Origin of the sequence: Pseudomonas sp. IT-P176 (assembly GCF_949767245.1) — a bacterium.
Taxonomy (GTDB): Bacteria; Pseudomonadota; Gammaproteobacteria; order Pseudomonadales; family Pseudomonadaceae; genus Aquipseudomonas.
Map to the genome: position 1 here is coordinate 56,204 of NZ_CATKPN010000068.1, position 54,910 is coordinate 111,113.

Annotated in this window: 55 protein-coding genes (2 of these 55 cut by a window edge); 20 read left to right on the forward strand and 35 right to left on the reverse strand. The window is 61.8% G+C overall.

Annotated elements, in window-relative coordinates:
- Positions 1-39 carry the start of a trans-aconitate 2-methyltransferase gene (gene tam / locus ACM6IP_RS19415; protein ID WP_414862114.1) on the reverse strand. The gene continues 732 nt to the left of window position 1, outside the view, so only the first 39 of its 771 coding nucleotides appear in the window; its start codon is at positions 37-39; the stop codon falls past the left edge of the window.
- Positions 40-196: 157 nt separating this feature from the next.
- On the opposite strand from tam, the gene ACM6IP_RS19420 reads away from it, so the two are divergent.
- Positions 197-925: a class I SAM-dependent methyltransferase gene (locus ACM6IP_RS19420; protein WP_159994175.1), complete on the forward strand. Its 729-nt coding sequence runs from the start codon at positions 197-199 to the stop codon at positions 923-925.
- Positions 926-1,093: 168 nt separating this feature from the next.
- On the opposite strand, the gene ACM6IP_RS19425 is transcribed toward ACM6IP_RS19420, so the two are convergent.
- The gene (locus ACM6IP_RS19425; protein ID WP_414862115.1) at positions 1,094-2,179 is read right to left on the reverse strand and encodes a type I restriction endonuclease; all 1,086 of its coding nucleotides are present in this window, start codon (positions 2,177-2,179) and stop codon (positions 1,094-1,096) included.
- A 198-nt stretch (positions 2,180-2,377) separates the two neighbouring features.
- Between ACM6IP_RS19425 and ACM6IP_RS19430 the strand changes: the two genes are divergently transcribed.
- The gene (locus ACM6IP_RS19430; protein WP_320333796.1) at positions 2,378-2,788 is read left to right on the forward strand and encodes a low affinity iron permease family protein; all 411 of its coding nucleotides are present in this window, start codon (positions 2,378-2,380) and stop codon (positions 2,786-2,788) included.
- A 6-nt stretch (positions 2,789-2,794) separates the two neighbouring features.
- Here ACM6IP_RS19430 and ACM6IP_RS19435 read toward each other — a convergent pair whose 3' ends face one another.
- From ACM6IP_RS19435 to ACM6IP_RS19455, 5 genes are all read right to left on the reverse strand, one after another.
- On the reverse strand, positions 2,795-3,298 hold the full coding sequence (locus ACM6IP_RS19435) for a DUF4142 domain-containing protein (protein WP_095167096.1): 504 nt from the start codon (positions 3,296-3,298) through the stop codon (positions 2,795-2,797).
- A gap of 119 nt (positions 3,299-3,417) precedes the next feature.
- The gene (locus tag ACM6IP_RS19440; RefSeq protein WP_414862116.1) at positions 3,418-4,761 is read right to left on the reverse strand and encodes a diguanylate cyclase domain-containing protein; all 1,344 of its coding nucleotides are present in this window, start codon (positions 4,759-4,761) and stop codon (positions 3,418-3,420) included.
- A gap of 109 nt (positions 4,762-4,870) precedes the next feature.
- The gene (locus tag ACM6IP_RS19445; protein WP_095167092.1) at positions 4,871-5,509 is read right to left on the reverse strand and encodes a LysE family translocator; all 639 of its coding nucleotides are present in this window, start codon (positions 5,507-5,509) and stop codon (positions 4,871-4,873) included.
- Positions 5,510-5,647: 138 nt separating this feature from the next.
- The gene (locus tag ACM6IP_RS19450; protein ID WP_095167091.1) at positions 5,648-6,388 is read right to left on the reverse strand and encodes a hypothetical protein; all 741 of its coding nucleotides are present in this window, start codon (positions 6,386-6,388) and stop codon (positions 5,648-5,650) included.
- Positions 6,389-6,421: 33 nt separating this feature from the next.
- The gene (locus ACM6IP_RS19455) at positions 6,422-7,333 is read right to left on the reverse strand and encodes a LysR family transcriptional regulator (RefSeq protein WP_414862117.1); all 912 of its coding nucleotides are present in this window, start codon (positions 7,331-7,333) and stop codon (positions 6,422-6,424) included.
- Between the two features lie 78 nt (positions 7,334-7,411).
- Between ACM6IP_RS19455 and ACM6IP_RS19460 the strand changes: the two genes are divergently transcribed.
- Positions 7,412-7,900 (forward strand): DMT family transporter, encoded by a 489-nt coding sequence (locus ACM6IP_RS19460; protein WP_414862118.1) that lies wholly within the window; start codon positions 7,412-7,414, stop codon positions 7,898-7,900.
- 12 nt (positions 7,901-7,912) lie between these two features.
- Here the strand turns inward: ACM6IP_RS19460 and yiaY are convergent, their stop codons facing one another.
- Positions 7,913-9,061 carry an L-threonine dehydrogenase gene (gene yiaY / locus ACM6IP_RS19465; protein ID WP_159994165.1) on the reverse strand — a complete coding sequence of 383 codons (1,149 nt, stop codon included), beginning with the start codon at positions 9,059-9,061 and terminating at the stop codon, positions 7,913-7,915.
- Between the two features lie 154 nt (positions 9,062-9,215).
- On the opposite strand from yiaY, the gene ACM6IP_RS19470 reads away from it, so the two are divergent.
- Positions 9,216-10,235, forward strand: coding sequence for a DUF4917 family protein (locus ACM6IP_RS19470; RefSeq protein ID WP_414862119.1), 1,020 nt, complete (start codon positions 9,216-9,218; stop codon positions 10,233-10,235).
- A gap of 83 nt (positions 10,236-10,318) precedes the next feature.
- Here the strand turns inward: ACM6IP_RS19470 and ACM6IP_RS19475 are convergent, their stop codons facing one another.
- Positions 10,319-10,861, reverse strand: a complete 543-nt coding sequence (locus ACM6IP_RS19475; RefSeq protein ID WP_095167081.1) for a helix-turn-helix domain-containing protein — start codon at positions 10,859-10,861, stop codon at positions 10,319-10,321.
- A gap of 157 nt (positions 10,862-11,018) precedes the next feature.
- Between ACM6IP_RS19475 and ACM6IP_RS19480 the strand changes: the two genes are divergently transcribed.
- Both ACM6IP_RS19480 and ACM6IP_RS19485 read left to right on the forward strand, forming a co-directional pair.
- Positions 11,019-11,801: an aldolase gene (locus ACM6IP_RS19480; RefSeq protein WP_414862120.1), complete on the forward strand. Its 783-nt coding sequence runs from the start codon at positions 11,019-11,021 to the stop codon at positions 11,799-11,801.
- 31 nt (positions 11,802-11,832) lie between these two features.
- On the forward strand, positions 11,833-12,720 hold the full coding sequence (locus tag ACM6IP_RS19485; protein WP_095167077.1) for a dihydrodipicolinate synthase family protein: 888 nt from the start codon (positions 11,833-11,835) through the stop codon (positions 12,718-12,720).
- Between the two features lie 47 nt (positions 12,721-12,767).
- Here ACM6IP_RS19485 and ACM6IP_RS19490 read toward each other — a convergent pair whose 3' ends face one another.
- The 3 genes from ACM6IP_RS19490 to ACM6IP_RS19500 are packed head-to-tail and all read right to left on the reverse strand — an operon-like array spanning position 12,768 to position 14,071.
- Positions 12,768-13,112 (reverse strand): YegP family protein, encoded by a 345-nt coding sequence (locus ACM6IP_RS19490; RefSeq protein WP_414862121.1) that lies wholly within the window; start codon positions 13,110-13,112, stop codon positions 12,768-12,770.
- 57 nt (positions 13,113-13,169) lie between these two features.
- The gene (locus tag ACM6IP_RS19495) at positions 13,170-13,475 is read right to left on the reverse strand and encodes a ribbon-helix-helix domain-containing protein (protein ID WP_095167073.1); all 306 of its coding nucleotides are present in this window, start codon (positions 13,473-13,475) and stop codon (positions 13,170-13,172) included.
- Positions 13,476-13,489: 14 nt separating this feature from the next.
- Positions 13,490-14,071, reverse strand: coding sequence for a DJ-1/PfpI family protein (locus ACM6IP_RS19500; RefSeq protein ID WP_414862122.1), 582 nt, complete (start codon positions 14,069-14,071; stop codon positions 13,490-13,492).
- A gap of 197 nt (positions 14,072-14,268) precedes the next feature.
- Between ACM6IP_RS19500 and ACM6IP_RS19505 the strand changes: the two genes are divergently transcribed.
- On the forward strand, positions 14,269-15,180 hold the full coding sequence (locus ACM6IP_RS19505; RefSeq protein ID WP_414862123.1) for a DMT family transporter: 912 nt from the start codon (positions 14,269-14,271) through the stop codon (positions 15,178-15,180).
- On the opposite strand, the gene ACM6IP_RS19510 is transcribed toward ACM6IP_RS19505, so the two are convergent.
- The 4 genes from ACM6IP_RS19510 to ACM6IP_RS19525 form a co-directional block, all read right to left on the reverse strand.
- The gene (locus ACM6IP_RS19510) at positions 15,131-16,345 is read right to left on the reverse strand and encodes a class I SAM-dependent methyltransferase (protein WP_414862124.1); all 1,215 of its coding nucleotides are present in this window, start codon (positions 16,343-16,345) and stop codon (positions 15,131-15,133) included. The genes ACM6IP_RS19505 and ACM6IP_RS19510 overlap by 50 nt on opposite strands.
- Positions 16,346-16,470: 125 nt before the next feature.
- Positions 16,471-17,088, reverse strand: a complete 618-nt coding sequence (locus ACM6IP_RS19515) for a TPM domain-containing protein (RefSeq protein ID WP_320333790.1) — start codon at positions 17,086-17,088, stop codon at positions 16,471-16,473.
- Between the two features lie 28 nt (positions 17,089-17,116).
- Positions 17,117-17,842: a TPM domain-containing protein gene (locus ACM6IP_RS19520; RefSeq protein WP_320333789.1), complete on the reverse strand. Its 726-nt coding sequence runs from the start codon at positions 17,840-17,842 to the stop codon at positions 17,117-17,119.
- Between the two features lie 21 nt (positions 17,843-17,863).
- Positions 17,864-18,472 (reverse strand): LemA family protein, encoded by a 609-nt coding sequence (locus tag ACM6IP_RS19525; RefSeq protein WP_095167062.1) that lies wholly within the window; start codon positions 18,470-18,472, stop codon positions 17,864-17,866.
- A 230-nt stretch (positions 18,473-18,702) separates the two neighbouring features.
- Here ACM6IP_RS19525 and bglX point away from each other — a divergent pair, with 230 nt between their 5' ends.
- Positions 18,703-20,994, forward strand: coding sequence for a beta-glucosidase BglX (gene bglX, locus ACM6IP_RS19530; protein WP_095167060.1), 2,292 nt, complete (start codon positions 18,703-18,705; stop codon positions 20,992-20,994).
- A 90-nt stretch (positions 20,995-21,084) separates the two neighbouring features.
- On the opposite strand, the gene ACM6IP_RS19535 is transcribed toward bglX, so the two are convergent.
- From ACM6IP_RS19535 to ACM6IP_RS19555, 5 genes are all read right to left on the reverse strand, one after another.
- Positions 21,085-22,242 carry a phospholipase D-like domain-containing protein gene (locus tag ACM6IP_RS19535; protein ID WP_414862125.1) on the reverse strand — a complete coding sequence of 386 codons (1,158 nt, stop codon included), beginning with the start codon at positions 22,240-22,242 and terminating at the stop codon, positions 21,085-21,087.
- A 1-nt stretch (position 22,243) separates the two neighbouring features.
- Entirely contained in the window at positions 22,244-22,834 is a 591-nt protein-coding gene (locus ACM6IP_RS19540; RefSeq protein ID WP_095167057.1) for a YceI family protein, read from the reverse strand.
- A gap of 69 nt (positions 22,835-22,903) precedes the next feature.
- Positions 22,904-23,242: an amidase gene (locus ACM6IP_RS19545; protein ID WP_414862126.1), complete on the reverse strand. Its 339-nt coding sequence runs from the start codon at positions 23,240-23,242 to the stop codon at positions 22,904-22,906.
- Positions 23,239-24,333 (reverse strand): serine hydrolase domain-containing protein, encoded by a 1,095-nt coding sequence (locus ACM6IP_RS19550; RefSeq protein ID WP_414862127.1) that lies wholly within the window; start codon positions 24,331-24,333, stop codon positions 23,239-23,241. The genes ACM6IP_RS19545 and ACM6IP_RS19550 overlap by 4 nt, the downstream gene beginning before the upstream one ends.
- 55 nt (positions 24,334-24,388) lie before the next feature.
- The gene (locus ACM6IP_RS19555) at positions 24,389-25,270 is read right to left on the reverse strand and encodes an acyl-CoA dehydrogenase (RefSeq protein ID WP_414862128.1); all 882 of its coding nucleotides are present in this window, start codon (positions 25,268-25,270) and stop codon (positions 24,389-24,391) included.
- Positions 25,271-25,410: 140 nt separating this feature from the next.
- Between ACM6IP_RS19555 and olsB the strand changes: the two genes are divergently transcribed.
- A complete protein-coding gene (olsB, locus tag ACM6IP_RS19560; protein WP_095167049.1) occupies positions 25,411-26,166 on the forward strand; it encodes an L-ornithine N(alpha)-acyltransferase in 756 nt (251 codons plus the stop codon).
- Positions 26,166-26,960: a lysophospholipid acyltransferase family protein gene (locus tag ACM6IP_RS19565; RefSeq protein ID WP_095167047.1), complete on the forward strand. Its 795-nt coding sequence runs from the start codon at positions 26,166-26,168 to the stop codon at positions 26,958-26,960. The genes olsB and ACM6IP_RS19565 overlap by 1 nt, the downstream gene beginning before the upstream one ends.
- 30 nt (positions 26,961-26,990) lie before the next feature.
- Here the strand turns inward: ACM6IP_RS19565 and ACM6IP_RS19570 are convergent, their stop codons facing one another.
- A complete protein-coding gene (locus tag ACM6IP_RS19570; RefSeq protein ID WP_095167045.1) occupies positions 26,991-27,572 on the reverse strand; it encodes an ACP phosphodiesterase in 582 nt (193 codons plus the stop codon).
- Between the two features lie 154 nt (positions 27,573-27,726).
- On the opposite strand from ACM6IP_RS19570, the gene ACM6IP_RS19575 reads away from it, so the two are divergent.
- From ACM6IP_RS19575 to ACM6IP_RS19585, 3 genes are read left to right on the forward strand one after another with little or no spacing between them, the layout of a single operon-like run.
- A complete protein-coding gene (locus ACM6IP_RS19575; protein WP_095167043.1) occupies positions 27,727-28,032 on the forward strand; it encodes an ArsR/SmtB family transcription factor in 306 nt (101 codons plus the stop codon).
- 23 nt (positions 28,033-28,055) lie between these two features.
- Complete coding sequence (locus ACM6IP_RS19580) at positions 28,056-29,222, forward strand: MFS transporter (protein WP_320333783.1); 1,167 nt, start codon at positions 28,056-28,058, stop codon at positions 29,220-29,222.
- Between the two features lie 21 nt (positions 29,223-29,243).
- Positions 29,244-30,293 carry an alkene reductase gene (locus tag ACM6IP_RS19585; protein WP_095167039.1) on the forward strand — a complete coding sequence of 350 codons (1,050 nt, stop codon included), beginning with the start codon at positions 29,244-29,246 and terminating at the stop codon, positions 30,291-30,293.
- Between the two features lie 61 nt (positions 30,294-30,354).
- Here the strand turns inward: ACM6IP_RS19585 and ACM6IP_RS19590 are convergent, their stop codons facing one another.
- Both ACM6IP_RS19590 and emhR read right to left on the reverse strand, forming a co-directional pair.
- On the reverse strand, positions 30,355-31,239 hold the full coding sequence (locus ACM6IP_RS19590) for a DMT family transporter (RefSeq protein WP_159994141.1): 885 nt from the start codon (positions 31,237-31,239) through the stop codon (positions 30,355-30,357).
- 143 nt (positions 31,240-31,382) lie between these two features.
- A complete protein-coding gene (emhR, locus tag ACM6IP_RS19595) occupies positions 31,383-32,033 on the reverse strand; it encodes an efflux system transcriptional repressor EmhR (protein WP_095167034.1) in 651 nt (216 codons plus the stop codon).
- Positions 32,034-32,301: 268 nt separating this feature from the next.
- Here emhR and emhA point away from each other — a divergent pair, with 268 nt between their 5' ends.
- Genes emhA through adeC form a run of 3 tightly spaced genes read left to right on the forward strand, consistent with a single transcriptional unit; the run spans position 32,302 to position 38,084 of the window.
- On the forward strand, positions 32,302-33,459 hold the full coding sequence (gene emhA, locus ACM6IP_RS19600) for an efflux RND transporter periplasmic adaptor subunit EmhA (protein WP_095167032.1): 1,158 nt from the start codon (positions 32,302-32,304) through the stop codon (positions 33,457-33,459).
- A 3-nt stretch (positions 33,460-33,462) separates the two neighbouring features.
- Positions 33,463-36,627: an efflux RND transporter permease subunit EmhB gene (emhB, locus tag ACM6IP_RS19605; RefSeq protein WP_414862129.1), complete on the forward strand. Its 3,165-nt coding sequence runs from the start codon at positions 33,463-33,465 to the stop codon at positions 36,625-36,627.
- Positions 36,624-38,084, forward strand: coding sequence for an AdeC/AdeK/OprM family multidrug efflux complex outer membrane factor (adeC, locus tag ACM6IP_RS19610; RefSeq protein WP_095167028.1), 1,461 nt, complete (start codon positions 36,624-36,626; stop codon positions 38,082-38,084). Before emhB ends, adeC begins: the two co-directional genes overlap by 4 nt.
- A gap of 97 nt (positions 38,085-38,181) precedes the next feature.
- On the opposite strand, the gene ACM6IP_RS19615 is transcribed toward adeC, so the two are convergent.
- Together ACM6IP_RS19615 and ACM6IP_RS19620 are read right to left on the reverse strand one after the other, a co-directional pair.
- On the reverse strand, positions 38,182-39,360 hold the full coding sequence (locus ACM6IP_RS19615) for a trans-sulfuration enzyme family protein (RefSeq protein ID WP_095167026.1): 1,179 nt from the start codon (positions 39,358-39,360) through the stop codon (positions 38,182-38,184).
- Entirely contained in the window at positions 39,357-40,733 is a 1,377-nt protein-coding gene (locus ACM6IP_RS19620; RefSeq protein WP_401127944.1) for a pyridoxal-phosphate dependent enzyme, read from the reverse strand. The genes ACM6IP_RS19615 and ACM6IP_RS19620 overlap by 4 nt, the downstream gene beginning before the upstream one ends.
- A gap of 305 nt (positions 40,734-41,038) precedes the next feature.
- On the opposite strand from ACM6IP_RS19620, the gene ACM6IP_RS19625 reads away from it, so the two are divergent.
- Positions 41,039-41,938 (forward strand): polysaccharide deacetylase family protein, encoded by a 900-nt coding sequence (locus tag ACM6IP_RS19625; RefSeq protein ID WP_414862130.1) that lies wholly within the window; start codon positions 41,039-41,041, stop codon positions 41,936-41,938.
- A 22-nt stretch (positions 41,939-41,960) separates the two neighbouring features.
- Here the strand turns inward: ACM6IP_RS19625 and pcaD are convergent, their stop codons facing one another.
- The 6 genes from pcaD to pcaR all read right to left on the reverse strand — a co-directional run bounded on the left by pcaD (position 41,961) and on the right by pcaR (position 48,152).
- Positions 41,961-42,752 (reverse strand): 3-oxoadipate enol-lactonase, encoded by a 792-nt coding sequence (gene pcaD / locus ACM6IP_RS19630; RefSeq protein ID WP_414862131.1) that lies wholly within the window; start codon positions 42,750-42,752, stop codon positions 41,961-41,963.
- Positions 42,753-42,824: 72 nt separating this feature from the next.
- Positions 42,825-44,120, reverse strand: a complete 1,296-nt coding sequence (locus ACM6IP_RS19635; RefSeq protein WP_095167017.1) for an MFS family transporter — start codon at positions 44,118-44,120, stop codon at positions 42,825-42,827.
- Between the two features lie 152 nt (positions 44,121-44,272).
- A complete protein-coding gene (gene pcaF, locus ACM6IP_RS19640; protein WP_174244566.1) occupies positions 44,273-45,478 on the reverse strand; it encodes a 3-oxoadipyl-CoA thiolase in 1,206 nt (401 codons plus the stop codon).
- On the reverse strand, positions 45,475-46,257 hold the full coding sequence (locus tag ACM6IP_RS19645) for a CoA-transferase subunit beta (RefSeq protein WP_174244611.1): 783 nt from the start codon (positions 46,255-46,257) through the stop codon (positions 45,475-45,477). Before ACM6IP_RS19645 ends, pcaF begins: the two co-directional genes overlap by 4 nt.
- Positions 46,254-47,111, reverse strand: a complete 858-nt coding sequence (locus ACM6IP_RS19650; RefSeq protein WP_095167011.1) for a CoA transferase subunit A — start codon at positions 47,109-47,111, stop codon at positions 46,254-46,256. The genes ACM6IP_RS19645 and ACM6IP_RS19650 overlap by 4 nt, the downstream gene beginning before the upstream one ends.
- 198 nt (positions 47,112-47,309) lie before the next feature.
- On the reverse strand, positions 47,310-48,152 hold the full coding sequence (pcaR, locus tag ACM6IP_RS19655) for a pca regulon transcriptional regulator PcaR (protein WP_095167009.1): 843 nt from the start codon (positions 48,150-48,152) through the stop codon (positions 47,310-47,312).
- 703 nt (positions 48,153-48,855) lie between these two features.
- On the opposite strand from pcaR, the gene ACM6IP_RS19660 reads away from it, so the two are divergent.
- Together ACM6IP_RS19660 and ACM6IP_RS19665 are read left to right on the forward strand one after the other, a co-directional pair.
- Positions 48,856-49,056 (forward strand): hypothetical protein, encoded by a 201-nt coding sequence (locus ACM6IP_RS19660; RefSeq protein WP_095167007.1) that lies wholly within the window; start codon positions 48,856-48,858, stop codon positions 49,054-49,056.
- A 367-nt stretch (positions 49,057-49,423) separates the two neighbouring features.
- Complete coding sequence (locus tag ACM6IP_RS19665) at positions 49,424-50,899, forward strand: inorganic phosphate transporter (RefSeq protein ID WP_095167005.1); 1,476 nt, start codon at positions 49,424-49,426, stop codon at positions 50,897-50,899.
- Between the two features lie 179 nt (positions 50,900-51,078).
- Here the strand turns inward: ACM6IP_RS19665 and ccoM are convergent, their stop codons facing one another.
- The 3 genes from ccoM to ACM6IP_RS19680 form a co-directional block, all read right to left on the reverse strand.
- Positions 51,079-51,195, reverse strand: coding sequence for a cytochrome c oxidase subunit CcoM (ccoM, locus tag ACM6IP_RS19670; protein ID WP_305886485.1), 117 nt, complete (start codon positions 51,193-51,195; stop codon positions 51,079-51,081).
- Between the two features lie 145 nt (positions 51,196-51,340).
- Positions 51,341-51,502, reverse strand: a complete 162-nt coding sequence (locus ACM6IP_RS19675) for a hypothetical protein (RefSeq protein WP_007906621.1) — start codon at positions 51,500-51,502, stop codon at positions 51,341-51,343.
- Positions 51,503-51,641: 139 nt separating this feature from the next.
- Entirely contained in the window at positions 51,642-51,983 is a 342-nt protein-coding gene (locus ACM6IP_RS19680; RefSeq protein ID WP_095167003.1) for an aspartate-semialdehyde dehydrogenase, read from the reverse strand.
- A gap of 206 nt (positions 51,984-52,189) precedes the next feature.
- Here ACM6IP_RS19680 and rapA point away from each other — a divergent pair, with 206 nt between their 5' ends.
- Positions 52,190-54,910: the 5' portion of an RNA polymerase-associated protein RapA gene (gene rapA, locus ACM6IP_RS19685; protein ID WP_159994121.1), read on the forward strand. 126 nt of this gene lie beyond the right edge of the window; only the first 2,721 of its 2,847 coding nucleotides appear in the window; its start codon is at positions 52,190-52,192; its stop codon lies off the right edge, out of view.

The window sequence follows — 54,910 nt, forward strand, 5'->3', positions numbered from 1 at the left end:
ATCTTCGAATGCCACATACTGTTGGGCAGACCAGCTCATCGCATACTCCTATAACCAATCAGGATGGGAGCGCCACGCTAGACTGTGCGTTTCGCTCGTGGGGCGCCAGTAAGCGACGAGCCTGGGGACTGCGTCAAGACGCGGTCACGGGTTGAAACATCTACCCCCTGCCCAGGTTGATCGAGGAGAAGTGTCGATGACTCAGAACATCTACGACGACCCTGGTTTTTTCCAGGGCTACAGCCAGTTGGGGCGCTCCATCGGCGGCCTCGACGCCGCGCCGGAATGGCCCGCGCTGCAAGCCTTGCTGCCGCCCATGGCAAACTTGCAGGTGGTAGACCTCGGCTGCGGCTACGGCTGGTTTTGCCGCTGGGCCAGCGAGCAAGGTGCGCAACAAGTACTGGGACTGGATGTCTCGCATAAGATGCTCGAACGCGCCAGGACAACGACCGATGCTGGCAACATCAGCTACCGCCACGCGGACCTCGAACACCTTGATCTTCCTGCCGACAGTTTCGACCTGGCCTACAGCTCCCTGGCCCTGCACTACATCAAGGACCTGCCCGGCCTGTTCACCCAACTGCACGCCGCGTTGCGGCCCGGCGGGCGTTTGGTATTTTCCATCGAGCACCCGATCTTCATGGCCCCGCGCAACCCCGGCTGGATCATCGACGCCCAAGGCCGCAAGAGCTGGCCGCTGGACAGTTATCAGCGCGAAGGCGAACGGGTGACCCACTGGCTGGCCGACGGCGTGATCAAACAGCACCGCACGCTGGGAACCTTGTTGAACCAATTGATCGCCGCCGGCTTGCGGATCACCCATGTCAATGAATGGGGACCCACTGCGAAACAGGTGGAAGCGCAACCGGCACTCGCCGAAGAACGGGAGCGACCGATGATGTTGCTGGTGGCAGTGGAACGCTGAGGCGTGTGTTCAGGATAAATCGTCGTCCTTGGCATCGCGAAAAAGCGCAACGCCACCCGGCTCTCTTGGGTGGCAGGCATTCCCTCAATGCCTGCACTGACCAACACAGGCGCTTTTTAACTGGCAGTTGAGCCCACGGCGCTGAGGGCTCAACCGTCAGAACTAACGTTACTCGTAGTATCCAACTGTCTTTTTCAGGCGATCTGAATACTCATAGATATCATCGACCGAGTTGATCGGATGCCGCGTTTCGTTTTTCTCTTCGTCGAAGATACCGATGTACTTCTGCGAGCGGTTGAAGTGCAGGCGGCAGATTGGCTTACGGTTATTGTCGTCCAACAGGATGCCGAAGTAGCTCTGTGTATCACGTTGCACAATACGTTTGGCATCAACGACAGATCTCACCACTGCACGGACGATGTGATACCCCTCAAGCTCCTCCAGAGTGGTCAACACCTTGTCATCTGACTCATCGCGATCATCCACAACATCAGGACTTGAGCCTGCCGATGGCAGGGACAGCAGGCTGGGCTGAATAGCCCCACTCATTGCAGACTTGAGTCGATCATTGATTTGATCATTGAGAAATTGCACAACGGCCTTTCTGGTCAACTCCTGGAATTGCTCCCGGACTTTTTGCGTGATCACTCCGTCGTAGACCCGGGAGGCGAACACTTTGACGAAATCGTCGTCGGGTTTACTGACCTGCGCGGCAATGACTTTTTTGATCTGGCTGACGTATTTCAGCTCACCGGCTGCATTGATGATCGAATCTACATCGAATGCTGACTTGGTCAGCTTTGTCAGTTCCGGAACCGAATACTCGTCGATGTCGAGTAGATCGAGTTCCAGGAAGGGTTTTTCATCCATTTTGTTGGGAGCGTCCAAGTCGGTAAAAAACTTATAGACCTGGCCGTTAGTCAGAATCGAAATTCGCGCGCTCGTGACATGAAAATAGCGAAACAGTTGCGATGCATGATTGATGTGCAGAGGCTCGCCGATTCTCTTGCACTCGATGAGGATCTGGACCTCGCCGTCTTTCATGATCGCATAGTCGATTTTCTCCCCCTTCTTTGTGCCAACATCACAAACAAATTCCGGGATCACCTCGGACGGATCAAAAACGTCGTACCCCAGGACAGTGCTGATAAATGGCATGACGAAAGCATTTTTGGTGGCTTCTTCTGTCTGGATGGTGGCGCCTTGCAGCCGGACTTTGGCCGAGAGACTTGAAAGCTTTTCGATAAATTCCATGAGTGACCTCTTCCCCGTTTCAGATCCGTGTTTGTACATGCTGGCAAATTGATTGCCATTGATACTAGTCACAAACCGGCACAAAGAAAGAAGAGCCGCAGGCGATCCCGGCAGGGAATGAACCAGAGTCGGCAAAAGCAATTCCTGCGCACCGTCGCGGTCTGAACTTCAGGTCCATCCCTTAGAAGGTAAACGGCAATGAAATTCGCGAAGGTGTCACAGAAGCTGGCGTTGTGGGCCGGGAGTCCGCGGACGTTCCTGTTGGCCATTGTGCTGATTGTTGCCTGGGCGCTGACCGGGCCGCTGTTTGATTTCAACGATACCTGGCAATTGATCGTCAACACCTCGACCACCATCATCACCTTCCTGATGGTGTTCCTGATCCAGAACACGCAGAACCGGGACACCGACATCCTGCACCTGAAGATCGACGAATTGCTGCGGGTGACCAAAGATGCGCAAAACGCCATGCTTGGCCTCGAAGCACTCGATCTCAAGCAACTCGAAGCCCTGAGAAAGCAGTACCGCAGCCTGGGTGAAGGTGAGTCGATTGTGCTAGAGGGTACGCCTGCTGCCGACGGGCAGCAGCAGGACTTGAATCAATGCTGAAGCCGGTCAACGACTGGCTTGCAGGGCCCTGGCCATTTGCAGGTGTTGTTCGAGCTTGGGCAGGGTCTCTTCGGCGAATGCCTTGAGCTCGGGCACGTCGGTGGTCCGGGCCTCCTGCTGCAATTGCTCGATGGCCTGCTCGGTGGTTTTTACCTGGCTGGCGGCATAGGCCGAGTCGAAGGACTCGCCATCCGCGACGGCGGGTATCAGGGTCTTGGCCTTGTTCATCACCTCTTCCCGAGGGGCGACGGGCAGGTCGAGCTTCTTGGCGATTTTCGCCAGGTGCTGGTTGGCCGTGGTGCGGTCGTTGATCACCACGATGGTGTAGTCCTTGACCGCCTTGGACTCGGTCTTCTGGTGTGCCAGGCGGCTGGCTTCGATGTCCGCCATGCCTTTGGCCGAGGCGTCGTTGATGAAGTCGGCCGGCGACTGGGCAAAAGCGCTGCTGGCGCCAAGGCTCAGCAACACGGCAAAGCTGATGGTCGATAATCGGCTGGCCACAGGTTTCATGGTCGCGCCCTCCTTGAACAGACAAATGAATGCAACGGTACGTCCCGCCTGTCATTCGAAGGCCAAAGCGCGCAAAGGTTTAAAAAAGCTGTCCAAACATCGACGAGTGGTGCCCCGGCTCACGCCCGGTCCAGGCGTCCACTCAGGCGCTTGGCGGCATACATGGCTTCATCGGCGTGCTTGAACAGCTGCTTTTCCTCGAGGCCGTGCTCCGGGTACAAGGCCACGCCAATGCTCGGCAGAATGCTCAGGTTGTGGCTGTCCAGCCGGATGGGCTGGCCCAGCACCTGGCGGATTTTCAGTGCCACCCGCGCCGCGTCTTCTGCGGCCTGGATACTGTCGAGCAATACCACAAACTCATCGCCACCAATCCGCGCGACGGTATCGCTCTCGCGCACGCAACCTTGCAGCCGATTGGCCACGGCTTGCAGCAGCATGTCGCCGATGCCGTGGCCGTAGGTATCGTTGACCTGCTTGAAATGGTCCAGGTCCACGTACAGCAGGGCCATGCGCCCGTTGTCCCGGCGGGCCTTGAGCAAGGCTGCGCTCAGGCGCTCTCGGAGTAATTCGCGATTGGGCAGGCGAGTCAGGTAGTCATGCTGCGCCATGTACTGCAGGCGACTGTGCAATTGCCGGCGCTCGATCGCTGCCGCCACCTGGGCGCAGACGTATTGCAGCAGCTCCTTGTCGCGTTCGGTGTAGCGCTCGCCGCCAGGCATGCTCTTGACGATCAGCGCCCCGATGGTGCCCCGTTGCGAATTGAGCGGCACCCCCAGCCAGCAAGGGCAATCCTGCGCGTCGATCAGCCCGGCCAGCCCCGGCAAGGCATACGGCTGGTCGGGGGTCAGCAGCACCGGCTGCCCGCTACGGACCACTTCGGCACACAGCCGGCCAGTCACGCTGAACTCGGGATCACGCTCGTGATCGTCGACGTGGTACGGGAAGTTCAGTTGCTCGCAGTGCTCATCGTACAGCGCCACCGAGAAATTCAGCGCCGGCAGCCATTCGCCGATCAGTTGGTGAATGCGCTTGAACAAGGCCAGCAGGTCCTCGGCGGCATGGGCCGCTTCGGAAATCGCATAGAGCGCAGCCTGGCGCGATTCGGCCTGTTTACGTTCGGTGATGTCGCGGGCCACGGCGATCCGCAACTGGTCGACCTCGGACCAGCGCGCCGACCAGAGGATATGCACCACCTGGCCATCCTTGCGCAGGTAGCGATTCTCGAAGTTCGGGTTGGGTTTGCCGCGCATGATTTCCCGGGCGGCGTCCAGGGTCCGCTCGCGATCGGCCGGGTGCACCATTTCGATCATCGGCTGGCCAATCAGCTCATCCGGGGTGTAGCCGAACACTTGTTCGCAGGACGCGCTGACAAACACGAACCGTCCCTGTCCGTCGACGGCACAGACGACGTCGAGCAGCAGATCGATGTAGCTGGCCAATGGCGCGGAGTTTGCGGTGCTCATCGTGGATGGATACTGTCAAAAAATACCGCCGTGAGTAGCTATCCATGGACCTGGCCTGCGCGCTACACCGCGCTAGCCTCAAGCCGCTGCCGCAGCCCTGCAAGCAGCCTCAACTCTTGTTGGCCAGCAACCCCGGCACCGCGTGCAGCAAGGCGTTGATGGCGAAACCGATGAACATTACCCCGCAAATCCGGGTAATAGCCAGCTCATGGCGCTGATACAACGTGCGCACCCGACGAGCGCCCACAATGCCAATCAGAATAGCGTATGCCAAAACGCCACCAAGGAAGCTCAGAAAGATCAACCAGGGCAGCATCGACCACTGCAGCAACTCGGCGCGACTGGACAACAGGGCGGTAAAGGTCGCCACCGCCACCGGATAAGCCTTGGGGTTGGTCAGGCCAAACATGATCCCGTGCCAGAACGGTTGCCGCGCCGCGCCCTGAGGTGCGTCGCCGCTGCTGCGACGGCTGCGGATCGCCCGCATGCCCAGCCAGAACAGGTACAGGCCGCTGAGCACGCCGAGCACATCAAAGGCACTGCTGCCAATTTCCCGCGCGCCGACGATGGCAATCAATGCGGTGCTGCACCAGACCACATCCCCTAACAGGTGCCCACACAGAAAACCCGCCCCGGCCCGCCGCCCGCGGGCTGCGCCAATGCCAAACACCGCGAGCACGCCCGGGCCCGGGGTGATGCCGTAGATAAAACCGGAGGCAAGGACGGCCAGCAATAAAGATGAGGTCATGCGGTAAAGCTCCATGTCGGGCTGCCAGGCCCTATCGTCAGACTGCGGTGGGCTTTTGTATCACAAGGTTTTGCGATGACTGTAACCATAAATGTGCAGAGCCGCATGACTGCAGGTCATGCCTGGCGTTGGCCCGGCTTACACGCCCTGCAGCTCTTTGGGCACCACGTACTGGCGCCCGTCGTAACGCAAAGTCGTCGACACCGTATTGCCCACGACGTCCTTGGACTGGCAATCATCTTTGCCCACGCTGCTCTGCGTGTCGGTGGTCACCGATCTGACAATCAGGTCGGCGAAGCCGTGGCTGCTGGTCTTGGCCAAGTCCAGGGTACGTTTGGTGTGGCTGAATTCGCCGGTGCAGTTGGTATCCCATTCACCATTGCTGGATTCGATCACCAACTGCTCGAGCACCGGACGCAAGGTGTTGCCTTCGCGCACGTACAGCGACAGCACCGCCTGTTCGAACGGATTGGCTCGCGATGAACCGGTGAAGCCGGCACGTACGCCGAATGCGCGCAGGTCGGAGGTGAGTTTGTAGCGGGCGGTGTCGATGCTCAGGCCATCGAAGCGCACGGCGTCGGAGCTGTACACCGAGGCCTGGGCGTAACGGGCCAGGGGCTTGCCATCGATGTTGGAGACCACCGCCAGTTTCAGGTCGTACATGCCGGTGCCATCGGGGGCATCGCTCAAGGTCGGGTCCGGCTCGATCTGCGACAGCGCGGTAATGGTCTGGCCATCGTAGGCCGGCCAGTCCTTGCACACCGAGTACCCCGGCACGCCCTCGGGCAGCGGCGGCTGTGCGCACGCGCCATAGGCCTGGGTCGCGCCCAGCGCGCCACTCATTGCCACACATCCCAGCCAGCGGTATTTCAAGGTCATTCCGTGTTCCTTGTGTCCATCGAAGTGAAAAACTCAGCCGTGCACTATCGCCTGAGCGATCTGCCGATTCAACCAGTTCAACGCCTGGTCACCGCCCCGACGCACATGCCAGGCCAGGACGAAGTTGAACGAGGGGATAGGAAATGGCGGTGGCACAACGCTTAACTGCGGTTGATCGACACCCTGCAAGCCGCGGGCCGCCACGGTGAGAATCAGGTCGGTACCGGCGATCAACTGCGGGGCCACGCTCCAGTGCGGCAGGCTGACTGCCACGTGGCGACGCTGGCCAATGGCGGTCAGCGCCCGCTCGATCTCCGGGGTGCCGCTGCCGCGCATCTCCAGCAATACGTGGGGCCGGGCCAGGTAAGTCGGCAAATCCAGCACGCCACTGGCCGGCAAACGCCGGGCGTCCACCAGGCACACGAACTGCTCTTCGAACAGCGGCGTGCAGCGCAGCTCATGGGGCAGTTCGGGAAAGACCCCGGCCGCCAGGTCGATGTCGCCGTTGAGCACGCCTTCCAGCATGCCTTCGCGGCTCGCGTGGCTGATCTGCAGGTCGATCCCCGGCGCCTCCTGGCGCAAGCACGCGATCAAGCCGGGCAAGACAATCGCCGCGCCGTAGTCGGACATCGCCAGGCGGAACCGGCGCTTGGCCGAGGCTGGGTCGAAGGTATTGGGCGCCAGCAAGGCCTGGACACTGGCCAGTGCTTCAGTCAGGGGCGCCATCAGTTCCTGCGCGCGCGCAGTGGCGACCAGGCCGGCACCGGCGCGCACCAGCAGCGGATCGCCGAGCATCTCGCGCAGGCGCGCCAGGGCATGGCTGACAGCCGGTTGGCTGAGGTGCAGGCGCTCGGCCGCACGGGTCACGTGCTGCTCGCTGAGCAAGGCGTCGAGGATTACCAGCAGGTTCAAATCGATACGGCGCAGATCATTCATCTGATGCATGTTCTGGATGATTAATCGGAATTTCAATCTGCGCGACGAATGACCTAGAGTCCAGTAAAACCTCTTGGAGAGAGACTTATGAGTACCTTGCAGTGGGCCGGTTTGTCGGTGCTGGCCGTAGTCGCCGGCGCCGTGGTGCCCTTTCAGAGCGCAATCAACGCCAACCTGAGTCGCGGCCTCGGTCACCCGTTATGGGCCACCCTCGCCTCGCTGCTGGTGAGTGTGCTGGTATTGCTGCCGGTGATTATCAGCCTGCGCCTGCCATTGCCGTCGCTGGGGTTTATCAGCAAGGCGCCGCTGTGGATGTGGGCCGGTGGCGCCTTTGGCGTGTGTTTTATCGCCCTGGCCCTGATGCTGCTGCCCAGGCTCGGCGCCTCAGGCTTTATCGCCCTGGCCCTGGCCGGGCAGGTAGTGGCATCGCTGGTGCTCGACCACTTCGGGCTGTTCGGGCTGGTGGAGCGGCACCTGACGTTACCGCGCCTGCTCGGTGCCGTGCTGTTGATCGCCGGGGTCGCGTTGATTCAATTCAGCGCCGCCCCGGGCCGGTCCCTGGTGACTTCCGGCTAAGGGCGCGCGGGATCAGAACGCGTTACGAAAGATCTCCTCGATCTGCTGCTGGTCTGCCGCCCGCGGGTTGGTCAGGCCACAGGCATCCTTGAGGGCGTTGGCGGCGAGGATCGGGATGTCCTGCAGCTTGGCTCCGAGGTCACGCAAACCGGCGGGAATTTCCACGTCCGCGGCCAGCGTGCGGATCGCCGCGATCGCCGCCTCGGCCCCCTCCTCCGGGCTGCACCCCTGGATGTCCACGCCCAGCGCCTGCGCCACTACTGTCAGGCGTTCGGCACAGACCTTGGCGTTGAAGCTTTGCACATGGGGCAGCAGCACCGCATTGCACACGCCGTGGGGCAAGTCGTAGAAACCACCCAACTGATGCGCCATGGCATGCACAAACCCCAGGGACGCGTTGTTGAACGCCATGCCGGCCAGGAACTGCGCATAGGCCATGTTTTCCCGGGCCAGCAGGTCACTGCCATCACGCACCGCCACGCGCAGGTTGAGGCTGATCAGCTCGATGGCTTTCAGGGCGCAGGCGTCGGTGATTGGGTTGGCAGCGGTGGAGACGTAGGCCTCGATTGCATGCGTCAGCGCATCCATGCCGGTGGCGGCGGTCAGCGACTTGGGCATGGCCACCATCAAGGCCGGATCGTTGACCGACAACAGCGGCGTGACGTTGCGGTCGACGATGGCCATTTTCACGTGCCGCGCTTCGTCGGTAATGATGCAGAAGCGGGTCATCTCGCTGGCAGTACCGGCCGTGGTGTTGATCGCAATCAGCGGCAGTTGCGGCTTGGGCGACTGATCGACGCCTTCGTAGTCGCCAATCTGCCCGCCATTGGTGGCGCACAGGGCGATGCCCTTGGCGCAGTCATGGGGCGAACCACCGCCCAGGGACACCACAAAATCACACCCGCTGCGCTGCAACAGCACCAGGCCAGCCTGCACGTTGGCGATGCTGGGGTTGGGCTTGGCCCCGTCAAAAATCACCGACTCGATGTCCTGCAGCGCCAGTTTTTCCGCGATCATTGCCGCCACGCCGGCCTTGGCCAACCCGCTGTCCGTGACAATCAACGCCTTGGCAAAGCCGTATTTACCGATGGCGTCCATGGCTTCGTCGAGACAGCCGATGCCCATGATGTTGACGGCAGGAATGAAGAATGTGCTGGTCATGGCGAGTCCTCTGCAATGGGGCCGAACCGACCCTTGGCGTCGGCGGATAACCCAAGGATCACCCCATCGCGCCGCGTGCATCTTGATCTGGCTCAACAGCCGGTCGTGATAAAGTCTGCGCCCTGTACCCCACCTGCTTGAGATGACTGACGCAATGAGCGATTTCCAGGATGTTGATGCCCACTTAGAAGACTGGAACGCGTTGCGCGCAACCACCCCGTTCAGCGCCCTGCTGCTGGGTAACGGCGCCAGCCGCGCGGTGTGGGATGACTTTGGCTACGACTCGCTGTTCGAGAACGCCCGCAGTGTCGAAGAAAAACCCTTGAGCCAGTCCGAGCTGAGCGTGTTCGACGCCCTGCACACCCGCAGTTTCGAGCAGGTGCTCAGCGCCCTGAAAACCACCAGCCGGGTCAACAAGGCCTTGGCGGTAAGCTCGGCGGCACCACGCAATCGCTACTATGCGATCAAGGAAGCGTTGATCAACACCGTACACGCGGTGCACATCCCCTGGCGTCTGGTGCAAGCCACCAGCCTGGCGAGCATCAGCCAGGAGCTGGGCCGTTATCGGACGGTCTTCACCAGTAACTACGACCTGCTCAACTACTGGGCGGTCCAGCACCAGGGCACGGTCATCGACGACCTGTTCCAGGGCAGCGAACCGCGCTTCGAGCTGAGCGCCAGCGCCACCGACAAAACCCGCCTGCTGTACCTGCACGGTGGCCTGCACCTGGTGCGCAACCAGGACGGCACCGCCCGTAAGCTGACCTCTACCGAGGGTACGCTGCTGGGCAGTTTTGCCATCAACAACACGCTCAAGACCCTGGACGACGTGCCGTTGTTCGTCAACGAAGGCAGCAGCGAAGACAAGCTCAAGACCATCCGCAGCTCGGACTACCTGTCGTTCTGCTACGACCAGTTGCTGCAGCAACACGACGCCTTGTGCATCTTCGGCCACAGCCTCGGCAAGCAGGATGCGCACCTGGTCCATGCACTGTGCCAGGCCAAGCCAAAAACCCTGGCGATCTCGATTTATCCGCGCAGTGCGGCGTTCATCCAGAGCCAGAAGCGCCACTACGCAAAGCTGTTTGCAGACACCGGGGTGGCACTGCGCTTTTTTGATTCCAAGACCCATGCCCTGGGCAGTTCGAGTCTTTCGGTGCCGGTCGAGGTTTAGGTCTGGGCTGAAAGCATCGCGAGCAGGCTCACTCCCACAGGGGCGGTTTCGGTAGACCTTGCTCACGATGCTCTGGCGCCGACTCATTCCTCGCTGCTGTGTACCACCACCAGCAACTGCGCCTGCACCTCGCCCACCGAGCGCAGGCGATGGGGTTTCTGGGCGTTGAAGTGCAGCGCATCCCCGCGATCGAGGATCACCCGCTCGTTCATGAAATCGACCTCGACCTGGCCTTCGTGGACGAACAGGAATTCCTCCCCCAGGTGCTCCTTGAAGGTCTTGTCGCTGAACTCCCTGGGCGGGTAAATGATGAACGGCAGCAGGCTGCGCTCGCTGACCTGATGAGCCAACACCGCGTAGCCGGGGGCCTGGTCGTTGGCGGCCAGCGACTGGCGCTCGTGGGCGCGCACCAAGCTATAGCTGTCCAGGCTGATAGCGTCCTCGGCAAACAGCTCCTCAACCTTGACGTTCAGCGCCTTGGCCAGTTTCAGCGCGGCCGCGATCGACGGCGTGTTGAGGCCACGCTCGACTTTCGACAGATAGCTCTTGGTCATGCCGGATTTCTCGGCCAGCGCCTCAAGCGTCACACCAAGTTTTTTTCGCAGTAATTTCAAACGGATAGACATGTGCAGCGGTTAATCCATCAAGGAGGCAACGATTAGTCCTTGCCAATGACACAAAGTGTCATATAGGCTCTTAAGTGTCATGTGATTACCCCCGACGACCTTGCGAGCAGCGGGAGAACCACATCCGACGTCCATTGAGCTTTACAGGGACACCGATATGGCCAAGACATTAGCACTACCCAAAGACCAACTCATCAAGCAGGCGCTGACGCAGATGCAAAGCAGCCTGGCGGATAATACGTGGACTGACCGGCAAAAGCTGGCACTGACCTGCCGCATCCTGTTCGAAAACGGCCACGATTCCGGTCTGGCGGGGCAAATCACCGCCCGCGGCCCGCAGCCGGGCACCTATTACACCCAGCAACTGGGCCTGGGTTTCGACGAAATCACCGCGAGCAATCTGCTGCTGGTCAACGAAGACCTGGAAGTCCTGGAAGGCCACGGCATGGCCAATCCGGCCAATCGTTTCCACAGTTGGGTATACCGTGCCCGGCCGGATGTGAACTGCATCATCCACACCCACCCGACTCACGTCGCGGCGCTGTCGATGCTCGAGGTGCCGTTGGAAATTTCCCACATGGACCTCTGCCCGCTGTACGAAGACTGCGCGTTTCTCGAAGCCTGGCCGGGGGTACCGGTGGGTAACGAAGAAGGCGAAATCATCGCCGCGGCCCTGGGCGACAAGCGCGCCATCCTGCTGTCCCACCACGGCCAGTTGTCGACCGGGCGCAACATCGAGGAAGCCTGCGTGATCGCTCAATTGATCGAACGTGCGGCCAAACTGCAGTTGCTGGCGATGGCCGCCGGCACCCTCAAGCCAATCCTGCCGGCACTCGGCCGCGAGGCCCATGACTGGATCTCCAAACCCAAGCGCCACGGCGCTGCGTTCAACTACTACGCTCGGCAGAACCTGCGCCAACACGCCGATTGCCTGAACTGAAGCGACTTTTTTGCCTAATTGGAGAGACAGCATGTCCAGCCCGAACATTCACGGCATCATCGGCTACACCATCACCCCCTTCACCGCCAACGGCGAAGCGGTCGACCTGCCTGCCCTGGGGCGTTCCATCGACCGCCTGATCGACGGCGGTGTCCACGCGATCGCCCCGCTCGGCAGCACCGGCGAAGGCGCTTACCTGAGCGACGCAGAGTGGGATCAGGTCAGTGAGTTCAGCATCCAGCATGTGGCCAAGCGCGTGCCAACCGTGGTCAGCGTCTCCGACCTGACCACCGCCAAGGCCGTGCGCCGCGCGCGGTTTGCCGAGGCCCATGGCGCCGACGTGGTGATGGTGCTGCCGGCGTCGTACTGGAAACTCAGCGAAGCGGAAATCCTTGCCCACTACCGCGCCATTGGCGACAGCATCGGCGTGCCGATCATGCTCTACAACAACCCGGCCACCAGCGGCACCGACATGTCCGTGGAGTTGATCCTGCGGATCTTCCATGCCGTGGCCAACGTGACCATGGTCAAGGAAAGCACCGGCGATATTCAGCGCATGCACAAGCTGCAAATACTGGGTGAAGGCCAGGTGCCGTTCTACAACGGTTGCAATCCGCTGGCGCTGGAGGCGTTTGCCGCCGGAGCCAAAGGCTGGTGCACGGCGGCGCCAAACCTGATCCCGCAACTCAACGGCGCGCTGTATCAGGCGGTGCTGGCCAATGACCTGGACCAAGCGCGGCAATTGTTCTATCGCCAACTGCCACTGCTGGACTTCATCCTCAAGGGCGGACTGCCGGCGACCATCAAGGCCGGCCTGCGCATGACCGGCCTGGAAGCGGGCGACCCGCGCCTGCCGGTGTTCCCATTGGCTGAGGCGGGGTGCAGTCAGTTGCAGGGGTTGATCGATACGCTACGCTGACAGAGCGCAAATGTGTAGGCGCTGGCTTGCCAGCGCCTACACAGGTTTCACAGCACCGGCAGGGTCTTGTCCTTGATGACCGTGGTCGGGCCATTGGTCTTGACGCTGGCGATGCCTTTGTCCCGCGCCGCCTCCGAGGAATAGGCCTCGCTGCTGCCGATGACCTGATGGTTGGCAGCCTTGAGGTTGAAGTAAGGATGGCCGTCCTTGGTGGACTTTTTCTCGTAGCGCTCATCCAGCGGGCTATTGCTCTGGACCGAGGCAATGCCACCCTCGGCGGCCGCTCGGGTGGTGTACAGCTCGCTGGTGAGAATGGTTTCGGCGTTGGCCGCTTTCAGCACAAAACGGAACTGGCCACTGCTGCTTTTACTCAACTCGTACCATCCAGACATGCTCGTGCTCCTTGGCGATTAAAAGATTACGCGCTTCAGAGTAAAGACCACGTCGCCCTACTTCACCACCGCGCGTACCACCGATAACTCCGGCGAGCCGCTGCGCCGCTGGCTCAGGTAACGGGTGCAACTGACCCGCAGGAACGAGGCGAAGTTCACCACTTCGCCGCGGTAATCCATCACTTCTTCATAGAGCTTGGCGATCAACTGGTTGGTGGTCATGCCGTCGACCTCGGCGATTTCGCTGAGGATGTCCCAGAACTGATTCTCCAGGCGCAGAGTCGTGACCACCCCACAGATGCGCAGCGAGCGCGAGCGTGACTCGTACAAAATCGGGTCGGCTTTGACGTACAGCTCGCACATGGACAGGCCTCCGTTTACAAGGTGATGGTCGTGCCCAGCAGGCCAAGGAAACCGGCCAGCCAGCTTGGGTGTGCCGGCCAGGCGGGCGCCGTGGCCAGATTGCCTTGAACGTGGCCCTGCGTCACGGGGATATCGATGAACGTGCCACCGGCCAGACGTACTTCCGGGGCGCAAGCCGGGTAGGCGCTGCATTCACGCCCTTCGAGGATGCCCGCCGCCGCCAACAACTGCGCGCCATGGCAGACTGCGGCAATCGGCTTGCCGGCCTGGTCGAAGTCGCGTACCAACTGCAGGACTTTTTCATTCAGGCGCAGGTACTCCGGCGCACGTCCGCCTGGAACCAGCAGAGCGTCGTAGTCGGCGGCATCGACCTGGACGAAGTCGAAGTTCAGGGCGAACAGGTGACCGGGTTTTTCGCTGTAGGTCTGGTCGCCTTCGAAGTCATGAATCGCCGTGCGCACGGTCTGCCCGGCGGTCTTGTCGGGGCACACCGCATGCACCGTGTGGCCGACCATCAGCAAGGCCTGGAACGGCACCATCACTTCGTAGTCTTCGACGTAATCGCCAACCAGCATCAGGATCTTTTTCGCAGCCATGGGGAGGACTCCTCTGGGTACAACGTGGGCAGAAAGGAGCATTCAAGGTAGTCCTAATCCTTGGGGCCGGGTAACAACCCGCTACTACGCAGCATGCAACTGTACGGATAAGTCCGTGCCTAGCTGTAACAGCGCAATCGGCCGGCGTTGTGGCTAGATGAAGTCACTTCCCGCCACCTTCGACCCTGGTTGCCGTTATGTCCTCGCGCGAAAACACTGGCATGGCCCTGGGCCTGCTGGGCGTCATCATCTTCAGCCTGACCCTGCCTTTCACCCGGATCGTGGTGCAAGAGCTGCACCCCTTGCTCAACGGCCTGGGCCGTGCCCTGTTCGCGGCCATTCCAGCCGCGGCGCTGCTGCTCTGGCGTCGAGAGCGCTGGCCAACCTGGCAGCAAGTCAAGGGCCTGAGCCTGGTGATCGCCGGGGTTATCCTCGGTTTTCCGGTGCTCTCGGCCTGGGCCATGCAAACCTTGCCGGCGTCCCACGGAGCGCTGGTCAATGGCCTGCAACCGCTGTGCGTGGCGCTGTACGCGGCGTGGTTGTCCCACGAGCGACCTTCCAAAGCCTTCTGGGCTTGCGCCGCCCTGGGCAGTGCGCTGGTGCTGGGCTACGCGCTGATCAGCGGCGCTGGCAGTATTCAGGCGGGCGACTTGCTGATGCTCGGGGCCATTGCCGTGGGCGGCCTGGGGTACGCCGAGGGCGGCCGACTGGCCAAGGAGATGGGCGGTTGGCAGGTGATCTGCTGGGCCCTGGTGCTGTCGACGCCGCTGTTGATCGGTCCGGTGCTGTACCTGGCCTTGCAGCATCAAGGCGCGATCAGCGCCAGGACCTGGTGGGCCTTTGGCTACGTCTCGCTGTTCTCGCAGTTCCTGGGCTTTTTTGCCTGGTACGCCGGATTGGCCATGGGCGGGATTGCCCGGGTCAGTCAGATCCAGTTGCTGCAGATCTTCTTCACCATCGCCTTTTCAGCGCTGTTTTTTGGTGAGCACATCGAGCCCATTACCTGGCTGTTTGCCGCCGGGGTGATCGTCACGGTGATGCTGGGCCGCAAGACCGCGATCACAGGTAACCATCAGCCCGCAGCAAGGTTTCCAGGCAATGTTCGCTGATGTGGTAGAACGCCTTGAGTTCCTCGATCTTTTGCAGCAGCTGGGCCGGGGCCACCGGTTCGGCGCGCTTGACCGCGAGGATCATCTTGTTCTTGTTGGTGTGGTCCAGTGAGATGAACTCGAACACCTTGGTCTCATAGCCGCAGGCTTCGAGGAACAACGCGCGCAAGCTGTCGGTGACCATTTCCGCCTGCTGGCCCAGGTGCAGGCCATATTGCAGCATCGGCTTGAGCAGCGCCGGGCTCTGGATCTGCAGGCGAATCTGTTTGTGGCAGCACGGCGAGCACATGATGATCGACGCCCCGGAACGGATGCCGGTGTGAATCGCGTAGTCGGTGGCGATGTCGCAGGCATGCAGGGCAATCATCACGTCCAGCTCACTCGGCGCCACACTGCGCACGTCGCCGCACTTGAACACCAACCCCGGGTGCTGCAGCTTGGCCGCCGCGGCGTTGCACAGGTTGACCATTTCCTCGCGCAGCTCGACACCGGTGACTTCGCCCTCGGCCTTGAGGGTGTTGCGCAGGTAATCGTGAATGGCAAACGTCAGGTAGCCCTTGCCCGAACCGAAATCCGCCACGCGTACCGGCTTGTCCAGCGCCAGTGGCGAGGAGGTCAGGGCATGGCTGAAGACCTCGATGAACTTGTTGATCTGCTTCCACTTGCGCGACATCGCCGGAATCAGCTCGTGCCTGGCATTGGTCACGCCCAGATCGGCGAGAAACGGTCGGCTCAAGTCGAGGAAGCGCTGTTTCTCACGGTTGTGCTCGGCGGACGGGGCCTCGCGCAATTGCTGCGGTTTGCTCTTGAACAGCGAACTTTTGTTCTTCTTGCTGTATTCCAGCTGGGCTTCGTCGGTCACCGAGAGCAAGTGGGCATTCTTGAACGACACCGGCAACAGCTCGGCAATCGCCGCCACGCCATCGGCCAGGGAGAAGTTCTTGGTGATGTCGCGAGTCTTGTAGCGGTAGACGAAGGACAGGCAGGGCTGATCCTTGACCGTTGTCGGCTTGATGATCAGCCGTTGCAGGTCCGCTTCACCGCCGACGTACTTGGCCAGCACCAGCTTGATAAAGGCGTTTTGCTCAAGGCTGGCAGTCAGCAGCTCAAGAAACTGTGCATGGTGATCCGGCGCGGGACTGACAGGTTTAGCGGTGACAGACATGAACAAAAACGCCTCGGGCAGGGAATGCCGGGCATTTTAGGGGGGATGGGGCTTGAGGGCACGGAGTTATTTGATCAACGGTCGTTATAGCCGCTGTCGAACGCCAGCGGCTATGGATGTTTCATCTAATCGAGTACCACCAACCGATTCGGTAACTCATTGCGGGTTTGCGTCAGCGGCACATGCACCTTGAGCAACTCCCCGCAGGCTTCAATGCAGGCAATAAACCCGGCCAATGTCTGCCCCTGTTTCACCTGCTGGGTGAAGGCCTTGACGATGGCATCCCAACAGCTGTCGTCCAGGCGCTTGGAGATGCCGTCGTCCACCAGGATTTCTACGTAACGCTCCGCTTCACTGACAAAAATCAGCACTCCGGTACTGCCCACCGTGTGGTGCAGGTTCTGCTCCAGGAACTGCCGACGCGCCAGATTCGACGCTCGCCAGTGCCGCACGGAACGCGGAATCAGCCGGGTGGTGATCTTCGGCAGGCGAAACAGCAGGCACAACACAATGAAGGTCGCCCACTGCGCCAGCAGCAAGGTGTACATGCTCATCCAGCCGAACAGGTAATGAATGATCCCCGGCACCACCAACGCCAACAGGCTGGCCCACAGCAAAGGGATGTAGGCGTAGTCGTCGGCCCGGGCCGCCAGCACGGTCACCAGCTCCGCGTCGGTCTGTTGCTCGACCTTGGCGATCGCTTCGGCGACCTGGCGTTGTTCGTGTGCGTTCAGTAATGCCATGGTTGCAGATGCTCTTTAGTTATTGTCATTACCAGCCGCCCGAGGCCCCGCCGCCGCCGAAACCACCACCGCCACCTCTGAAGCCACCGCCACCTCCGCCTCCGCCGCCACGTCCACTGCTGCTGAGAATGGCCAGAAGAATCGCGCCCACCGGTAACCCCATGCGATTGCACAACCACAACACGATCAGCAGCAGCACGAACATGCCGATGGAGAACGCCGGATTATCCTTGGCGAAATTGGCGTCCGCCACATGGGCCGGTACAGCCAGCGGGTCACCGCCCACCACCTGCAACATCGCCGCGACACCGTCGCTGATGCCTTTGCTGTAGTTGCCGGTCTTGAATGCCGGCGCGATCACCTGGTTGATGATCACCCAGGACTGCGCATCGGTCAGCACGCCTTCCAGGCCATAGCCGACTTCGATGCGCAATTTGCGCTCATCCCGGGCGACGATCAGCAGCGCGCCATTGTCCTTGCCCTTCTGGCCGATACCCCAGTGGCGGCCCAATTGATAACCGTAGTCCTCGATGGGCAGGCCTTGCAGGTCAGGTACGGTGACCACCACGATCTGGTCGCCGCTGGTCTGCTCCAGCGCCTGCAACTGTTGAGTCAGTTGCTCGCGCACAACCGGGTCGATCATCTGGGCGGTGTCTACCACCCGCCCGGTCAGCGCGGGAAACGCCAGCGCTGCCTGGACGGTGGTCACACATGCCAGGAGCCACAGCGCCAGGCCTATCCGTAATAAACGCATCGACACCTCATTGAAGCCTGATCAGAACTTCACTTGCGGTGCTTTATCGGCGTCGGGGCTGGTGGCCTCGAAGGTCTGGCGGATCGGCAGGTCGCTGTACATCACGCTATGCCACAGGCGACCCGGGAAGGTGCGGATCTCGGTGTTGTAGGCCTGCACGGCGGCGATAAAGTCACGACGCGCCACGGCGATGCGGTTCTCGGTGCCTTCAAGTTGCGACTGCAGGGCCAGGAAGTTCTGGTTGGCCTTGAGGTCCGGGTAGCGCTCGGACACCACCATCAAACGGCTGAGCGCACTGCTCAAGCCATCCTGGGCTTGCTGGAACTGTTTGAGTTTTTCCGGATTGTCCAGGGTGCTGGCGTCGACCTGGATCGAGGTGGCCTTGGCCCGCGCCTCGATCACTGCGGTCAGGGTGTCCTGTTCATGCTTGGCATAACCCTTGACCGTTTCCACCAGGTTGGGGATCAGGTCGGCGCGCCGCTGGTACTGGTTCTGCACTTGCGACCAGGCCGCCTTGGCCTGTTCGTCGAGGGTAGGAATGGTGTTGATGCCGCAGCCGGCCAGGACCGTGGTCAGCAGCATTAGAACCGTGACTTGCCAGGCCGAGCGAGAGTGCTGTTGTACATTCATGTCAGTGTTGCTCCTGATGGAAATAGACCGGCAGCCTTCAATTGATCCCCTGGGGACTTAATCTGTCCCCGCCACTGGATTGCATCTCGCCAATCGGCTAAAAGATGCCCAGCGCGAATAAAGAGTTCGAAGTTTGCTGCATTTACCCACTCAACAATAGTCGCTCCCTAAATTTTGGCTGACCCGATGCGTTTCGCTGAGCGTCGTTTTAGCGTTTGAGAAAACTATTCATGAAGAAGCTGTGTTTGCTGAGCCTGGCCATCGGCCTGGCCAGTCACTCGGTAATGGCCGATACCAAGCCTGCCCCCATTGAGAACAAGGACGCGTTCGTCAGCAACCTGATGAAGCAGATGACCCTGGACGAAAAGATCGGCCAGTTGCGCCTGATCAGCATCGGCCCGGAAATGCCGCGCGAGATGATCCGCAAGGAAATCGCCGCCGGGAACATCGGCGGCACGTTCAACTCGATCACTCGCCCGGAAAACCGGCCGATGCAGGACGCGGCCATGCGCAGCCGGCTGAAGATCCCGATGTTCTTCGCCTATGACGTGATCCACGGCCACCGCACGATTTTCCCGATCCCCCTGGCCCTGGCCTCGAGCTGGGACATGGACGCCATTGGCCTGAGCGGGCGCATTGCCGCCAAGGAAGCCGCCGCCGACAGCCTCGACATCACCTTTGCGCCGATGGTCGATATCTCCCGCGATCCTCGCTGGGGCCGCACCTCCGAAGGGTTCGGCGAAGACACCTACCTGGTGTCGCGCATTGCCCAGGTGATGGTCAAGGCCTACCAGGGCACCGGCCTGATCGGCGCCGACAACATCATGGCCAGCGTCAAGCACTTCGCCCTGTACGGCGCGGTCGAGGGCGGGCGTGACTACAACACCGTCGACATGAGTCCGGTGAAGATGTACCAGGACTACCTGCCACCGTACCGCGCGGCCATCGATGCCGGCGCGGGCGGGGTGATGGTGGCACTGAACTCGATCAACGGCATTCCGGCCACGGCCAACCTGTGGCTGATGCAGGACCTGCTGCGCAAGGAGTGGGGTTTCAAGGGCCTGGCGGTGAGTGACCACGGGGCGATTTTCGAGCTGATCAAGCACGGCGTGGCCCGTGATGGTCGCGAAGCGGCGAAGCTGGCAATCAAGGCCGGCATCGACATGAGCATGAACGACACCCTCTACGGCAAGGAACTGCCGGGCTTGCTGAAGGCCGGCGAGATCGAGCAGAGCGACATCGACAACGCCGTGCGTGAAGTGCTGGGCGCCAAGTACGACATGGGCCTGTTCCGCGACCCGTACCTGCGTATCGGCAAGGCCGAGGATGACCCGGTCGACACCTATGCCGAAAGCCGCCTGCACCGTGCCGAAGCCCGTGATGTGGCGCGCCGCAGCCTGGTGTTGCTGAAGAACCACAACGAAACCCTGCCGCTGAAGAAAACCGCGAAGATCGTCCTGGTCGGTCCGCTCGCCAAGGCGCCGATCGACATGATGGGCAGTTGGGCCGCCGCCGGGCGTCCGGCGCAATCGGTGACCCTGTTCGACGGCATGACCCGCGCCCTCGGCGACCAGGCCACCCTGCACTATGCCCGAGGCGCCAACATCACCTCGGACAAGAAAGTCGTCGATTACCTGAACTTCCTCAACTTCGATGCCCCGGAAGTGGTCGATGACCCACGTTCGGCGCAGGTACTGATCGACGAAGCGGTGAAAGCCGCGCAGCAGGCCGATGTGATCGTTGCCGCCGTGGGCGAGTCCCGGGGCATGTCCCACGAGTCCTCGAGCCGCACCGACCTCAACCTGCCAGCCAACCAGCGCGAGCTGATCAAGGCGCTCAAGGCCACCGGCAAACCGTTGGTGCTGGTGTTGATGAACGGCCGGCCGTTGAGCATTCTCGAAGAGAACGAACAAGCCGACGCGATCCTCGAAACCTGGTTCAGTGGCACCGAAGGTGGCAACGCCATCGCCGATGTACTGTTCGGCGACTACAACCCGTCCGGCAAGCTGCCGATCAGCTTCCCGCGTTCGGTGGGGCAGATTCCGACCTACTACAACCACCTGACCATCGGCCGCCCGTTCACGCCGGGCAAACCTGGCAACTACACCTCCCAGTACTTCGATGACACCACCGGCCCGCTCTACCCGTTCGGTTATGGCCTGAGCTACACCCAGTTCAGCCTGTCGGAAATGGCGCTGTCGTCGACCACGCTGAACAAGACCGGCAAGATCGACGCCAGTGTGACGGTCAAGAACACCGGCAAGCGTGATGGCGAAACCGTAGTGCAGCTGTACATCCAGGACGAGACCGGGTCGATGATCCGCCCGATCAAGGAACTCAAGGGCTTCCAGAAAGTGCTGCTCAAGGCCGGCGAACAGAAAGTCGTGCATTTCAGCATCGAAGAAGACGACCTGAAGTTCTACAACACCCAGCTCAAGTACGCAGCCGAACCTGGCAAGTTCAACGTGCAGATCGGCCTGGATTCCGAGGCGGTGACGCAGCAGAGCTTCGAGTTGCTCTGACCGCAGAGGCAACACCATTACCCTGTGGGAGCGAGCTGCTCCCACAGGGCATATACCCACAGTGGTTTTGGCTGTTTGCAAGGTTGGGCTTCAACCCCGCCGATCCAGCAGGTTCACCACCACCCGATCCACCCATCCCCACACCCGCTGCTTGATCCGGCGCCACAACGGCCGGCGTTGCCATTCCTCCAGACTGACCTGTTGGCTCAGGCCGAAGTCCCGCTCGAAACTCGCCACCACCGCCTGGGTCAGGCCGGTATCGAGGGCCTCGAGGTTGGCTTCCAGATTGAACCGCAGGTTCCAGTGATCGAAGTTGCACGAGCCAATGCTCACCCAGTCATCCACCAGGACCATTTTCAGGTGCAGGAAACACGGCTGGTACTCGAATATTTTTACCCCGGCCTTGAGCAATCGCGGGTAGTAACGATGCCCGGCATACCGCACTGAGGGGTGGTCAGTGCGCGGCCCGGTCAGCAGCAGGCGCACATCGACTCCACGGGCGGCGGCCTTGCGCAGGGAGCGGCGGATCTTCCAGGTCGGCAAGAAATACGGAGTCGCCAGCCAGATGCGCCGCTGGCCGCTGTTGAGGGCGCGGAACAGTGATTGCAGGATATCCCGGTGCTGGCCGGCGTCGGCATAGGCCACCCGGCCCATCCCTTCACCCATCGACGGCACCCGGGGCAGGCGCGGCAGACCGAAGTCCGAGGCCGGCTTCCAGGCGCGGCGGTGGCGGTTGGCACGCCATTGGCGATCGAACAGCGATTGCCAATCGTGCACCAGCGGGCCGCTGATTTCCACCATCACCTCATGCCATTCGCTGCTGTCGTGACCCGGCGTCCAGAATTCATCCGTGACCCCGGTGCCGCCGACCACCGCCAGCACCTGGTCGACCAGCAGCAACTTGCGGTGGTCGCGGTACAGGTTGCGCACCCAGCGCCGCCAGCTCAGGCGATTGTAAAGGCGCAGCTCGACACCGGCCTCGTTCAACCGGCGCCGTAGGCCGAGAGTGAAAGCCAGGCTGCCATAGTCATCGAACAGGCAACGCACCCGCACGCCGCGCTCGGCGGCCTGCACCAGCGCTTGCACCATTGCCTCGGCGCAGGCACCCGCCTCCACCAGGTAGAGTTCCAGTTCGACCTGCTCCCGGGCATTGGCAATCGCCTGCAGCATGCGCGGGAAGAACTGCGGGCCGTCGACCAGCAATTCAAAGCGGTTGCCGTCACGCCATGGGAACACCGCGCCGGCCATGTCAGCGCGCCGTGAAAATCAGTACCGCGCCCACCGGTACCGACAGACTGATGGCCGACAGGTCGGCCAGCTTGCGCAGCCGTTCCAGCCCCGGCACCAGGTCAAAATCCGCGGCACTGATCACCACCGGTTCCAGGGTCACCACCTGGAACCGCCGATCATCCAGGCGGGTTGCCAGCAGCTCGGCGTCGTAGCTGTGCTGCTTGCCGTGCAGGCTGACGGTCAATGGCAGACGCAACTCCAACTGCGCGCCGGGGGCCAGGTCGTTGATCGGCCGCAGATCGATCTGGGTGGTAATCAACGCCTCGGGAAACGCCTCGATCTCGAACAGCTCCTTGCGCATGCGCTCATCGCGCAGCGGCACGCCGCTGTTGACCGAGTCCAACTCGACTTCGACTTGCGCCAGGCCCTTGGGATCGACCTTGCCGTGCAGCACCAGAAAGCGCTGGACCTCGGCGATATGAGTGTTCTTGGTGGAGATAAACGACAGGCGTGAGGACTCGCCGTCCAGGTACCAATTGGCCTGGGCTGACGCGGCGCAGCCGGCCAGCAGCGAGAACGCGACTGCTTTATAGAGGGAGCGGTTGAACATAGACACTCGTGGGGCCGATAAACCTGAACGAACCTTAACTGGCCCGGTGCCGATTGCAAACCTGGAAGATCACGGAATCAGCCGACAGCCCTCGCGCACGCCCAGCCAACTGGCGGTATGGGTGCGTCCCAGGCCGCTGGCCTTGACCCGTTTGTGCTCGGGGTCATCGACAAAATCGCTGATGGGCAGGTACTGCTTGACGTACCCCTGGCAATACGGCGCCGACTGACCGGCCACGTAGCGACAGGAACAATACTCCTTGGCAGTGTAGGCGCTGAGGATGTCGGGGAACGCCGACAAGGCAACCCGCTGCTGCCAGCCCCAACCCAGCAACAGGACCAACATCAGGACCAGCCCCCCCAGCAGCAGGCTGAGTAGCGGACGGCGCCGCACAAAATCACCGGTCATGGCAGCACCTGCGGTGGGAACGCGGCCTGGACGCGCTTGAGCAGTTCGTTGTGACGGTAACTGCCATCACGATCATCGGCATAACGCACGATCACCAGCTTCTCGCCAGGCAGCACGTACAGCGCCTGCCCCCAGTGGCCCAAGGCGGCGAAGCTGTCTGGCGGTGCATCGGGCCAGGGCCGCGGCGCGCCATCCAGCGGGCGATTGAGCCACCAATGACCGCCCGGCACAGCGGCATCCTGATTAGCCTGGTAGTGGGCGAAGGGCTGGAGATTGAACGCGACCCAATCGGCAGGCAGCAACTGGCGCTCGCCCCAACGACCCTGGCGCTGCATCAGCAGACCGATGCGCGCCAAGTCGCGGGCAGTCATGTAGGCGTAGGAGGACGCGACAAAGGTGCCCGTGGCGTCGCGCTCCCACACGGCGCTGCGAATACCCAGGGGTTCGAACAGCGCGGTCCAGGGATAGTCGGCGTAACGCTGCGCACCGAGGATGTTTTTCAGCGCCGCAGACAACAGGTTGCTGTCGCCGCTGGAATAACGAAAGTGTTGCCCGGGTGCGCCGAATGCCGGGTGTGCGGCGGTGAAGCCCGCCATATCGGTATGCCCACGGGTATACAGCATGGCCACCACCGATGAGTTCAAGGGGGCGTACTCATAGTCTTCCTGCCAGTCCAACCCTGACGCCCAGTGCAGCAGATCGGCGAAACTGATCCCGGGATGAGGCATCAAGGCAGGCAAGAACTTCGCCACCGGGTCCTGCAAGGAGAACCGGCCTTCGCCATAGGCCACGCCCAGCACGGCGGCCATCAGGCTTTTGCTGACCGACCAGGTCAGGTGCGGGGTGTCGGCCGTGGTGCCGCCGGCGTAGCGCTCATAGACCAGTTGACCGTCACGGATCACCAGCAAGGCATCGGTGCGGATGCCCTTGCGGGTGGCCTCGTCACGGTTGGCAAAGGCATAGTCCTCCAGCGCCGCCAGCGCCGGGCCACTGCCGGGTGGACCGGGCGCCCATTGCTCGGCGGGCCAGTCCTGTGCAGTTACCGCGCAACTGCACAACAACATCAACAGCAGGAAAACGCCTTTGAACATGGGCTGTGGCTCGGCAGGAGAAACCTGCTGAGCCTAGTCCAGATAGGTGACAATTCTACAAGGCCCCAGCCAACGCCTTGGCCAACCGCTTGGCCCGTGCGCCAGCCGCCAGGTCGAGTACCGCGCGATCGCGCGTCCACACGTCCGCCCACTGTGGCGGGCCATCGGCAAAAGCTTCATCCAGTGCACCCTGCAAACCCTCGAACTGGGCGAACAGGCCACCGAGCAGGACATGCCCGGCGCTGCTGTTGGGCGGCTGCCGGCTGACCTCGGCGCACCCGGCCAGCAGCGCCAGCAACTTCAGTTGCAGCGCTTGCGGCCAGTCGCTGTCCTCGCCGACGCCATACAGCCAGGCGCATAGGGCGCTGAGCACATACAGGTCTTCCAGGGTGCGGAAGGGTTTGACGTAGGCATCCCAGCCATCGCCGGCCAGCAGTTCACACAAGGCACCGTCGAGAAACAGCCGGCCGTGGCTGATGTCCGGCATCAAGGGGATGGCGGGCAGTTTCTCCAGGCGCACCCCCGGCTCACCGGGATACACCACCGCCAGGCTCAAGCGTGGGGACTGGCCCGGATCTTCGCTGCGTGCGGCGATCAGCAACCAGTCCGCCGCATCGCCAGCAGTGACGAAGTCCTTGCGCCCGCTCAGGCGCAGGTCGCTCAAGCGAGTTTGCATGTCCGCCGGGCGCAGGCTGCGCTGTTCGGTCGCACATAAAGCCCCCAGGCTCAGGGGTGCGCTGGGCCACAACATGCGCAAGGCAGCCTGGTAACCCACCAGAAATGCCCAGCCGGGGGTGGCCATCAAACGTGCACCGCGCACGGCCAGTTCGAACGGCGTTACCGCCCCCAAGGTTTCCAGCAATCGGGCGTAACCCTCGGCCAGGTCGGGGTTTGCGGGCAATCGTGTGCGGCAGTTCAGCAGGGCTTGCCAAGGCATATACGGCTCCTCAAGGGCTGTCATACAAGCATCACCAAAGCTTCATGGCGATGACACCGGGGCTACATAGCCTGACTTTGCACAACAAAGTCGATCGACTGCAACCCATGACGGGTGAGCAGCCAGTACGGAGATTCACCATGACCCAGATCGCCTGCATCCGCGACACCGGCACTGAACGCCGCCTGCAAGCCGAACGCCTGATCGGTGCCCAGGCCCTGCAACAAGCCCAGGCCCTGCGCTTCAATGTCTTTAGCGGAGAATTCAACGCCAAACTCAAAGGCGCGGAACTGGGTCTGGACATGGATGACTACGATGTGCACTGCAGCCACATTGGTGTGCGGGACCTGAACACCGGACGCTTGGTCGCGACCACCCGCCTGCTCGACCACACTGCGGCCAGCAGCCTGGGACGCTTCTACAGTGAAGAGGAGTTCAGCCTGCACGGCCTGGTGCACCTGCAGGGACCGATCCTGGAAATCGGCCGCACCTGCGTCGACCCGGCATACCGCAACGGCGGCACCATCGCCGTGCTGTGGGGGGAACTGGCCGAGGTCCTGAACCAGGGTGGCTACAGTTACCTGATGGGTTGCGCGAGCATTCCGATGCAGGACGGCGGGATCCAGGCCCACGCGATCATGCAGCGCCTGCGCGAACGTTACCTGTGCACCGAGCACCTGCGCGCCGAACCGAAAAAGCCGCTGCCCAGTCTCGATATCCCGTCCAACGTGATTGCCGAAATGCCGCCGCTGCTCAAGGCCTACATGCGCCTGGGCGCGAAGATCTGCGGCGAGCCGTGCTGGGACGAAGACTTCCAGGTCGCCGATGTGTTCATCCTGCTCAAGCGCGATGAGCTCTGCCCGCGTTACGCCAAGCACTTCAAGGCGGCCGTGTAATGAGCCGCTTGCGGGTGTACGCACGGGTGACCAGGGTGTTGCTGGTGGTGGCGCTCGGCTTGAGCATGGCCTTGGTGTTTGGCCTGTTCGAGCGTCTGGGAGTGGCCAATTCGATGCTGCGGCGCCAACGCTGGTCGCGGTTTTTCATGAAGCGCTTGAGCCGCGCCCTGCCCTTTCGGGTGACGGTGCATGGGCAGTTGCCGCAACAGCCGATGCTTTGGGTCAGCAACCACGTGTCCTGGACCGACATTCCCTTGCTGGGCATGCTCACCCCGTTGTCGTTCCTGTCCAAGGCCGAAGTGCGCACCTGGCCGGTCGCCGGCTGGCTGGCGGCCAAGGCCGGCAGCCTGTTCATCCGCCGCGGCGCGGGCGACAGCCAACTGATCCGCAAGCAAATGAGCCGTCACCTGCAACAGCAACACCCGCTGCTGATGTTCCCCGAAGGCACCACCACCGATGGGCGCTCACTGCGCACCTTCCATGGCCGCCTGCTCTCGGCCGCGATCGACGCCGATGTCGCCCTGCAACCCGTGGCGATCCGTTACCTGCGCGACGGGCAGATCGACCCTCTGGCGCCCTTCATCGGCGATGACGACTTGCTATCGCACCTGATGCGCCTGTTCGCCAACGACCAGGGCGACGTCCACATCCACCTGCTCAAGCCCATAACCTGTCACGGCCAGGAGCGCGCCGCCCTGGCGTTTGCCGCCCAGCAAGCGGTGCACAACGCGTTGTTTGGCGACGTGGCACAACCGGCCCAACCAAGACCTGCGGGTGAGCTGATCGCGGCCTGAATCCAACGGCGGGGGAACCGGCTAGCGATATCAAGGCGTACGCAGGTGCTGCGCCGAAAACCGCTGCAGTTCTGGATAGAACAAACGAAAGTCCTCGCTCAGCGGTTCATACAAGCGCTCCAGCTCCTGCATCGCGGCGGCCAGTTCTTCGGGACGTGACAGGCGCCGCGAGATCCCCCGCAGCACCTGGTCGAGCACTGCAAAGTCGCGATACGAACCCAGCCAGTCATCCGCCGCCATGTAGGGTGCGATCTGCGCCAGCCGCCCCGGCAACTGCGGTTCGGCGGCGAGTACCCGGTACACGTCCGCAGTGAAGGCCGGCAATGACGAATCGGCATACAACGCCCAATCCCGGGCCAGGCAATGGTCGAAAAACACGTCGAGCACGATTCCGGCATAGCGCCGCCGGGTCAGGCTGAAACGCGACAACGCGACGTCCACCAAGCCATGACGGTCGGTGAACACATCGATTTGTCGATGCAGGGTGATGGCGTCCTCGACCTCCGCAGGAAACTGCCCTTGCAGCCGGCCTTTGACAAAATCGCCGTACAAACTGCCGAGCAATTGACCGGGACGCTGGCCACCGAGGTGAAGATGTGCGAGATAGTTCATAGCGCGTAGCTTAGCACCGCGCCACACATATCGTTATAACCCGATATACCGATTTAAGCTGACCTCAGATCAAAATCATATTGGTATATCGCGAAGTACCGATTTAAAGTTCGCCTTATCGCGATATAACGTTTTACCCAATTCGAGCACTGCCATGTCCACCATCGACCTCGACGAAATAATAAAAGCCCTGGCACACCCAGTACGGCGAGACATCCTCAACTGGCTGAAAGACCCCGCGACCCAGTTCCCCGATCAGGAGCACAGCACCGACTTCGGCGTCTGTTGCGGGCAAATCGATCAACGCTGCGGCCTGTCGCAATCGACCGTCTCTGCGCACCTGGCGACCCTGCACCGGGCCGGCCTGATCCGCAGCCAGAAAGTCGGCCAATGGCATTTCTATAAACGTAACGAGGAAACCATCCAGGCGTTCCTCGACACCTTAGGCAAAGAGCTCTGAGGAGCTCGACAAGGACTCCACCCATGCCCCTCTCGCTCCTCATCCTGGCCTTGAGCGCCTTCGCCATCGGCACCACCGAGTTCGTCATCATGGGCCTGCTGCCCGATGTGGCGGCCGACCTCGGTGTGTCGATTCCCGGCGCCGGCTGGCTGGTGACCGGTTACGCCCTCGGCGTGGCCATCGGTGCACCATTCATGGCCCTGGCCACCGCCAAACTGCCACGCAAGGCGGCGCTGGTAGCGTTGATGGGGATTTTCATCGTCGGCAACCTGCTGTGCGCCCTGGCCACCGACTACAACGTGCTGATGTTTGCCCGGGTGGTCACCGCCCTCTGCCACGGTGCGTTTTTCGGCATCGGCTCGGTGGTCGCGGCAGGCCTGGTGCCGGCCAACAAGCGTGCTTCGGCCGTAGCCTTGATGTTCACCGGCCTGACCCTGGCCAACGTGCTTGGCGTACCGCTAGGCACTGCGCTCGGCCAGCAAGCCGGCTGGCGCTCGACCTTCTGGGCGGTGACCGTGATCGGCGTGGTCGCCCTGATCGGCCTGATCCGCTTCCTGCCGACCAAGCGCGATGAAGAAAAACTCGACATGCGCGCCGAACTGCGGGCTCTCAAGGGCGCTGGCATCTGGCTGTCCCTGAGCATGACCGCGCTGTTCGCCGCGTCGGTATTCACTCTGTTCACCTATGTCGCACCGCTGCTGGGCGAAGTCACCGGCGTCTCGCCTCGCGGTGTGACCTGGACCCTGATGCTGATCGGCCTGGGCCTGACGGTCGGCAACATTATCGGCGGCAAGCTGGCAGACAAGGGCATGGCCGCCACGTTGATCGGCGTGTTCATCTCGATGGCCGTGATCTCCACGGTGCTGACCTGGACCAGCGTTGCACTGATCCCCACCGAAATTACCTTGTTCCTCTGGGCGACCGCGTGTTTTGCCGCCGTGCCGGCCCTGCAAGTCAACGTGGTGACCTACGGCAAGGCCGCACCGAACCTGGTGTCGACCCTCAACATCGGCGCCTTCAACATCGGCAACGCCCTCGGCGCCTGGGTCGGCGGCAGCGTAATTGCCCACGGTTTTGGCCTGACCAGCGTGCCACTCGCGGCGGCAGCACTGGCGGTACTCGCCCTGCTGGTGACCCTGATTACCTTCCGCCAGGGCGGCGACGCCGAACTGGCTCCTGCGACCAACTGATCTACCTGCGAGCGCTTTTACATGACGACTATTTTCGATCCAATCAAACTGGGCGACCTCGAGTTGGCCAACCGCATCATCATGGCCCCCCTGACCCGCTGCCGCGCGGACGAAGGTCGAGTACCCAACGCGCTGATGGCTGAGTACTACGTACAGCGCGCCTCCGCCGGGCTGATCCTCAGCGAAGCCACTTCGGTCACGCCCTTGGGCGTGGGCTACCCGGACACCCCGGGCATCTGGTCCAACGACCAGGTGCGGGGCTGGAGCAACGTGACCAAGGCCATCCACGGCGCCGGCGGCAAGATCTTCCTGCAACTGTGGCACGTGGGCCGGATTTCCCACCCCTCCTACCTCAACGGTGAAGCACCGGTCGCACCAAGCGCCCTGCAGCCCAAAGGCCATGTCAGCCTGGTTCGCCCCCTCGCCGACTTCCCGACCCCGCGCGCCCTGGAAATCGCCGAGATCGCCGACGTCGTCGACGCTTACCGGGTGGGCGCCGAAAACGCCAAGGCCGCAGGCTTTGATGGGGTCGAGATCCACGGAGCCAACGGCTACCTGCTCGACCAGTTCCTGCAAAGCAGCACCAACCAGCGCACCGACCATTACGGTGGCTCGCTGGAAAACCGCGCGCGCCTGCTGTTGGAAGTGACCGACGCCGCAATTGAAGTCTGGGGCCCCGGCCGCGTAGGTGTGCACCTGTCTCCCCGTGCCGACCTGCATGACATGGGCGACGACAACCTGGCCGAAACCTTCACCTACGTGGCACGTGAACTGGGCAAGCGCGGTATCGCGTTCATCTGCTCGCGGGAAAAAGAAGCCGGCGACAGCCTCGGGCCACAGCTCAAGGCCGCCTTCGGTGGCCCGTACATCGTCAACGAGCGTTTCACCAAGGACAGCGCCAACGCCTGGCTGGCCAGCGGCAAGGCCGATGCAGTAGCGTTCGGCGTGCCGTTCATTGCCAACCCAGACCTGCCTGCTCGCCTGAAAGCCGATGCACCGCTCAACGAGGCACGTCCAGAGCTGTTCTACGCCAAGGGTCCGGTCGGCTACATCGACTACCCAACGCTATAAGCCGTCAGCCAGAATGAAAAAGCCCCGGTTCGTACCGGGGCTTTTTCATTCCGGGGTTTCTTCAGCGTTTGCGCTGGCCAAAGGCGACCGCCAGGCCGCTCAGGCAAATGACCGCGATCCCGACGATGGCGTAGCTGTCCGGGGTATGGTCAAAGATCAGGTAGCCGTACATCCCGGCGAACAGAATCTGCCCATAGCTGAACGGCGCCAGCATTGCCGGCGCCGCATGCCGGAAGGCCTGGGTCAGCAGCATGTGGCCCAGCATGCCGCAGGTGCCCAGGCCAATCATGAACACAGCATGCGGCCAGCTCGGCGTGCTCCAGAAAAACGGCAGCAACGCGCTCATGATCAGGCTGTTGATGATGCCGGTGAGAAAGTTGCTGGTGGTCGGGCTGTCGATGCCGGTGAGCTTGCGGGTCAGTAACTGGTAAAAGCCGAAACACAGCGCCGAGCACAGCGGCAGGACGATGGTCGGGGTAAACAGTGCCCCGCCCGGGCGGATCACGATCAGCACCCCGGCAAAACCGCCGAGCACCGCCAGCCACTGGCGGCGGGTCACGTGCTCGCCCAACAACGGTACCGACAGCGCGGTCACCAGCAACGGTGCGAGGAAGTTCACGGCAGTGGCTTCGGCCAACGGGATGTAGCGCAACCCGGTGGTGAAAAACAGACTGGTGCCGATCAGACACATCGCCCGCAAAAACTGCAGCCCGGGACGCTTGGTGCGCACCACCGCGGAAAAACCGCTGCGCGGGACAAACACCATCAGCATCAACAGGGTGTGCACCACGTAGCGCGCCCACACCACCATGACTATTGGATAAAAACCGGAGAGGTACTTGGACAGGGTGTCATGGCTGGCGAACAACAGCACAGCCAGGCAAATCAGGAGAATGCCCTTGACGGGTTGTTCGGCGGTCTTGAACAACGGGTGGCTCGCACTCATTCACACACTCGACACAATTTCCCTACAAAATACGTAGCCCGCTATGTATCAAGCAGGCGAATGTCCGTATATAAAAGCACCCCATCGCCAAAAGGCGAATGCAGTCGGGACAGTGTTCACCTTAAGTGTTGACACAGGCAGACTCAATTACGCATGTTGTCCGGCAGCCGCAGGCTGGGACTCAGGCGGAGCATTTCCAGCCCGGTGTCGACCCAGCGTTCGGCTTCCAGGTGTAGCTCAAAGCTTTCGGGGGCCAGCAGCCATTGATAAAGCATGCCATCGATGTAGGCATGAATGCTCACCGCCGCACGCTCGGTATCGAGGTTTTCCGGCAACTGTCCACGATTCACTGCATTACGCAATGCCAGCGCGATACGCATGTTGCAATCCAGACTGACCGTGCGACGTTGTTGGCGCAGATCACACATTTCATCTGTGAACTCACACTTGTGAAACAGAATCTCATTGATGCGGCGGGTCTTCGGATCCAAGGCAACTTGATGAAACAAATGAATCAGCAGCTTGCGCATGCAGCCCAGCGGATCTTCTTCGTCTGCACTTTCGCTCGCCCGCGCCATCTCATCCAACGGCTCGCGCAGACTGTCGAGCATGGCCTGGACCAGGTCGGCCTTGTTGCTGAAATGCCAATAGATAGCACCACGAGTCACCCCGGCCAGGGTGGCGATGTCCGCCAACGTAGTGCGCGCCACGCCCCGCTCGTAAAAGGCTTGCTCAGCGGCTTCGAGTATCTGGTTGCGGGTTTCTTGCGCTTCCTCTTTAGTGCGACGAACCATGGCAGTAAAACCTCAATCAGGAATGCTTCAGCGATGCCTGAACATCTTCTGAACAAATGTGGGGATCACCTCTTACGGGCTTGGTCCCCGGCCTACAATTCACACCTTGAAACAGCTCTGGTAACCGGGTGTGTACGCGGTCAAAGGTGTTTACAAACAACCATGAACGTAAGTATATTCCTTAGCAAGCTACTTATCCACTCACCGCGACTTTTTCATCTTTCCACTTTTCTAGTGCGCATTGTGCGCGCCTGACCCGAGGATCTTCATGCAATTCAAGCCAGCTGTTACCGCTCTGGTCACTGCCGTCGCCCTGGCATCGCTGCTCAGCGGATGTAAAAAGGAAGAGGCGGCCCCTGCTGCACACGCCCCTCAGGTCGGCGTCGTTACCCTGCAAACCCAAGCCTTTACCCTGACCTCCGAACTGCCGGGCCGCACCACGGCCTACCGCATCGCGGAAGTTCGCCCACAGGTCAACGGCATCATCCTCAAGCGCCTGTTCAAAGAAGGTGCCGAGGTCAAGGAAGGCCAGCAGCTCTACCAGATCGATCCGTCGGTCTACCAGGCCACCTTGAAAAGCGCCGAAGCCAATCTGCAATCGACCAAATCGATTTCCGATCGCTACAAACAACTGGTCACCGAACAAGCCGTAAGCCGCCAGGAGTACGACACTGCCCTGGCCAACCGCCTGCAATCGGAAGCCTCGCTGCAGACCGCCCAGATCAATGTGCGCTACACCAAGGTACTGGCGCCGCTGACCGGTCGTATCGGGCGCTCCAACGTCACCGAAGGTGCCCTGGTAAACAATGGCCAGGTCGACGCCATGGCCGTGATCCAGCAACTGGACCCGATCTACGTCGATGTGACGCAATCCTCGGTGGAACTGCTGGAATTGCGCCGTGAGCTGGAAAGCGGTCGCCTGCAGAAAGCCGGTGATAACGCCGCGATGGTCAAGCTGACCCTCGAGGACGGCAGTGAGTACAAGCGACAGGGCAAGCTGGAGTTCTCCGAAGTCTCGGTCGATGAAGCCACCGGTTCCGTGACCTTGCGCGCAGTATTCCCCAACCCTGATCACACCCTGCTGCCAGGCATGTTCGTTCACGCCCAACTGCAAGCCGGGGTCAACGCCGCCGCCATCCTGGCGCCGCAACAAGGCGTGACCCGTGACCTCAAAGGCTCGCCAACAGCGCTGGTCGTAGGCCCTGACAACAAGGTCGAACTGCGCCAGCTCAAGGCCAGCCGCACCGTGGGCAGCCAATGGCTGATCGAAGACGGCCTCAAGGCTGGCGATCGCCTGATCACCGAAGGCCTGCAGTACGTCAAGCCCGGCGTTGAAGTCCAAGTCAGCGAAGCGACCAACGTAGCCGCGAAAAACCCGGCCCCTGCACAGGCAACAGACAAAGCTGCAGGCGGCAAAGGGGAGTAAACCATGTCGAAATTTTTTATCGACCGTCCGATTTTCGCCTGGGTAATTGCCCTGGTGATCATGCTGGTCGGGGCTCTATCGATCCTCAAGCTGCCCATCAACCAATACCCGAGCATCGCCCCACCGGCGATCGCCATCTCTGTGACCTACCCAGGTGCTTCTGCACAGACCGTGCAGGACACCGTGGTCCAGGTGATCGAGCAACAGCTCAACGGTATCGACAACCTGCGTTATGTGTCCTCGGAAAGTAACTCCGACGGCACCATGACCATCACCGCGACCTTCGAGCAAGGCACCAACTCCGACACCGCCCAGGTCCAGGTGCAGAACAAGCTGAACCTGGCCACCCCGCTGCTGCCCCAAGAAGTGCAGCAACAGGGGATCCGCGTCACCAAGGCCGTGAAGAACTTCCTGCTGGTGATCGGTGTGGTGTCGCGTGACGGCAGCATGACCAAGGACGACCTGTCCAACTACATCGTGTCCAACATGCAGGACCCGATTTCCCGGACCGCCGGCGTCGGCGACTTCCAGGTGTTCGGTGCCCAGTACGCCATGCGCATCTGGCTGGACCCGGCCAAGTTGAACAACTTCAACCTGACTCCGGTGGACGTCAAGGCCGCCGTTGCGGCACAAAACGTCCAGGTCTCGTCCGGTCAGCTCGGCGGCTTGCCTGCCCTGCCCGGCACCCAGCTGAACGCCACGATCATCGGCAAGACCCGCCTGCAGACTGCCGAGCAGTTCAAGGAAATCCTGCTCAAGGTCAACAAGGACGGCTCCCAGGTTCGCCTCAAGGATGTCGCCGATGTCGCCCTGGGTGGTGAGAACTACAGTATCAACGCCCAGTTCAACGGCGCACCGGCCTCCGGCCTTGCGGTGAAACTGGCTACCGGCGCCAACGCGCTGGATACTGCCAAAGCCTTGCGCACCACCATCGAAAGCCTCAAGCCGTTCTTCCCTGAAGGCATGGAAGTAGTCTTCCCGTACGACACCACCCCGGTGGTGACCGAATCGATCAAGGGCGTAGTACACACCCTGGTCGAAGCGATCGTGCTGGTGTTCCTGGTGATGTTCCTGTTCCTGCAAAACTTCCGCGCCACCGTCATCACCACCATGACCGTGCCGGTGGTATTGCTGGGTACATTCGGCATCCTCGCGGCGTTCGGCTTCAGCATCAACACCCTGACCATGTTCGGTATGGTCCTGGCCATCGGCTTGCTGGTGGACGATGCCATCGTCGTGGTGGAAAACGTCGAACGGGTGATGAGCGAAGAAGGCCTGTCGCCCAAGGAAGCCACCAAGAAGTCCATGGGCCAGATCCAGGGCGCACTGGTGGGTATTGCCCTGGTACTGTCGGCGGTACTGCTGCCGATGGCGTTCTTCAGCGGTTCTACCGGGGTGATCTACAAGCAGTTCTCGATCACCATCGTCTCGGCCATGGCCCTCTCGGTATTGGTCGCCCTGATCTTTACCCCGGCGCTCTGCGCCACCATGCTCAAGGCCATTCCCAAGGGCGAGCACGGCACGCCCAAGCGTGGTTTCTTTGGCTGGTTCAACCGCAATTTCGATCGCGGCGTACGCAGCTACGAGCGTGGCGTGGGCAACATCCTCACGCACAAGGCGCCGTACCTGCTGGCCTACCTGATCATCATCGTTGGCATGGTCTGGCTGTTCACCCGCATCCCGACCGCATTCCTCCCGGAAGAAGACCAGGGCGTACTGTTCGCCCAGGTCCAGACCCCAGCCGGCTCCAGTGCCCAGCGCACCCAGGTGGTGGTCGATGAAATGCGTGAATACCTCCTGCGCTCCGGTAAGGATGGCGGTGAAGGTGATGCGGTTGCCTCGGTGTTCACGGTCAACGGCTTCAACTTTGCCGGCCGTGGCCAGAGCTCGGGTATGGCATTCATCATGCTCAAGCCGTGGGACGAGCGTAACGCCGACAACAGCGTGTTCAAGGTCGCAGAACGGGCCCAGCAGCACTTCTTCACGTTCCGTGATGCCATGGTGTTCGCCTTCGCCCCGCCAGCGGTACTGGAGTTGGGTAACGCCACTGGTTTCGACGTGTTCCTGCAGGACCGCGCCGGTATCGGCCACGAGAAGCTGATGGAGGCCCGCAACCAGTTCCTCGGCATGGCCGCACAGAGCAAGGTGCTGTCCCAGGTGCGTCCTAACGGCCTGAACGACGAACCGCAGTTCCAACTGGAACTCGATGACGAGAAAGCCAGTGCCTTGGGCGTAACGCTGACCGACATCAACAACACCCTGTCGATTGCTCTGGGCAGTAGCTACGTCAACGACTTCATCGACCGCGGTCGAGTGAAGAAGGTCTACATTCAGGGCGTGCCGGGCTCGCGGATGACCCCTGAAGATCTGAAGAAGTGGTACGTGCGCAACAGCCAGGGAACCATGGTGCCATTCTCGGCCTTCGCCAAGGGCACCTGGATCTACGGCTCGCCGAAGCTGGCGCGTTACAACGGCGTGGAAGCCATGGAAATCCTCGGTGCTCCGGCCCCGGGCTATTCCACCGGTGAAGCCATGGCTGAAGTCGAAGCCCTGGCCAAGAAGCTGCCGGCGGGGGTGGGTATCTCCTGGACTGGCCTGTCCTATGAGGAACGCCTGTCGGGTTCCCAGGCGCCTGCCCTGTACGCCCTGTCGTTGCTGATGGTGTTCCTGTGTCTTGCGGCGTTGTACGAAAGCTGGTCGATTCCGATCGCGGTGATGTTGGTGGTGCCGCTGGGGATCATCGGTGCCCTGCTCGCCACCAGCCTGCGCGGCCTGTCCAACGACGTGTACTTCCAGGTAGGCCTGTTGACGACCATCGGTCTGGCGGCGAAAAACGCCATTCTGATTGTCGAATTCGCCAAGGAATTGCATGAACAGGGACGCACCCTGCGCGACGCCGCGATCGAGGCCTGCCGGATGCGTCTGCGACCGATCATCATGACCTCGCTCGCGTTCGTCCTGGGTGTGGTGCCACTGGCCATTTCCACCGGCGCCGGTTCGGGCAGCCAGCACGCCATCGGTACCGGGGTGATCGGCGGTATGATCACCGCTACCGTACTGGCCGTGTTCTGGGTACCCCTGTTCTTTGTCACCGTGTCGTCCATGGGGCAGCGCAAGAATGCCAAGCCGGATGACGCCACCGAAACTCCTAAAGAGGCTGGCCAATGAGCAAGTCGCTACTCTCCCTAGCCGTCGCCGCGTTCGTGCTCGGTGGCTGCTCGCTGATACCCGATTATCAGCAGCCCGAGGCCCCTGTGGCCGGGCAGTACCCGCAAGGGCCGGCTTACTCGCCGGCCCAGGCGCCGAACCAGGCCGCCGCCGAGCAAGGCTGGAAGCAGTTTTTCCATGACCCGGCCCTGCAGCAACTGATCCAGACCGCGCTGGAAAACAACCGTGACCTGCGCGTCGCGGCGCTGAACATCGACGCCTATGCGGCCCAGTACCGCATTTCCCGCGCCGACCTGTTCCCCGCCGTTTCGGCCAATGGCAGCGGCAGCCGCCAACGCCTGCCGGCAGACGCCTCGCAGACCGGCGAATCCTCGATCAGCAGCTCCTACTCGGCGACCCTGGGCGTCAGCGCCTATGAGCTCGACCTGTTCGGGCGTATTCGCAGCCTCAACGAGCAAGCGCTGCAGAACTACTTCGCCACCGAAGAAGCGCGGCGCAGCACCCAGCTCAGCCTGGTGGCCAACGTGGCCAACGCCTACCTGACCTGGCAGGCCGACAAGGAACTGCTGAAGCTGACGCAGGACACCCTCGCCACCTTCGAAGAAAGCTACCGCCTCACCGCGCGCAGCAACGAAGTCGGCGTGGCCTCGGCGTTGGACCTGAGCCAGTCGCGTACCTCGGTGGAAAACGCCAAGGTGCAACTGGCCAAGTACACCCGCCTGGTCGCCCAGGACGAGAACAGCCTGACCCTGCTGCTGGGTACTGGCTTGCCTGCCAACCTGACCGCCGCCAAGCCATTGGCTGACGACCTGCTCAGCGAAGTGCCGGCCGGCCTGCCTTCGGACCTGCTGCAACGACGTCCGGACATCCTGGCCGCCGAGCACAACCTCAAGGCTGCCAACGCCAATATCGGCGCGGCGCGGGCTGCGTTCTTCCCGAGCATCAGCCTGACGGCCAATGCCGGCACGCTCAGCCCGGACCTGTCCGGCCTGTTCAAGGGCGGTTCGGGGACCTGGTTGTTCCAGCCCCAGATCAACCTGCCGATCTTCAACGCCGGCGCCCTGAGTGCCAGCCTGGATTACTCGAAAATCCAGAAAGACATCACCGTTGCGCAGTATGAGAAGTCGATCCAGACCGCCTTCCAGGAAGTCTCCGACGGCCTCGCCGCACGCCAGACCTTCAACCAGCAGTTGCAGGCCCAGAGTGACTTCGTCCAGGCCAACCAGGATTACTACCGCCTGGCCGAGCGTCGCTATCGCATTGGTGTCGACAGCAACCTGACCTTCCTCGACGCCCAGCGTCAGTTGTTCAGCGCGCAGCAATCGCTGATCACCGATCGCCTGTCGCAACTGGTCAGCGAAGTGAACCTGTACAAGGCCCTGGGTGGCGGCTGGAACGCCCAGACCGCGAAGAATGAGCCCGTGCCAGAAGTCGCACCGAAGCTGAAGATGTTCTGATCAGCCCGATGCGCACCAGGCTGATCCCTGGGCCTCACGAAAATCCGCAATCCCCTCAAGGATTGCGGATTTTTTTATGCCTGTTGCACGGCTCGCCTCAGATCCGTGCCAGCGCCTGGGCCAGGTCGGCGCGCAGGTCTTCGACCGCTTCCACCCCAACCGACAAACGCACCAGCCCGTCGCCAATCCCCAGTTCTGCCCGAGTCGCAGGTGGAATGGTGGCGTGGGTCATGATTGCCGGATGCTCGATCAGGCTTTCCACTCCTCCCAGGCTCTCGGCCAGGGCAAAGATCTGCACCGCCTCGAGAAACCGCCGGGCACCGGCCAGGTCGCTGTTCAAGTCCAGGGCAATCATCCCGCCGAAGCCGCGCATCTGGCGCTGCGCCAATTCGTGCTGGGGGTGTGACGGCAGGCCGGGATAATAGACCCGCGCCACCTGCGGCTGGCGCTCCAGCCACTGGGCCAGGTCCAGCGCGTTGCTGCAGTGGCGCTCCATACGCAAGGCCAGGGTCTTGACCCCGCGCAAGGTGAGAAAGGCGTCGAACGGCCCGGCAATCGCGCCCACCGCGTTTTGCAGGAAACCCAGGCGCTCGGCCAGCTCAGCGTTGTGCCCAACCACCGCTATGCCGCCGATCACATCGGAATGGCCGTTGAGGTACTTGGTGGTGGAGTGCAGCACGATATCGAACCCCAGCTCCAGCGGGCGCTGCGTCCACGGGCTGGCAAAGGTGTTGTCGGCGACACTGATGATCCCCCGCGCACGGCAGATCCGCGCGATGGCGCTGAGGTCGGTCAGGCGCAGCAAGGGATTGCTCGGCGTCTCGACCATGACCATCCGCGTGTCGTCTTGCAGCGCCGCTTCGAAGGCTGCCAGGTCGGTCAGGTCGACGAAACTGAAACGATGCCCGGCGCTGCGCTGGCGCACCTTGTCGAACAGGCGGAAGGTGCCCCCGTACAGGTCGTTGCCGGAGACAATGTGCGCACCGGCATCCAGCAGCTCGAGCACCGTGGAGATAGTTGCCAGCCCGGAAGCGAAGGCAAATGCCTGGGTACCGCCCTCCAGGTCGGCCACGCAGCGCTCCAGGGCAAACCGGGTGGGATTGTGCGAACGGCCGTAGTCGAAACCCTTGTGCACGCCGGGACTCTGCTGCAAATACGTGGAGTTGGCGTAGATCGGCGGCATCAGCGCTCCGGTCGTCGGGTCCGGCACTTGCCCGGCATGGATCACCCGGGTGGCGAAATCCTGGGGCGCGGCGGTTTTATCCTGATGACTCATGCAAGGGATCTCCGTAGATGATTGAGCAGGTCGACGCGGGTAATCAGGCCATGGAAGCCTGAAGCGTCGGCGATGATCGCCACCAACCCGCGGTCGAGCTCGGCCTGCAGCTCGGCCAGGCTGGCGGCGGCCGGCAAGGTATGCAGTTGCTTGGTCATGGCCGAGGCCACCGTCATGCGCAAGTGCGCAGCGTCCTGGTGCACACCCAGCAACACATCCGATTCGTCGAGTACGCCCACCAGGCGCTGGCCATCGACCAGCACCGGCAATTGCGACACATCCGCCAGGCGCATGCGCTGGAAAGCGGTCAGCAGCGTGTCGTCGGGGCCGACGCTGATCACCCGGCCGTCCTCGAAACGCCGGGCGATCAGGTCCCGCAGGTCGCCGTAGCGCTTGCGCTGCAACAAGCCCTGATCGGTCATCCACTGGTCGTTGTAGACCTTGGACAAGTAGCGGGTGCCGGTATCGCAGACAAAACTGACCACCCGCTTGGGCTCAGTCTGCTCACGACAGTAGCGCAAGGCCGCCGCCAGCAGCGTGCCGGTGGAGGATCCGCCGAGAATGCCTTCGGCGCGCAGTAACTGGCGGGCATGTTCGAAGCTTTCTTCATCGCTGATCGAATAGGCCTGGCGCACGCTGGACAGGTCGGCGATGGACGGGATGAAGTCCTCGCCGATGCCCTCCACCGCCCACGAGCCGGGGGTGCCAAGGGTACCGCTGCGGCTGTATTCGGCCATCACCGAACCAACAGGATCGGCCAGCACCATGGCCAGGTCCGGCTGTACTCGGCGGAAGAAGCGGGTCAACCCGGTCAGGGTACCGGCCGAGCCGACGCCGACGACGATGGCGTCCAGGTCATGCTGGGTCTGCGCCCAGATCTCTGGCGCGGTGCTGCACTCATGGGCCAGCGGGTTGGCGGGGTTGTTGAACTGGTCGGCAAAAAACGCCTCGGGGATTTCCTGCGCCAGCCGCGCGGCGACGTCCTGGTAGTACTCGGGATGCCCCTTGCCGACATCGGAGCGGGTGATGTGCACCTCGGCCCCCATGGCCTTGAGGTGCAGCACCTTCTCGGTGGACATCTTGTCCGGCACCACCAGCACCACCCGGTAACCCTTGGCGCGGCCCACCAGGGCCAGGCCCAGGCCCGTATTGCCAGCCGTGGCCTCGACGATGGTGCCACCCGGACGCAGGCGGCCATCGCGCTCGGCGGCGTCGATCATCGCCAGGCCGATGCGGTCCTTGATCGAACCACCGGGGTTCTGTGACTCAAGCTTGAGGAACAGGGTGCAGGGGCCGGTATCAAAGCGGCTGATCTGCACCAGCGGGGTATTACCAATCAGTTCAAGTACGGCAGGACGGGAGTTGTCTGGCATGTCTTCACCTCGTGGCGCGAATCCGCACTGGATGGACAACCGCTGCGACCAGGCCTGGCCCTCATGGGCAGGCCTGCCTCGCATGGACCATAGGCCCGGATCGCTGCCATCGCAAGCCTGCGCAGCTGACCGGCACCTCACACGCTTGCCCCGCCTCTTTCAACCCACCTTGGTGCGGTACAATTGCCCGGCCTGCTGAACCCTTGGAAACGCTGGCACTCTTAGACAGGCTGCCCCTAAAGCAGTGAACGTTAAGGCGCCAACCGCAGCTCCTCCCCCGACCCCGTCCCGGCCACCTCGCCCCCATGAAAATCTTCTTCACCTTTGTCGCTGTACTCGCGCTGGCACTCGGCCTTGGCGGCTGTATCGGCCCGCCGATCGCCCTGACACCCCAGACCGAGCAACGCTTGGCAGCATCCCCGCCGATCCGCTTCCTGCTCACTTTCGACGATGGCCCCAGCGCCTCCGGCTGGGCCAATCCGAGCCGGGCGGTACTTGAGGTGCTGGCCAACAACCCGATTCAGCCAGGCATCAAGGCGGTGTTTTTTGTCCAGACTCGCGCGCCACGGGCCGGCGGCAGTGAACGGGGGCGCAAAACCATGCTGCGTGAACACGCGGCCGGCCACATCCTGGGCTTCCACACCGCCACGCCGTGGCACAGCAATCATCGCTCTCTTGATCCGCAAGTACTCGAACAGTCGCTCACCTGGGGCACCGACGACATCACCGTGATCACCGGCGCAGCACCAACCCTGGTGCGTCCGCCGTTCTGGAGCTACGACGCGCGCACCTTCGCCGCCTATCAACGGCATGGCCTGCAGGTGTTGTTGACTGACTTGAGCGCCAATGACGGCAAGGTGTGGGGGATCACCGCCAGTCCACGTCGACGCGCCAACCTGCTCAGGCAGCTGTCAGAAACCCGCGAGCGGATCGCCAAGGGCGAGTTGCCGACCGTTGATGGCGTGATTCCGGTGGTGGTGACGTTTCACGACCTCAATCGCTATACCGCCAGGCACATGCAGGAGTACCTGCAGATTCTGCTCGACAGTGCCGAGCAAACCCACGTGCCCTTGGCGGCCAAACCGTTCTATGAAGACTCGGCCGCCTTGCAGCGCGCAGCCATGGCCCGCACCCTGCGCGATGCCAATGACCCCGCGCGATTGCCCGGGGCGTGGAACTGGATCTGGGGCCGCGACAAGCACTGAATGCGCCGCAGGTTCCAGCGCCTCAGATGGCCCGCAGGAAGTTCAGCACACAGTGGCTGAACGCATCGCCTGCCTGCACGTTGGACAGGTGCGCGGCATAGAACTCGGCATAGTGCGCACCTGCCACCCGCTGCTCGATGAAGTGTCCACCGGCCGGCGGCGTGACCGCATCTTCAGTGCCGGCGATCACCAGCGTCGGCACCTGGATCGCCGTCAGTTGCTCACGCAAATCTGCATCCCGTACCGCTGCGCAATTGGCCGCATAACCTTGTGGCGACGTCGCGGCCAGCATGTCAGTGATCCGCTTGGTCGCCGCCGGATTGGTCGCGGCGAAATCCGCGGTGAACCAGCGCGCAATGGAGGCATCGCCCAGGGCCACCATCGCCGCCGCGCCATCGCGCAGGACCATTTCAATGCGCGGGTCCCAGATGGCCGGCTCGCCAATCTTCGCCGCGGTGTTGCACACCACCAGTGACAACAGACGCTCGCTGGCATTGATCGCCAGCCACTGGCCGATCAAGCCGCCCATCGACAAACCGCAGAAATGCGCGCGCTCGATATGCAAGGCGTCCAGCAGGGCCAGCACGTCACGGCCCAGTTGCTCGATGCTGTAAGGTCCAGGCGTCACCAGCGAACGACCATGCCCACGGGTGTCGAAACGTAATACCCGAAAATGCTCGGCAAATAACGAGATCTGCCCATCCCACATGTGCAGGTCAGTGCCCAGTGAGTTGGACAGCACCAGCACCGGGGCGTGTTCGGGTCCGTCGAGTTGGTAGTGCAGTTCGCCGTCGGCCAGTTGTACAAATGCCACAGTTTTCTCCTTGAGACCGCCAGGGCCAGGTGTGCGGACAGCGCGCGCCCGATTCAGACGCGCGCTGGCCGGTCAAAGGTCGTGATGCAGATACGCTGCCTGCTTGGGCAAGCGCAGGCTGAACAGGAACGCGATGGCCATCATCACCGTCACGTACCAGTAGAACGAGTTTTCCATGCCCACCGACTTCAAGCTCAGGGCCACGTACTCCGCCGAACCGCCGAAGATCGCGTTGGCTACCGCGTAGGCCAGGCCCACACCCAGGGCGCGCACTTGTGGCGGGAACATTTCGGCCTTCACCAGACCGCTGATGGAGGTGTAGAAACTCACGATTGCCAGCGCCAGGGTAATCAGCACGAAGGCCAGGAACGGGCTTGTGACTGACTTCAGGCTCAGCAGGATCGGCACTGTGCACAGCGTGCCCAGGGCACCGAACCAGAGCATCGAACTACGTCGACCGATCTTGTCGGCCAGCATGCCGAAAAGCGGTTGCATGCACATATAAAGGAACAGCGCCCCAGTCATGATGTAGCTGGCAGTCTTGGCGTGCATCCCGGCGGTGTTCACCAGGTACTTCTGCATATAGGTGGTAAAGGTGTAGAAAATTAGCGAGCCGCCGGCGGTGTAGCCCAGCACGGTGATGAAGGCGGCCTTGTGATCGCGGAACAACGCACGGATGCTCCCGGCGTCCTTGTCTTCGCGCATTTCCTTGCTGGTGGTTTCCTTGAGCGAGCGACGCAGCAGCAACGAAATCACCGCGGCAACCGCCCCCACGACAAATGGAATCCGCCAGCCCCAGGCGCGCAATTCATCCTCGGACAGGAACTGCTGCAGGATCACCACCAGCAACACCGCCAGCAGTTGCCCGCCAATCAGGGTCACGTACTGGAACGAGGCAAAGAAACCGCGCTGGCCCTTGAGCGCCACTTCACTCATATAGGTCGCGGTGGTGCCGTACTCACCACCCACCGACAGACCCTGGAACAGCCGGGCGACCAGCAGCAGGATCGGCGCCCAGACGCCAATGTCCTTGTAGGTCGGCAGACAGGCGATCAGCAGAGACCCGGCGCACATCATCAGCACCGAGATCATCATCGAATTCTTGCGTCCGTGCTTGTCGGCTACCCGGCCGAACAACCAACCACCGATGGGGCGCATCAGGAACCCGGCAGCGAACACGCCGGCGGTATTGACCAGTTGCACCGTGGGATTGTCGGAGGGGAAGAAGGCTGGCGCGAAGTAGATCGCGCAAAACGCATACACGTAGAAGTCGAACCATTCGACCAGGTTGCCGGAGGAAGCCCCGACAATCGCAAATATTCTTTTACCCCGCTCTTCAGCGGTGTAGTGGCTTGTCATAGATGTCATGGTTTTACACTCGATGGGGACAGTGAGAGTCTAGACACACTTTGCAACACTCCTGTTCCCTGGAATCACTCATTCAGGCAATTGCGCGTCTGTGATGACGCCTTCGCGGGCAAGCCTTGCTCCTACGGGAGCAGGGCTTGCCCACGGGGTGGTCAGACCCGTTCGATCGCCAGCGCCAGGCCTTGGCCGACACCCACACACATGGTCGCCAAGGCTTTTTTACCGCCGGTTTTTTCCAGTTGATGCAGGGCCGTCAACACCAGTCGCGCCCCGCTCATGCCCAATGGATGTCCCAAGGCAATGGCGCCGCCGTTGGGGTTGACCTGCGCCGCGTCGTCAGCCAGGCCCAGTTCACGCAGCACCGCCAGGCCCTGGCTGGCGAAGGCTTCATTGAGTTCGATCACGTCGAAATCGCTGATCGCCACACCCAGACGCTCGATCAGCTTGCGCACCGCTGGCACCGGGCCGATGCCCATGACTCGAGGAGCCACGCCGGCACTGGCCATGCCGAGCACTTTGGCCCGCGCAGTCAGGCCGTGTTTCTTCACCGCTTCGGCGGACGCCAGGATCATCGCCGCCGCACCATCGTTGACGCCCGACGCGTTGCCGGCGGTGACAGTTTTGTCCGGGCCATTGACTGGCTTGAGCTTGCCCAGGGTTTCCAGGGTGGTGTCGGCCCGGGGATGCTCGTCCTGCTCTACCAGGCTTTCGCCTTTCTTGTGGGCAATACGCACCGGGACGATTTCTTCGGCGAAAAAGCCTACTGCCTGCGCCGCCGCAGTACGTTGCTGGCTGCGCAGGGCAAAGGCGTCCTGATCCGCGCGCGAAACCCCGTAGTCGTCCGCCACGTTGTCGGCGGTCTGCGGCATCGCGTCCACGCCGTACTGGGCTTTCATCAAGGGATTGATGAAGCGCCAGCCAATGGTGGTGTCTTCCAGTTTCATCCCGCGCGAGAACGCCGCGTCGGCCTTGCCCATGACAAAGGGGGCGCGGGACATCGACTCGACGCCACCGGCAATCGCCAGCTCCATTTCGCCGCTGGCAATCGCCCGGAAGGCGGTGCCAATGGCATCCATACCCGAGGCACAGAGGCGGTTGAGGGTCACCCCGGGAATGCTCTGCGGCAATCCGGCCAGCAACAAGGCCATGCGCGCGACGTTCCGGTTGTCTTCACCGGCCTGGTTGGCGCAGCCGAGGAACACCTCGTCCACCGCGCTCCAGTCAACGCCCGGGTTACGCTCGATCAAGGCCTTGATCGGCACCGCGGCCAGGTCGTCGGCACGCACGCTGGACAAGCCGCCACCAAAGCGGCCGATGGGGGTGCGAATCGCGTCGCAGATATACACCTCGCGCATCATGCTTCTCCCGGTGCCTGGCCGTGGGCGGCGGCGGTCCGTGCTTCCAGGTCGCGCAGGGCCGCCAGCTCGACCGCTGTCGGCTCGGCGGTCTGCTGCACCTGCTCGGCAAAACGGATGGCCCAACCGGTCGCCGCCACCACTTGCTCGCGGGTCACCCCCGGGTGCAGCGCTGTGACCACGAACTCATGGGTGCCGGCTTCCGGCTCCATGATGCACAGGTCGGTGATGATGCCCACCGGTCCAGCCCCTGGCAGGCCGAGGCGCTGGCGCGAGTCGCCGCCTTCGCCGTGACCGACCGAGGTGATGAAGTCCAGCTTGTCGACGAACGAACGGGCCGACTGCTTGAGAATGATCAGCACGCTTTTCGCCGAACCGGCGATCTCCGGGGCGCCGCCGGCACCGGGCAAACGAACCTTGGGCTGATGGTAGTCACCGACCACCGTGGTGTTGATGTTGCCGAACCGGTCGACCTGAGCCGCCCCCAGGAAGCCGACGTCGATGCGCCCGCCTTGCAGCCAGTAACGGAAAATCTCCCCGGTCGGCACCACAGTGTCAGCGGTTTCGGCCAGTTCGCCATCACCGATGGACAGCGGCAGCACACTGGGTTTGGCGCCAATCGGACCCGATTCGTAGATCAGCACCACGTCTGGCGAAGACGTCAGGCGCGCCAGGTTGGCGGCTTTGGAGGGCAAGCCGATGCCGACGAAGCACACCGAACCGTTTTTCAGGCGGCGGGCGGCGGCCACGGTCATCATTTCATTGGTGGAGTAAGTCATTATTTGGCCTCCGAAGCACGCGCCAACTTGGCCTGGAATTCACTGAAGTCAGCGCTGCCGTGGATGTACTCGTTGATCCACGCGGTGAAGGTTTCACGGTCGCGGGCAATCGGGTCCCAGGCTTGGTAGAAACGGTTATCGCGCTCGGTGTAACCATGGGCGTAGGACGGATGCGCCCCACCCGGCACATGGCAGACCGCACTCAGGGCCCAGGTCGGCAGGACGCAGGCATTCATCGGGGCCTTGAGGTCATCGACGATTTCTTCGACAGTGACGATGCAACGCTTGGCCGCCAGCGCCGCTTCCTTCTGCACGCCGAGGATGCCCCAGAGCAACACGTTGCCCTTGCGGTCGGCCTTTTGTGCATGGATCACCGTCACGTCCGGGCGCACCGACGGCACCGCTGCCAGCACTTCGCCGGTGAAGGGGCAGGTCACGGTCTTGATCAGCGGGTTGACCTTGGGCAGGTCGGAACCGGCGTAGGCGCGCAATACGGCGAACGGCAGTCCCGAGGCGCCCGCGACGTAGGCATTGGCCAGGTCCGCGTGGCTGTGTTCTTCGATTTCCAGTGGCTGGGGCCATTGCTTCTCGACGGCATCGCGCAGACGGTGCAGCGACCCCACGCCAGGGTTACCACCCCAGGAGAAAATCAGCTTGCGTGCGCAACCGGCACCGATCAACTGGTCGTAGACCAGGTCGGGGGTCATGCGCACCAGGGTCAGGTGTTTTTTGCCCTGACGAATGATTTCATGACCCGCTGCGGTTGGAATCAGGTGAGTGAAGCCTTCGAGGGCGACCGTGTCACCATCATTCACGAATTGCTTCACTGCATCGTGCAGCGAAAGGATTTCTGCCATGGGGGTGGACTCCCGAGCTTGAGTAAACCGACGTGGAGGACGAGGCGCGATGTACGGCGCCGGATTGACTGAAGAGTAAGCCGCTAAAAAACCCCAAACAATCCGATAATCGACTAAGTGTTCGTTTATCGAACAGATTGTTATCAGCCTATCGATCTTCTCAGGACACCTGGCCTCGATATCGGTTTATCGAACAGTTCAGGCGAACAGCTGGGCGCTCAGTTCCCGACTGGCACTCAGCAGGCCCGGGAGAAACCGCTGCTCCAGCTCGTTGCGACCGACGCGTCCGGCATGGGTACTGACGTTCAGTGCCGCCAACACCTGGCCCGAGGCGTCGTACACCGGCACGGCGATCGAGCGCAGGCCCTGCTCCAGCTCCTGGTCGACAATGCACCAGCCCTGCTGGCGAACTTCCTGCAGGCACTCGAGCAATGCTTCGGGGGTATGCAAGGTGCGACTGGTCTTGGCCTGCAGGTCGGCGTGATCGAGGTACTCACGCAATGACGCATCATCCAGCGCCGCCAGCAGGATCCGCCCCATGGACGTGCAGTAGGCCGGCAAGCGCCCGCCGACCGAGAGGTCTACCGATATCAGGCGCTGGGTCGTCGCCGAGCGCGCGATGTACAGAATGTCATTGCCTTCCAGCGTGGCCATGTTGCAGGCCTCGTGCAATTGCTCGCTCATGCGGTCCAGGTAAGGCTGGGCCGAGACCGCCAAGGGGGTCGAAGACAGGTAGGCATGGCCCAGGGTCAGCACCTTGGGCAACAGCGAATAGGTTCGCCCGTCGGTGGTGGCATAGCCAAGCTTGATCAGGGTATGCAGGCAGCGACGCACCGCTGCGCGGGGGATTTCGGTGCGGTGGCTAATCTGCGCAATGGTCAGGTGGCGCTTGCGCTCCTGAAAAGCTTGCACCACGGCCAGGCCTCGGGCCAGGGACGTCATGAAGTCCGGGTCCCCGGTAAACGCCTGGATCCGCTTGGCGGGCGAAGCAACAATCGGCGGCGCGGCTGACGTGAAGGAATTGCGCAATTGATCGTTCATTTCAGGTCGGTCCCCAGGGTTCGTCAGCTATTACAGGCTGCCCCCGAGCGTGCGCACAAGCCGTGGGCAGTCAACTTTGGGCGATTATCGAACCACCAGCCGATAATCGCAATCCACCCGCGTAGCGCCATAGGCCTTGTCGACTGCGGGCTGCACCCAGTTAGAGAGGTGACTTTAGAGCACGTGTCCTTACCAGACTTTCATACTTGTCCTTGGATAATCGAGTGAGTGCCCCCACATACAAACTTCAGCTGTATTAATGACGTCAGGAAACAAACGTCTGTTGTATGGGTTCAAAATCAACCCGGGTAACAAAACATTTTTACAGGGGCCGGGGACATTTAACTTATTGGCGATAGGCAGCGCTCGATTGAACGCTATAATGGCCACAGTGATGTCCCCGTTTCGCCTCGACAACGGATCCCATCACCCAGGCAGCGCAAGGCTTTGGCCCCGCTACCTGCTGGCAAGCGCTAGACGCGCATTTCGAATGCCCGGCCCATGCGCTTGCAGGAAACAAGAAGACTGATGCTACATCAGTGATTCTTCTCTGGTGCTGTGGCCGCCTGCAACAACGGTGCTGTCAGTGCAGTGCGTTCGTGATTCAAGCAGCCTGTGGCTACTTGCATGATGACGCCTGCGATCAACCGACCCCGCGCAGTGCGTTTCACCAGAGTTTATTTCAACTTGATTAGGTAACACTGTGACGAAAGACGAACTGCGCGCCGAACTTGAGCGCCAGGAACAACGTTACAAGGATGTGTACGGCGGTGAAGTCACCACCTACGCCGCCCAGCCCGAACCGGAACGCAAACCGTGGCGTAAGCGCGCCAGCGTTCAGGACCAGGCATTCAGCCAGGAATTGCAAAAGATGGAAAAGGACCTCAAGGCCGAAGAGCCCTAGCGCCAACGCTTGAGTGTTGCTCAAAACTTGCCCTCAGCCGCTGGGCAGGTTGCTCCGTCACCGCGCCTGCTGAAGACAGGCGCGGGCCGCCATTGCCCGCCAATTGAGACGAACGGCTTAAAAGCTGACCCCTCATTTCAGAAATTTCATACAGCGTTATCCCCCATTGACCGAGGCGACGGAAACCTGATTTCTGGCGAAGCACCCAATAAAATCAAGGGGTTAAAAACCCTACGCTGCGACTGGGGCTTAGGGTCTTGTTACAAACTAAATGAATGAAACATGTTGCCGATCGGCACCTGATGCATCGATTAACCATCTTTTCTGGCATAATCGCGCCCCCTTATGACCGGGTCAGAAAACCTTCATGATCGATTTATTCAGCGGACTGGATGCTTGGGTGCTTGTGAGCCTCTTGCTCGCCCTGGCCTTTGTCCTCGCCTTCGAGTTCATCAACGGCTTTCATGACACCGCTAACGCGGTAGCCACTGTTATCTACACCAAGGCCATGCCGCCCCACCTGGCGGTGTTCTTCTCCGGTGTATTCAACTTCCTTGGCGTGTTGCTGGGCGGCGTGGGCGTGGCATATGCCATTGTCCATTTGCTGCCGGTAGAACTGTTGATCAATGTGAACACCGGCCACGGGCTGGCAATGGTGTTCTCGCTCCTCGCGGCGGCCATCACCTGGAACCTGGGCACCTGGTACTTCGGTATTCCGGCCTCCAGCTCCCACACCCTGATCGGTTCGATCCTCGGTGTTGGCCTGGCGAACGCCCTGATCAACGATATTCCACTGGTTGACGGGGTTAACTGGCAGAAGGCTATCGACATCGGCGCCTCGCTGGTGCTCTCGCCAATGGCCGGCTTCGCGGTGGCTGCCCTGGTACTGCTGGGCCTCAAATGGTGGCGCCCGCTGTCCAAGATGCACAAGACCCCGGACCAGCGCCGCAAGATCGACGACAAGAAACACCCGCCGTTCTGGAACCGTCTGGTCCTGGTGATCTCGGCAATGGCGGTGAGCTTCGTGCACGGCTCCAACGATGGCCAGAAAGGCATCGGCCTGATCATGCTGGTGTTGATCGGTATCGTCCCGGCGCAGTTCGTTCTCGACCTGAACAGCACCACCTACCAGATCGAGCGGACTCGCGATGCGACCTTGCACCTGAGCCAGTTCTATCAGCGTAACGAGGCCACCCTGGGCGAGTTCCTGGCCCTGGGCAAAAGCGTGAAGGAAGACCTGCCGGAGAAATTCCGTTGCAATCCGCAACAGACCGAACCGACCATCAGCGCGCTGCTGGGCACCCTCAAGGGTGTAGCCGACTACCACTCGCTGCCGCACGAAAGCCGCATCGAAGTACGTCGCTACCTGCTCTGCCTGGACGACACTGCGAAGAAAGTCGGCAAGCTGCCTGGCCTCGACGCCCGTGAAAAGGCCGACCTCGACAAGCTGCGCAAAGACCTGACCGCCACCACTGAATACGCGCCATTCTGGGTGATTCTGGCAGTCGCCCTGGCACTCGGCCTGGGCACCATGGTCGGCTGGAAACGCGTGGTACTGACCATCGGCGAGAAGATCGGTAAACAAGGCATGACCTACGCACAAGGCATGTCGGCCCAGATCACCGCCGCGTGCATGATCGGCATGGCCAACATCTTCAGCCTGCCGGTATCGACCACCCACGTCCTGTCCTCGGGTGTCGCCGGCACCATGGTCGCCAACAAAAGCGGCCTGCAAGGCGGAACCGTGAAAACCATCCTGCTGGCCTGGGTCCTGACCCTACCAGCCACGGTGGCCCTGTCCGCCGGCCTGTTCTGGCTGGCCTCGAAGGCCCTGGGTAGCTGATTCAAAGCTGCACATAAAAAGGCGCGCCCTCCTGGAGGTCGCGCCTTTTTTGTTGGAAAAAACACCAAACCCTAAGCAGCCGTTACCGCAGCAACGGATATGCCCAAAAAATCCAAACCAAAAAAAAGGGCAACCGAAGTTGCCCAAAATGCCTTGCGTGCTCGTGCTCCCAGAAAGACCTAAGGCTTCTTGCGCTTATGCGAGTCTTTCCAGATAAAAAATCCAAACCCAACGAAAAACAGAACCATGAGGCTGACGGTCAGCACTCCGGCGATCACCACATTGTCGAAAAACATGACCAGCCTCCTGTGCTTGCCTCGTTGCGATGGGTCTAAGTTAACCAATCAGGCACAGGAGAAAATTGACCGGGATCAATGTCGCCCAAGACAGGGCGTAAAGGCGGGGAAATAACTGACCTGCATCAACAGATGCAGGGTGGGGTCAACGCTTTTTCGGTTTGTTCTTCGGCTTTTTCTTCGCTTTGCCCAGCGGCATGGCCTGCTCGAATGCCTGGCGCACTTCGTTCAGGCGCTTCTCATTGAGGTCATGCACACGCTTGGCGCGCTCGGTGTTGAGATCGATCAGCTTGTCGTCTTGGCTCATGGCGTGGCTTACGTCTTCCAGTTCAATACAGGCGCGGCACAGCGACCCACGTCACCCTGCCCGCTCAAGGTTGAGCAATAATGCGGCCTCTGGCCAACGAAGACCAGCCACCCGCAACACCACAAAGGCGGCTCGCCGTTCAAACCTCGATATCGACCCACAACCCCTGGCGCGGCTGATCGTCCATCACCGCCACCACTGGCACAGTGTTATCGGCATTCAACTCGTCGCCCGGCACCGCCAGGGGTACCTGCGGATCGTCGCCAGCTTCGCGCCGGCGTTTATCGCGGGCCAACTGACGCCGCTGCTGTTCACGCAACCCCATCGCCGCTTCCTCGGGATCGCGCTGTTGCAGGTCGATCGTGCTCTCGCTGGAGCTGGGCTGCACCGGTGCCACCGGCATGATGTCCGGGCGTGGCCGTACCGGATCCTGCTGGGAGGTAATCGGCACGGCGCTCAAGGGAAGCATGGGTGGCAGCATGGTAAGGGTCTCCTGTCGGCAGGCTGTCGGCTGTTTGACCAGCGACTTGAGCCATCGGTCGCAAACTTGTGAGCCAGTTGACACTCACAATCACCAATCGGCTCGATGCGCTACCGTAAGACTAGTAGTTTTTATGAGAGTCCTTTGGCTCTGAAGGCAGCGATCCGTTAAGATAGTCGGCTTTTTCAAGGCGGGAGTCAGGCAGCATGGCGCAGCAGTATCAACCGGGGCAACGCTGGATTAGTGACAGCGAAGCAGAGCTAGGTCTAGGCACCGTTCTGGCACAGGACGGTCGCTTGCTGACCGTGCTCTACCCGGCCACTGGCGACACCCGCCAGTATGCGCTACGGAATGCGCCCCTCACCCGCGTGAGGTTTTCGCCGGGCGACACCATTACGCACTTCGAAGGCTGGAAAATGACCGTGCGCGAAGTCGACGACGTCGACGGCCTGCTGGTCTACCATGGGCTCAACGCAGAGAACGAGCCGGTCACCCTGCCCGAAACCCAACTGTCGAACTTCATCCAGTTCCGCCTGGCCAGCGACCGTCTGTTCGCCGGGCAGATCGACCCACTGGCCTGGTTCTCCCTGCGTTACCACACCCTGGAACACACCAGCCGCCAGTTGCAGTCGTCGCTCTGGGGCCTGGGTGGCGTGCGCGCACAACCTATCGCGCACCAGTTGCACATTGCCCGTGAAGTGGCCGACCGTATTGCGCCGCGGGTTCTGCTGGCGGACGAAGTGGGCCTGGGTAAAACCATCGAAGCCGGCCTGGTGATCCATCGCCAACTGCTCTCCGGTCGCGCCAACCGCGTGCTGATCCTGGTGCCGGAAAACCTCCAGCACCAATGGCTGGTTGAAATGCGCCGGCGCTTCAACCTGCAGGTCGCGCTGTTCGACGAAGAACGTTTTATCGAAAGCGATGCCAGCAACCCGTTCGAAGACACCCAGCTCGCGCTGGTAGCCCTGGAGTGGCTGGTCGACGACGAGAAAGCCCAGGATGCGTTGTTCGCTGCGGGCTGGGACCTGCTGGTGGTCGACGAAGCTCACCACCTGGTGTGGCACGAAGACCAGGTCAGCCCCGAGTACTCGCTGGTCGAACAACTCGCCGAGACCATCCCTGGCGTCCTGCTGCTGACTGCCACCCCGGAACAACTGGGCCAGGACAGCCACTTCGCCCGTCTGCGCCTGCTTGATCCGAACCGTTTCCATGACCTCAAGGCCTTCCGCGCCGAGAGCGAGAACTATCGCCCGGTGGCCGAAGCCGTTCAGGAACTGATGGACCAGGGCCGCTTGTCCCCGGCCGCCCACAAGACCATCCAGGGTTTCCTCGGCGACGAGGGCGAAGCCCTGCTGACCGCGGTCAACGATGGCGACATCGAAGCCAGCGCCCGCCTGGTCCGCGAATTGCTGGATCGCCACGGCACTGGCCGCGTGCTGTTTCGCAACACCCGCGCCGCAGTGCAAGGTTTCCCTGAGCGCAAGCTGCACCCGTACCCGCTGCCGTGCCCGGACGAGTACCTCGAGCTGCCGCTGGGCGATCACGCCGAGCTGTACCCGGAAGTCAGCTTCCAGGCCCAACCGGATGCCGACGAAGAACAACGCTGGTGGAAGTTCGACCCACGCGTGGAATGGCTGATCGACCAGTTGAAGATGCTCAAGCGCACCAAGGTCCTGGTGATCTGTGCCCACGCCGAAACCGCGATGGACCTGGAAGACGCCCTGCGCGTGCGCTCCGGCATCCCGGCCACGGTGTTCCATGAAGGCATGAACATTCTCGAGCGTGACCGTGCAGCGGCCTACTTTGCCGATGAAGAATTCGGTGCCCAGGTACTGATCTGCTCGGAAATCGGCAGTGAAGGTCGCAACTTCCAGTTCTCCCATCACCTGGTGCTGTTCGACCTGCCTGCGCACCCGGACCTGCTGGAACAGCGGATCGGTCGTCTGGACCGGATCGGCCAGAAGCATGTCATCGAGTTGCACGTGCCGTACCTGGAAACCAGCCCGCAAGAGCGCCTGTTCCAGTGGTACCACGAAGCACTGAACGCATTCCTCAACACCTGCCCGACCGGCAACGCCTTGCAGCACCAGTTCGGCCCACGCCTGCTGCCGCTGCTGGAAGAAGCCGACGACGGCGAGTGGCAAGCGCTGATCGATGAGGCCCGCGGGACTCGCGAAGCCCTGGAAGCCGAGCTGCACAGCGGCCGTGACCGCCTGCTGGAACTCAACTCCGGCGGTGCTGGCGAAGGCGATGCCCTGGTCGAAGCGATCCTTGAACAGGACGATCAGTTCGCCCTGCCGATCTATATGGAAACCCTGTTCGACGCCTTCGGCATCGACAGCGAAGACCACTCGGAAAACGCCCTGATCCTCAAACCGAGTGAAAAAATGCTCGACGCCAGCTTCCCGCTGGGCGACGACGAAGGCGTGACCATCACCTACGACCGCAACCAGGCGCTGTCTCGCGAAGACATGCAATTCATCACCTGGGAGCACCCGATGGTTCAGGGTGGCATGGACCTGGTACTGTCCGGCTCGATGGGCAACACCGCGGTCGCGCTGATCAAGAACAAGGCACTCAAGCCCGGCACCGTGTTGCTGGAACTGCTCTACGTCAGCGAAGTGGTCGCCCCACGCTCGTTGCAACTGGGCCGTTACCTGCCGCCGGCAGCCCTGCGCTGTCTGCTGGACACCAATGGCAACGACCTGTCGAGCCGGGTGTCGTTCGAGACCCTCAACGACCAGCTCGAAAGCGTGCCCCGCGCCAGCGCCAACAAGTTCATCCAGGCCCAGCGTGATCAACTGACACCGCGCATCAACGCCGGCGAAGAGAAGATCACCCCGCGCCACGCTGAACGGGTAGCCGAAGCACAACGCCGCCTGGCAGCCGACACCGATGAAGAACTGGCGCGCCTGACCGCCTTGCAA

What these genes read in the sequence shown, in the direction of transcription:
- ACM6IP_RS19420 (WP_159994175.1), top strand. Translation starts at nt 197, where the DNA reads ATGACTCAGAACATCTACGACGACCCTGGTTTTTTCCAGGGCTACAGC.
- ACM6IP_RS19425 (WP_414862115.1), bottom strand. Translation starts at nt 2,179, where the DNA reads ATGGAATTTATCGAAAAGCTTTCAAGTCTCTCGGCCAAAGTCCGGCTG.
- ACM6IP_RS19430 (WP_320333796.1), top strand. Translation starts at nt 2,378, where the DNA reads ATGAAATTCGCGAAGGTGTCACAGAAGCTGGCGTTGTGGGCCGGGAGT.
- ACM6IP_RS19435 (WP_095167096.1), bottom strand. Translation starts at nt 3,298, where the DNA reads ATGAAACCTGTGGCCAGCCGATTATCGACCATCAGCTTTGCCGTGTTG.
- ACM6IP_RS19440 (WP_414862116.1), bottom strand. Translation starts at nt 4,761, where the DNA reads ATGAGCACCGCAAACTCCGCGCCATTGGCCAGCTACATCGATCTGCTG.
- ACM6IP_RS19445 (WP_095167092.1), bottom strand. Translation starts at nt 5,509, where the DNA reads ATGACCTCATCTTTATTGCTGGCCGTCCTTGCCTCCGGTTTTATCTAC.
- ACM6IP_RS19450 (WP_095167091.1), bottom strand. Translation starts at nt 6,388, where the DNA reads ATGACCTTGAAATACCGCTGGCTGGGATGTGTGGCAATGAGTGGCGCG.
- ACM6IP_RS19455 (WP_414862117.1), bottom strand. Translation starts at nt 7,333, where the DNA reads ATGCATCAGATGAATGATCTGCGCCGTATCGATTTGAACCTGCTGGTA.
- ACM6IP_RS19460 (WP_414862118.1), top strand. Translation starts at nt 7,412, where the DNA reads ATGAGTACCTTGCAGTGGGCCGGTTTGTCGGTGCTGGCCGTAGTCGCC.
- yiaY (WP_159994165.1), bottom strand. Translation starts at nt 9,061, where the DNA reads ATGACCAGCACATTCTTCATTCCTGCCGTCAACATCATGGGCATCGGC.
- ACM6IP_RS19470 (WP_414862119.1), top strand. Translation starts at nt 9,216, where the DNA reads ATGAGCGATTTCCAGGATGTTGATGCCCACTTAGAAGACTGGAACGCG.
- ACM6IP_RS19475 (WP_095167081.1), bottom strand. Translation starts at nt 10,861, where the DNA reads ATGTCTATCCGTTTGAAATTACTGCGAAAAAAACTTGGTGTGACGCTT.
- ACM6IP_RS19480 (WP_414862120.1), top strand. Translation starts at nt 11,019, where the DNA reads ATGGCCAAGACATTAGCACTACCCAAAGACCAACTCATCAAGCAGGCG.
- ACM6IP_RS19485 (WP_095167077.1), top strand. Translation starts at nt 11,833, where the DNA reads ATGTCCAGCCCGAACATTCACGGCATCATCGGCTACACCATCACCCCC.
- ACM6IP_RS19490 (WP_414862121.1), bottom strand. Translation starts at nt 13,112, where the DNA reads ATGTCTGGATGGTACGAGTTGAGTAAAAGCAGCAGTGGCCAGTTCCGT.
- ACM6IP_RS19495 (WP_095167073.1), bottom strand. Translation starts at nt 13,475, where the DNA reads ATGTGCGAGCTGTACGTCAAAGCCGACCCGATTTTGTACGAGTCACGC.
- ACM6IP_RS19500 (WP_414862122.1), bottom strand. Translation starts at nt 14,071, where the DNA reads ATGGCTGCGAAAAAGATCCTGATGCTGGTTGGCGATTACGTCGAAGAC.
- ACM6IP_RS19505 (WP_414862123.1), top strand. Translation starts at nt 14,269, where the DNA reads ATGTCCTCGCGCGAAAACACTGGCATGGCCCTGGGCCTGCTGGGCGTC.
- ACM6IP_RS19510 (WP_414862124.1), bottom strand. Translation starts at nt 16,345, where the DNA reads ATGTCTGTCACCGCTAAACCTGTCAGTCCCGCGCCGGATCACCATGCA.
- ACM6IP_RS19515 (WP_320333790.1), bottom strand. Translation starts at nt 17,088, where the DNA reads ATGGCATTACTGAACGCACACGAACAACGCCAGGTCGCCGAAGCGATC.
- ACM6IP_RS19520 (WP_320333789.1), bottom strand. Translation starts at nt 17,842, where the DNA reads ATGCGTTTATTACGGATAGGCCTGGCGCTGTGGCTCCTGGCATGTGTG.
- ACM6IP_RS19525 (WP_095167062.1), bottom strand. Translation starts at nt 18,472, where the DNA reads ATGAATGTACAACAGCACTCTCGCTCGGCCTGGCAAGTCACGGTTCTA.
- bglX (WP_095167060.1), top strand. Translation starts at nt 18,703, where the DNA reads ATGAAGAAGCTGTGTTTGCTGAGCCTGGCCATCGGCCTGGCCAGTCAC.
- ACM6IP_RS19535 (WP_414862125.1), bottom strand. Translation starts at nt 22,242, where the DNA reads ATGGCCGGCGCGGTGTTCCCATGGCGTGACGGCAACCGCTTTGAATTG.
- ACM6IP_RS19540 (WP_095167057.1), bottom strand. Translation starts at nt 22,834, where the DNA reads ATGTTCAACCGCTCCCTCTATAAAGCAGTCGCGTTCTCGCTGCTGGCC.
- ACM6IP_RS19545 (WP_414862126.1), bottom strand. Translation starts at nt 23,242, where the DNA reads ATGACCGGTGATTTTGTGCGGCGCCGTCCGCTACTCAGCCTGCTGCTG.
- ACM6IP_RS19550 (WP_414862127.1), bottom strand. Translation starts at nt 24,333, where the DNA reads ATGTTCAAAGGCGTTTTCCTGCTGTTGATGTTGTTGTGCAGTTGCGCG.
- ACM6IP_RS19555 (WP_414862128.1), bottom strand. Translation starts at nt 25,270, where the DNA reads ATGCCTTGGCAAGCCCTGCTGAACTGCCGCACACGATTGCCCGCAAAC.
- olsB (WP_095167049.1), top strand. Translation starts at nt 25,411, where the DNA reads ATGACCCAGATCGCCTGCATCCGCGACACCGGCACTGAACGCCGCCTG.
- ACM6IP_RS19565 (WP_095167047.1), top strand. Translation starts at nt 26,166, where the DNA reads ATGAGCCGCTTGCGGGTGTACGCACGGGTGACCAGGGTGTTGCTGGTG.
- ACM6IP_RS19570 (WP_095167045.1), bottom strand. Translation starts at nt 27,572, where the DNA reads ATGAACTATCTCGCACATCTTCACCTCGGTGGCCAGCGTCCCGGTCAA.
- ACM6IP_RS19575 (WP_095167043.1), top strand. Translation starts at nt 27,727, where the DNA reads ATGTCCACCATCGACCTCGACGAAATAATAAAAGCCCTGGCACACCCA.
- ACM6IP_RS19580 (WP_320333783.1), top strand. Translation starts at nt 28,056, where the DNA reads ATGCCCCTCTCGCTCCTCATCCTGGCCTTGAGCGCCTTCGCCATCGGC.
- ACM6IP_RS19585 (WP_095167039.1), top strand. Translation starts at nt 29,244, where the DNA reads ATGACGACTATTTTCGATCCAATCAAACTGGGCGACCTCGAGTTGGCC.
- ACM6IP_RS19590 (WP_159994141.1), bottom strand. Translation starts at nt 31,239, where the DNA reads ATGAGTGCGAGCCACCCGTTGTTCAAGACCGCCGAACAACCCGTCAAG.
- emhR (WP_095167034.1), bottom strand. Translation starts at nt 32,033, where the DNA reads ATGGTTCGTCGCACTAAAGAGGAAGCGCAAGAAACCCGCAACCAGATA.
- emhA (WP_095167032.1), top strand. Translation starts at nt 32,302, where the DNA reads ATGCAATTCAAGCCAGCTGTTACCGCTCTGGTCACTGCCGTCGCCCTG.
- emhB (WP_414862129.1), top strand. Translation starts at nt 33,463, where the DNA reads ATGTCGAAATTTTTTATCGACCGTCCGATTTTCGCCTGGGTAATTGCC.
- adeC (WP_095167028.1), top strand. Translation starts at nt 36,624, where the DNA reads ATGAGCAAGTCGCTACTCTCCCTAGCCGTCGCCGCGTTCGTGCTCGGT.
- ACM6IP_RS19615 (WP_095167026.1), bottom strand. Translation starts at nt 39,360, where the DNA reads ATGAGTCATCAGGATAAAACCGCCGCGCCCCAGGATTTCGCCACCCGG.
- ACM6IP_RS19620 (WP_401127944.1), bottom strand. Translation starts at nt 40,733, where the DNA reads ATGCCAGACAACTCCCGTCCTGCCGTACTTGAACTGATTGGTAATACC.
- ACM6IP_RS19625 (WP_414862130.1), top strand. Translation starts at nt 41,039, where the DNA reads ATGAAAATCTTCTTCACCTTTGTCGCTGTACTCGCGCTGGCACTCGGC.
- ACM6IP_RS19635 (WP_095167017.1), bottom strand. Translation starts at nt 44,120, where the DNA reads ATGACATCTATGACAAGCCACTACACCGCTGAAGAGCGGGGTAAAAGA.
- pcaF (WP_174244566.1), bottom strand. Translation starts at nt 45,478, where the DNA reads ATGATGCGCGAGGTGTATATCTGCGACGCGATTCGCACCCCCATCGGC.
- ACM6IP_RS19650 (WP_095167011.1), bottom strand. Translation starts at nt 47,111, where the DNA reads ATGGCAGAAATCCTTTCGCTGCACGATGCAGTGAAGCAATTCGTGAAT.
- pcaR (WP_095167009.1), bottom strand. Translation starts at nt 48,152, where the DNA reads ATGAACGATCAATTGCGCAATTCCTTCACGTCAGCCGCGCCGCCGATT.
- ACM6IP_RS19665 (WP_095167005.1), top strand. Translation starts at nt 49,424, where the DNA reads ATGATCGATTTATTCAGCGGACTGGATGCTTGGGTGCTTGTGAGCCTC.
- ccoM (WP_305886485.1), bottom strand. Translation starts at nt 51,195, where the DNA reads ATGTTTTTCGACAATGTGGTGATCGCCGGAGTGCTGACCGTCAGCCTC.
- ACM6IP_RS19675 (WP_007906621.1), bottom strand. Translation starts at nt 51,502, where the DNA reads ATGAGCCAAGACGACAAGCTGATCGATCTCAACACCGAGCGCGCCAAG.
- ACM6IP_RS19680 (WP_095167003.1), bottom strand. Translation starts at nt 51,983, where the DNA reads ATGCTGCCACCCATGCTTCCCTTGAGCGCCGTGCCGATTACCTCCCAG.